The 57,671-nt window shown below is 60.1% G+C and carries 46 protein-coding genes, 1 tRNA gene and 2 pseudogenes (2 of these 49 only partly in view); 25 read left to right on the top strand and 24 right to left on the bottom strand.

Annotated features, from left to right (window positions below; translation table 11 throughout):
- The 5 genes in view from PSH80_RS11160 to PSH80_RS11140 are tightly spaced (at most 29 nt apart) and all read right to left on the bottom strand, a layout consistent with a single transcriptional unit that may run on beyond the window.
- Positions 1 to 197, bottom strand: the beginning of a protein-coding gene (locus PSH80_RS11160) for an ABC transporter substrate-binding protein (protein WP_057959798.1). The gene continues 1,423 nt to the left of window position 1, outside the view; only the first 197 of its 1,620 coding nucleotides appear in the window; its start codon is at positions 195 to 197; its stop codon lies off the left edge, out of view.
- Positions 198 to 226: 29 nt separating this feature from the next.
- Entirely contained in the window at positions 227 to 1,153 is a 927-nt protein-coding gene (locus PSH80_RS11155) for an ABC transporter permease (protein WP_057959799.1), read from the bottom strand.
- Positions 1,154 to 2,002 carry an ABC transporter permease gene (locus PSH80_RS11150; protein WP_120732765.1) on the bottom strand — a complete coding sequence of 283 codons (849 nt, stop codon included), beginning with the start codon at positions 2,000 to 2,002 and terminating at the stop codon, positions 1,154 to 1,156.
- Positions 1,999 to 2,592 (bottom strand): ANTAR domain-containing response regulator, encoded by a 594-nt coding sequence (locus PSH80_RS11145; protein ID WP_305420222.1) that lies wholly within the window; start codon positions 2,590 to 2,592, stop codon positions 1,999 to 2,001. Before PSH80_RS11145 ends, PSH80_RS11150 begins: the two co-directional genes overlap by 4 nt.
- Positions 2,589 to 3,728: a transporter substrate-binding protein gene (locus tag PSH80_RS11140; protein WP_057959802.1), complete on the bottom strand. Its 1,140-nt coding sequence runs from the start codon at positions 3,726 to 3,728 to the stop codon at positions 2,589 to 2,591. Before PSH80_RS11140 ends, PSH80_RS11145 begins: the two co-directional genes overlap by 4 nt.
- A gap of 1,396 nt (positions 3,729 to 5,124) precedes the next feature.
- Between PSH80_RS11140 and PSH80_RS11135 the strand changes: the two genes are divergently transcribed.
- The 3 genes from PSH80_RS11135 to PSH80_RS11125 all read left to right on the top strand — a co-directional run bounded on the left by PSH80_RS11135 (position 5,125) and on the right by PSH80_RS11125 (position 9,174).
- Positions 5,125 to 5,679 carry a sigma-70 family RNA polymerase sigma factor gene (locus tag PSH80_RS11135; RefSeq protein ID WP_305420569.1) on the top strand — a complete coding sequence of 185 codons (555 nt, stop codon included), beginning with the start codon at positions 5,125 to 5,127 and terminating at the stop codon, positions 5,677 to 5,679.
- A 74-nt stretch (positions 5,680 to 5,753) separates the two neighbouring features.
- Complete coding sequence (locus PSH80_RS11130) at positions 5,754 to 6,548, top strand: FecR domain-containing protein (RefSeq protein ID WP_305420220.1); 795 nt, start codon at positions 5,754 to 5,756, stop codon at positions 6,546 to 6,548.
- Between the two features lie 100 nt (positions 6,549 to 6,648).
- Entirely contained in the window at positions 6,649 to 9,174 is a 2,526-nt protein-coding gene (locus PSH80_RS11125) for a TonB-dependent receptor (protein WP_057959806.1), read from the top strand.
- 387 nt (positions 9,175 to 9,561) lie between these two features.
- Here the strand turns inward: PSH80_RS11125 and PSH80_RS11120 are convergent, their stop codons facing one another.
- A complete protein-coding gene (locus PSH80_RS11120) occupies positions 9,562 to 10,935 on the bottom strand; it encodes a transposase (RefSeq protein ID WP_198831125.1) in 1,374 nt (457 codons plus the stop codon).
- Between the two features lie 118 nt (positions 10,936 to 11,053).
- Positions 11,054 to 11,323: a hypothetical protein gene (locus PSH80_RS11115; RefSeq protein WP_115128046.1), complete on the bottom strand. Its 270-nt coding sequence runs from the start codon at positions 11,321 to 11,323 to the stop codon at positions 11,054 to 11,056.
- Positions 11,324 to 11,625: 302 nt separating this feature from the next.
- On the opposite strand from PSH80_RS11115, the gene PSH80_RS11110 reads away from it, so the two are divergent.
- Together PSH80_RS11110 and PSH80_RS11105 are read left to right on the top strand one after the other, a co-directional pair.
- Complete coding sequence (locus PSH80_RS11110; RefSeq protein ID WP_120732757.1) at positions 11,626 to 12,066, top strand: hypothetical protein; 441 nt, start codon at positions 11,626 to 11,628, stop codon at positions 12,064 to 12,066.
- A 57-nt stretch (positions 12,067 to 12,123) separates the two neighbouring features.
- Positions 12,124 to 13,014 (top strand): tetratricopeptide repeat protein, encoded by an 891-nt coding sequence (locus tag PSH80_RS11105; RefSeq protein WP_115128044.1) that lies wholly within the window; start codon positions 12,124 to 12,126, stop codon positions 13,012 to 13,014.
- Positions 13,015 to 13,206: 192 nt separating this feature from the next.
- Here PSH80_RS11105 and PSH80_RS11100 read toward each other — a convergent pair whose 3' ends face one another.
- A complete protein-coding gene (locus tag PSH80_RS11100; RefSeq protein ID WP_198831124.1) occupies positions 13,207 to 13,719 on the bottom strand; it encodes a lysis system i-spanin subunit Rz in 513 nt (170 codons plus the stop codon).
- Positions 13,719 to 13,847 (bottom strand): annotated as a pseudogene (locus PSH80_RS11095) (cell wall hydrolase); the annotation flags it as partial. The gene PSH80_RS11100 and the pseudogene PSH80_RS11095, both read right to left, overlap by 1 nt.
- 337 nt (positions 13,848 to 14,184) lie before the next feature.
- Between PSH80_RS11095 and PSH80_RS11090 the strand changes: the two are divergent.
- Positions 14,185 to 14,445: pseudogene (locus PSH80_RS11090) on the top strand (integrase); the annotation flags it as partial.
- A 100-nt stretch (positions 14,446 to 14,545) separates the two neighbouring features.
- On the opposite strand, the gene PSH80_RS11085 reads toward PSH80_RS11090, so the two are convergent.
- Together PSH80_RS11085 and ggt are read right to left on the bottom strand one after the other, a co-directional pair.
- Positions 14,546 to 14,619 (bottom strand) — tRNA-Cys (locus PSH80_RS11085).
- 229 nt (positions 14,620 to 14,848) lie between these two features.
- The gene (ggt, locus tag PSH80_RS11080; RefSeq protein ID WP_057959811.1) at positions 14,849 to 16,573 is read right to left on the bottom strand and encodes a gamma-glutamyltransferase; all 1,725 of its coding nucleotides are present in this window, start codon (positions 16,571 to 16,573) and stop codon (positions 14,849 to 14,851) included.
- A gap of 143 nt (positions 16,574 to 16,716) precedes the next feature.
- On the opposite strand from ggt, the gene PSH80_RS11075 reads away from it, so the two are divergent.
- Positions 16,717 to 18,003: an MFS transporter gene (locus PSH80_RS11075; RefSeq protein ID WP_169990501.1), complete on the top strand. Its 1,287-nt coding sequence runs from the start codon at positions 16,717 to 16,719 to the stop codon at positions 18,001 to 18,003.
- Between the two features lie 206 nt (positions 18,004 to 18,209).
- On the opposite strand, the gene PSH80_RS11070 is transcribed toward PSH80_RS11075, so the two are convergent.
- The 6 genes from PSH80_RS11070 to nosR form a co-directional block, all read right to left on the bottom strand.
- Positions 18,210 to 18,743, bottom strand: a complete 534-nt coding sequence (locus PSH80_RS11070; RefSeq protein WP_262379174.1) for a nitrous oxide reductase accessory protein NosL — start codon at positions 18,741 to 18,743, stop codon at positions 18,210 to 18,212.
- The gene (locus tag PSH80_RS11065) at positions 18,740 to 19,570 is read right to left on the bottom strand and encodes an ABC transporter permease (protein WP_120732632.1); all 831 of its coding nucleotides are present in this window, start codon (positions 19,568 to 19,570) and stop codon (positions 18,740 to 18,742) included. The genes PSH80_RS11070 and PSH80_RS11065 overlap by 4 nt, the downstream gene beginning before the upstream one ends.
- Positions 19,567 to 20,478, bottom strand: a complete 912-nt coding sequence (locus tag PSH80_RS11060; protein WP_057959827.1) for an ABC transporter ATP-binding protein — start codon at positions 20,476 to 20,478, stop codon at positions 19,567 to 19,569. Before PSH80_RS11060 ends, PSH80_RS11065 begins: the two co-directional genes overlap by 4 nt.
- Complete coding sequence (locus tag PSH80_RS11055) at positions 20,478 to 21,725, bottom strand: nitrous oxide reductase family maturation protein NosD (protein ID WP_305420566.1); 1,248 nt, start codon at positions 21,723 to 21,725, stop codon at positions 20,478 to 20,480. The genes PSH80_RS11060 and PSH80_RS11055 overlap by 1 nt, the downstream gene beginning before the upstream one ends.
- 190 nt (positions 21,726 to 21,915) lie before the next feature.
- The gene (gene nosZ / locus PSH80_RS11050) at positions 21,916 to 23,838 is read right to left on the bottom strand and encodes a TAT-dependent nitrous-oxide reductase (RefSeq protein ID WP_170045084.1); all 1,923 of its coding nucleotides are present in this window, start codon (positions 23,836 to 23,838) and stop codon (positions 21,916 to 21,918) included.
- Between the two features lie 38 nt (positions 23,839 to 23,876).
- Positions 23,877 to 26,057, bottom strand: a complete 2,181-nt coding sequence (gene nosR / locus PSH80_RS11045) for a transcriptional regulator NosR (protein ID WP_305420210.1) — start codon at positions 26,055 to 26,057, stop codon at positions 23,877 to 23,879.
- A 221-nt stretch (positions 26,058 to 26,278) separates the two neighbouring features.
- On the opposite strand from nosR, the gene PSH80_RS11040 reads away from it, so the two are divergent.
- Positions 26,279 to 27,070, top strand: a complete 792-nt coding sequence (locus tag PSH80_RS11040; protein ID WP_305420208.1) for a MipA/OmpV family protein — start codon at positions 26,279 to 26,281, stop codon at positions 27,068 to 27,070.
- A 577-nt stretch (positions 27,071 to 27,647) separates the two neighbouring features.
- Here the strand turns inward: PSH80_RS11040 and PSH80_RS11035 are convergent.
- Together PSH80_RS11035 and PSH80_RS11030 are read right to left on the bottom strand one after the other, a co-directional pair.
- A complete protein-coding gene (locus tag PSH80_RS11035; protein WP_057439651.1) occupies positions 27,648 to 28,928 on the bottom strand; it encodes an ATP-binding protein in 1,281 nt (426 codons plus the stop codon).
- Positions 28,929 to 28,932: 4 nt separating this feature from the next.
- Positions 28,933 to 29,640 carry a winged helix-turn-helix domain-containing protein gene (locus PSH80_RS11030; RefSeq protein ID WP_057439652.1) on the bottom strand — a complete coding sequence of 236 codons (708 nt, stop codon included), beginning with the start codon at positions 29,638 to 29,640 and terminating at the stop codon, positions 28,933 to 28,935.
- Between the two features lie 157 nt (positions 29,641 to 29,797).
- Between PSH80_RS11030 and PSH80_RS11025 the strand changes: the two genes are divergently transcribed.
- On the top strand, positions 29,798 to 30,997 hold the full coding sequence (locus tag PSH80_RS11025) for an MFS transporter (RefSeq protein WP_057439653.1): 1,200 nt from the start codon (positions 29,798 to 29,800) through the stop codon (positions 30,995 to 30,997).
- Here the strand turns inward: PSH80_RS11025 and PSH80_RS11020 are convergent.
- A complete protein-coding gene (locus PSH80_RS11020; protein ID WP_057439654.1) occupies positions 30,953 to 31,555 on the bottom strand; it encodes a tRNA-(ms[2]io[6]A)-hydroxylase in 603 nt (200 codons plus the stop codon). The genes PSH80_RS11025 and PSH80_RS11020 overlap by 45 nt on opposite strands.
- A gap of 157 nt (positions 31,556 to 31,712) precedes the next feature.
- Here PSH80_RS11020 and PSH80_RS11015 point away from each other — a divergent pair, with 157 nt between their 5' ends.
- Positions 31,713 to 32,579 carry a universal stress protein gene (locus PSH80_RS11015; protein ID WP_057439655.1) on the top strand — a complete coding sequence of 289 codons (867 nt, stop codon included), beginning with the start codon at positions 31,713 to 31,715 and terminating at the stop codon, positions 32,577 to 32,579.
- Positions 32,580 to 33,117: 538 nt separating this feature from the next.
- Here the strand turns inward: PSH80_RS11015 and PSH80_RS11010 are convergent.
- Entirely contained in the window at positions 33,118 to 33,588 is a 471-nt protein-coding gene (locus PSH80_RS11010) for a DUF1289 domain-containing protein (RefSeq protein ID WP_057439656.1), read from the bottom strand.
- 395 nt (positions 33,589 to 33,983) lie between these two features.
- On the opposite strand from PSH80_RS11010, the gene acnB reads away from it, so the two are divergent.
- From acnB to PSH80_RS10985, 5 genes are all read left to right on the top strand, one after another.
- The gene (acnB, locus tag PSH80_RS11005; RefSeq protein WP_057439657.1) at positions 33,984 to 36,593 is read left to right on the top strand and encodes a bifunctional aconitate hydratase 2/2-methylisocitrate dehydratase; all 2,610 of its coding nucleotides are present in this window, start codon (positions 33,984 to 33,986) and stop codon (positions 36,591 to 36,593) included.
- 315 nt (positions 36,594 to 36,908) lie between these two features.
- Positions 36,909 to 37,802 (top strand): alpha/beta fold hydrolase, encoded by an 894-nt coding sequence (locus PSH80_RS11000; protein ID WP_169961412.1) that lies wholly within the window; start codon positions 36,909 to 36,911, stop codon positions 37,800 to 37,802.
- 25 nt (positions 37,803 to 37,827) lie between these two features.
- Positions 37,828 to 39,099, top strand: coding sequence for a glycosyltransferase (locus PSH80_RS10995; protein ID WP_273880213.1), 1,272 nt, complete (start codon positions 37,828 to 37,830; stop codon positions 39,097 to 39,099).
- Between the two features lie 119 nt (positions 39,100 to 39,218).
- Positions 39,219 to 39,944: an autoinducer binding domain-containing protein gene (locus tag PSH80_RS10990; RefSeq protein WP_198792526.1), complete on the top strand. Its 726-nt coding sequence runs from the start codon at positions 39,219 to 39,221 to the stop codon at positions 39,942 to 39,944.
- A 27-nt stretch (positions 39,945 to 39,971) separates the two neighbouring features.
- Positions 39,972 to 40,550 (top strand): acyl-homoserine-lactone synthase, encoded by a 579-nt coding sequence (locus tag PSH80_RS10985; protein WP_057439660.1) that lies wholly within the window; start codon positions 39,972 to 39,974, stop codon positions 40,548 to 40,550.
- Positions 40,551 to 40,592: 42 nt separating this feature from the next.
- On the opposite strand, the gene PSH80_RS10980 is transcribed toward PSH80_RS10985, so the two are convergent.
- The gene (locus PSH80_RS10980; RefSeq protein ID WP_198800162.1) at positions 40,593 to 41,870 is read right to left on the bottom strand and encodes an HAAAP family serine/threonine permease; all 1,278 of its coding nucleotides are present in this window, start codon (positions 41,868 to 41,870) and stop codon (positions 40,593 to 40,595) included.
- A gap of 237 nt (positions 41,871 to 42,107) precedes the next feature.
- On the opposite strand from PSH80_RS10980, the gene PSH80_RS10975 reads away from it, so the two are divergent.
- From PSH80_RS10975 to PSH80_RS10945, 7 genes are all read left to right on the top strand, one after another.
- Positions 42,108 to 42,302, top strand: coding sequence for a hypothetical protein (locus tag PSH80_RS10975; RefSeq protein ID WP_057959821.1), 195 nt, complete (start codon positions 42,108 to 42,110; stop codon positions 42,300 to 42,302).
- 316 nt (positions 42,303 to 42,618) lie between these two features.
- Entirely contained in the window at positions 42,619 to 43,113 is a 495-nt protein-coding gene (locus PSH80_RS10970) for a DUF4822 domain-containing protein (RefSeq protein WP_057959822.1), read from the top strand.
- 79 nt (positions 43,114 to 43,192) lie between these two features.
- Complete coding sequence (locus PSH80_RS10965) at positions 43,193 to 43,624, top strand: hypothetical protein (protein WP_057959823.1); 432 nt, start codon at positions 43,193 to 43,195, stop codon at positions 43,622 to 43,624.
- 156 nt (positions 43,625 to 43,780) lie between these two features.
- Positions 43,781 to 44,734 carry a 2-hydroxyacid dehydrogenase gene (locus PSH80_RS10960; protein WP_057959824.1) on the top strand — a complete coding sequence of 318 codons (954 nt, stop codon included), beginning with the start codon at positions 43,781 to 43,783 and terminating at the stop codon, positions 44,732 to 44,734.
- A 129-nt stretch (positions 44,735 to 44,863) separates the two neighbouring features.
- Positions 44,864 to 45,931: a phosphotransferase family protein gene (locus PSH80_RS10955; RefSeq protein ID WP_120732624.1), complete on the top strand. Its 1,068-nt coding sequence runs from the start codon at positions 44,864 to 44,866 to the stop codon at positions 45,929 to 45,931.
- Between the two features lie 17 nt (positions 45,932 to 45,948).
- A complete protein-coding gene (locus PSH80_RS10950) occupies positions 45,949 to 46,716 on the top strand; it encodes an SDR family oxidoreductase (protein WP_057439666.1) in 768 nt (255 codons plus the stop codon).
- A 165-nt stretch (positions 46,717 to 46,881) separates the two neighbouring features.
- Positions 46,882 to 48,315 carry a PLP-dependent aminotransferase family protein gene (locus PSH80_RS10945; RefSeq protein ID WP_305420192.1) on the top strand — a complete coding sequence of 478 codons (1,434 nt, stop codon included), beginning with the start codon at positions 46,882 to 46,884 and terminating at the stop codon, positions 48,313 to 48,315.
- Positions 48,316 to 48,344: 29 nt separating this feature from the next.
- On the opposite strand, the gene PSH80_RS10940 is transcribed toward PSH80_RS10945, so the two are convergent.
- Positions 48,345 to 48,974, bottom strand: a complete 630-nt coding sequence (locus PSH80_RS10940; protein WP_305420190.1) for a DNA-3-methyladenine glycosylase I — start codon at positions 48,972 to 48,974, stop codon at positions 48,345 to 48,347.
- A gap of 232 nt (positions 48,975 to 49,206) precedes the next feature.
- Between PSH80_RS10940 and PSH80_RS10935 the strand changes: the two genes are divergently transcribed.
- The 3 genes from PSH80_RS10935 (at position 49,207) to PSH80_RS10925 (ending at position 52,002) form a co-directional block, all read left to right on the top strand.
- Positions 49,207 to 50,517: a C4-dicarboxylate transporter DctA gene (locus tag PSH80_RS10935; RefSeq protein ID WP_057439668.1), complete on the top strand. Its 1,311-nt coding sequence runs from the start codon at positions 49,207 to 49,209 to the stop codon at positions 50,515 to 50,517.
- Positions 50,518 to 50,607: 90 nt separating this feature from the next.
- Positions 50,608 to 51,309, top strand: coding sequence for a FadR/GntR family transcriptional regulator (locus PSH80_RS10930; RefSeq protein WP_057439669.1), 702 nt, complete (start codon positions 50,608 to 50,610; stop codon positions 51,307 to 51,309).
- Positions 51,310 to 51,324: 15 nt separating this feature from the next.
- Complete coding sequence (locus PSH80_RS10925) at positions 51,325 to 52,002, top strand: GntR family transcriptional regulator (RefSeq protein WP_170060708.1); 678 nt, start codon at positions 51,325 to 51,327, stop codon at positions 52,000 to 52,002.
- Between the two features lie 1,714 nt (positions 52,003 to 53,716).
- Here the strand turns inward: PSH80_RS10925 and PSH80_RS10920 are convergent.
- A protein-coding gene (locus tag PSH80_RS10920) for an NAD-glutamate dehydrogenase (protein ID WP_305420187.1) crosses the window boundary here: on the bottom strand, positions 53,717 to 57,671 show its 3' portion. 905 nt of this gene lie beyond the right edge of the window; only the last 3,955 of its 4,860 coding nucleotides appear in the window; its start codon lies off the right edge, out of view; the stop codon is at positions 53,717 to 53,719.

Below are 57,671 nucleotides of genomic sequence, written 5' to 3'. Positions count from 1 at the left end.
AGGCTATCGAACAGGCTTTTGATCATCGACCAGTTCTGCCAGTCGTAGCCAATGGCGGGGTCAAGTGTGGCCACGTCGTTCTGATAGGTAATGACTGCGGCGCCACCGTCTTTTGCGTTTGGATCGAAGTCATCGGCCAGAAGATTCCCGGCGAACAATGCAGCCGCGATGGCCAAGGATAATGCTTTGCGATTCATGCTCCAGCCCCTTACCTATGATGTGTTTTTTAGTGTTTTTGGATGTCGATGCGCGGATCGACCCATGGGATCACCAGGTCTGCGACCAGATTGCCCAGCACGATGGCGACCGCTGAAACCGTGGTCACGCCGACAATCACCGGAATGTCCACCTGCTGAATGGCTTGCCACGTCAACTGGCCGATTCCCGGCCAGCCAAAGACCGACTCGACCACCACCAGCCCACCCATGAAGATGCCGATATCGATGCCGATCATCGGGATCACCGGCACAATGGCGTTGGGGAGTACATGCCGCAGAACCACGCGCACCCGGCTCAGGCCCTTGGCCCGGGCGGTGCGAATGAAGTCCTGATGCAACACCTCGATCATCGAGGAGCGCACCATGCGCGAATACCAGCCGCTGCCGAGAATCCCCAGGGTCAGCGCCGGCAGCAGCAGATGCTCGAACCCGCCATAGCCCCCTAGTGGAAACCAGCCCAGTTTTACGGCGAAGAAGTACAGGAAGAGCATCGCAGCGATGAATTGCGGGGCTGACACGCCGATGAACGAGAGCGCCATAAGCGCCTTGTCGGCCCAACTGTCGCGCCGCAACGCCGCGATCACACCCAGGCTGATGCCGATCAGCAATTCGAAACCAATACCGGCAGCCATCAACTCAAGCGATGGCCGCAGGCGCGAGCCGATCAACTCGGTCACCGGGCTGCGCTGGATATAGGAGCGCCCCAGATCACCTTGCACCAGGTTGCCCAGGTAGTTGGCGTACTGCCGATAGAACGGCAAATCCAGGCCCAACTGCGTACGAATCCCCGCCACCACTTCCGGTGTGGCACTGCGCCCGGCAATCTGGCGCGCAGGGTCGGCAGGCAGCATGAACAGCAACAGATAGGTGATGAAGGTCACGCCGAGCAAAATCAGCAACGAATAGCCGATGCGACGAGTGATGAAGGCGAACATTCAGCTTCTCCCTTGCAGGGTAGGATCGAGTTCATCGCGCAGGGCATCACCGACCAGGTTGAAAGCCAGCGACAGCAGGACAATCGCGATACCGGGGAAGAACACCAACCATGGCGCGGAGGTGAAATAGGTCTGGCTTTCAAAAATGATGTTGCCCCAACTTGGCGTTGGCGGCTGGACCCCCACTCCCAGGTACGACAGGGTGGCTTCGAGCAGCACCGTGGTCGAAATACCCAGGGTCGCCCATACCAGAATCGTCGGCAGCAAATGGGGCAGCAGGTGCGAAAACAGGATGCGCAGCGAGCTCGCGCCCAAGGTCCTCTCCACCGCCACGAAGTCACGGGCACTCAAGGCGATGGTCTCGGAGTAGATCACCCGGGCAATCTGCACCCAGTTGACCATGGCGATGACCAACGCAACGATCCACACGCTGGGTTGGAAAATCGCCGACAACGCAATCGCCAACAGCAGCGCCGGGAACGCCATCATCAAGTCGGTAAAGCGCATCAGCGTGCTGCCGATCCAGCCCCGCAGAAAACCTGCGCTCAAGCCCACCAAGGTGCCGATCAGCACGGCCAGGCCGTTGGCAAGCAGGCCGATGAACAGTGAGGTACGTGCGCCGTAGATCAGGCGCGACAGCAAGTCGCGACCCAGCAGGTCAGTGCCCAGCCAATACGGCATATCTGGCGGTAGCGGCGCGCCCTCCATTGACAGGCCTTCGACAAATTGCTCGGACGGATCGTGAGGGCTCATCCACGGTGCAAACAGCGCCAACAGCACCACGATGACGATGTACAACAACGACAACGCCACCGCGGGCCGGCGAATCAAGGCGCGCAACACTTTCATTGGCACGCCCCGCCTTGCTGAAGATAATCGGCGGCCATGCCCGCACACAGGTCATCCAGGCTGCGATTAAGGTGCATCGACAGGCTGCGCAGGCGCTCATAAGCCTCGCGCTCGTCAATCTTGTGCTCAACCATCAACCGCGCCAATGCCTGGGCCAGCAGAGGTCGCGCATCGAGGCGCTGGCGCAGCGCTTCGAGGGTTCGCGCATCACTGTCCAATCGCTCACGCAAACTGATCGCCATCATCAGCGTAGTGTAGACAGAGCCCTGGGTAATCGGTTTGTTCAACAAGGCGGTCGCCCCCAGCTCGATGGCGCGCTGGATCTGCGACAGGGTTTCGTGGGGCGTCAACGCCACGATTGGCACACCGGTGCTGTTAAGCCGTTGCAGGGTGGCGGGACTGGCGAAGTGCTCCAGATCGACCACGGCGGCAAAGCAGCCTTCAAGCGAATCCTGCGCGTCTTCAAACAGCGCCTGCGGCGTGATGCCCAGGCGTTGCAGGCTTTTCTGCAGACTGGCCAACGTACGCGGTTCGCAGTCAACCAACAGCAATCGACCACTTTCGAAGTCCGGGCGTTTGAGCAGGCTCATTTGACGATCCTCAGGCGGGGCGCTGGCGCAATCGTGCGCAGGCGTTGGAATTCACTCAGGTCAGTGGCAGTCAGGTAGGGATCGGCTGGCAACGATTGCGCTTCACTGTGCAGTACCACAAAGCGCCCTTCGCGCAATTCGGCGATATGGCAAGGCTGGCTGCAGTGATTGTTGTGCGCAGAAATGTTTAACGTGCCGAGCACACTGTGCTGGGGGTGTTCGTAGAGGTAGTTACAAATGAGCTCGGGATCGTCGCTGCCACACTGGTCCAAGGCCTTTGCAAACAAGTGCAAGGCGACGTACATCCCGGTGTAAAAATGCGACAACGGGTACAGTCCATGTTGGCGGCGTTGCTGCTGGCTGAAAGCCCGGTCTACATCCTCAAAAAATGGGCCGCACGACAACAGGCGCAGGCTCCGCATGACGCCGACTTCAGGCAGCTCGGCTTCCGTCAGGTTGCAGCTCAACACCGGTAGATTCAAGCCGACGGCAAGACACGCCGCGTCCAATTGCTGCAAGAAGACGTAGGAGGACTCACCGACTAGATTATTGAGCACAAACGCCGGTTTTTCAGTTATCAGGGTCTGGATAAGCTCACTGAAGCGAGTCGTGCCCAAATGCACGTACTTTTCCAGAAGCACAGTGCCGCCTGCGACATCGAGCACTTCCCGTGCGACGCGGTTACTTTCCCAACCCCAGATGTAATTCGAACCGATCAACGCAGCGCAAGAACCAAACGCCTGCAAGGCATACCGCAACAACGGGATCAACGTCTGATTCGGACACCCGCCCAGATAAAGGACGTTCTCACTGCTTTCAAAACCTTCATACGGACAGGCGTACCACAACAGGCTCCCGTTCTGCTCGAGGTCCGGAATGATTTCCTTGCGGCTGGCCGAGGTCGTCGCACCAAAAATATGCCGAACCCCGGCCTGCATCAATTGAACAGCGCCTTCGCTGTAACTGTGCAAGAAGCCCTGCGGATTGATATGGGTAACTTGTAAGGTAAATGGGTAATCGGGATTGGCATTGATTTCCTGCAGTGCGTGTGTGGCCCCTGCCAGAGCATTCCGGCCTATGCACTGGTAAGTCCCATCGATAGAGAGCAAGAGTCCGACATCGATTGTGTGGCGCATTTATTCACTCCCAAAAAAAAACCTGATAGACCAGTGGACTGGTCGATCAGGCTTCATTACCTGGCGCTTGGGCGCATGATGTAGGCAAGACTTAAAGGCCGGGGCCTGGCTTACTCGTTTATTTCTCTATGGAAAAAGTGTGCCAAATTGGTTTTTTGCTGAAAATCGGCCTTATCCTCAATGCTCATGACAGCCAGCGCACCGGTCTGAGCCGTAGCACTGTATTTTGCACCTAAGAGGTGCACATCAAATGTGAGGTTTTTGACGGGAACACTGCCCGCTTTATGAATGGGTGTGTAACGTAAATTCCCAGGTCGCCGACCTTGGAAACTGACAAACCTCAATAGCCGGTGTGACGCAACGTAATAAAGGGCACGCTGATGTAGTACGCGCGGCGTAGCAGAAGCGAACCGCCCTTGTATCAATCGGGTGTGGGTTCCATCTAAGACGAAGAACACTAAAAATTAACGCTTTGAATCGCCCCGGGTTTCGTAGACGCCCTTGGTGTCCGTTTTTGGCGGTTAGTGGATGTTTAGTCTCCTTAGTCTCGAGCACAACCCCATGTCCAATCTAGGAGAGGCATAGCGATAACGGCGTCTTAAATTTCTCGAAAGACGGCAGGGTTGCGAAAGCGATCCGAAAAATTGCGGAAGCGATGACCAAATGGCAGACAATAAAAAACCCCGTAGACGTTAATCTACGGGGCTTTCAAGAATGGAGACCGAGGTCGGAATCGAACCGGCGTAGGCCGATTTGCAATCCGATCTGGAAACGTAAGCGGGCTGTGACCTGTAGAGATATTTACTTCCGAAACCAGCACAAAAAATCCCCTCTGGAGACCGCGTAGAATGCGGTCTATCTTCTTTATTTGGGAACTGATTTGCCCCTCCCCTAGCGTCCTGCCGACCGAACACAACCCACCACCAAGCAACCCAACTGCTACGCTGTTCACTCCAAGGAGGAACACCGATGCCGAACTCAGACCTGCTCCCTTACCTGGTGCACCGTCGCCCAGATCGCCTGAAACAGAAGGAGGCGCAGACGGAGGATCACTGGACCCAGGTCGAAGAGCTTGGGTGAGCCTGACTGGCGGCCATGGTGCTGATCGGATTCATAAGACCACTACACACTCTTTCAGGCGTGGATGGCGTCACCCAGTACCTAACCGAGCCAGAGCAGAAACGATGCGGGCCCCCTTCCCTATGCAGGACGATGAAGCAATACCGAGGGCATGGCAGCGTCCGCCACCTATCCGCGTACTTAAATCGGCACCTTCTACTGCATTGCAAACCTTCCTCGCCTGCTTATAATTAAGATCAATTCTTATCCGCATCTTGTAACTAGGAAGATCTAGGTGTCCTACCCTCAGTCGCCCGAATCCTCCCCCCAGGATGATATGCATGCGCTCTATCGCGACCATAGCCAATGGCTTCAGGGCTGGATTCGTCGGCGCCTAGGTGATGCAGATCGTGCGGCGGATATCACCCAGGACACGTTCTTGCGCCTGATCAGCAGCGCACTGCGCCAGCCATTGAGAGAGCCGCGCAGCTTCCTGGCCACGGTGGCCCGAAGGGTGATGATCGACCAATTGCGCCGACGCAACCTGGAGCAGGCCTACCTTGAGTTTCTGGGCAGCCAGCCGCTCCTCGAGGAGTGCTCCCCCGAACAGCGCCTACTGATGCTGGAAACCCTGATGCAACTGGATGCCATGCTCGACGGCCTGGGCCAGAAAGTGCGAGATACCTTCCTGTACGTACAGCTCGATGGCCTGAGCTACCCTGAGGTCGCGCAGCGCCTCGGGGTGTCCGTCAGCTCGGTGACCAAGTACATGGCCAAGGCGACAGAGCGGTGCCTGCTGTTCGCTTTCGATGCGCACTATGAATCCTTCCGATCAACGCAAAGCCCTGCGCGAGGCGGCGCAATGGCATGCGCGCCTCCACGCGGCGCGTGACTGTGCGGATAACCGCAGGCAGTGGCAGGTCTGGCTCGATCAGTCGCCGTTGCACGGTTGGGCGTGGGAGCGCCTTGAGCGGTTGCAAGCAGATCTTGCCGGTGTTCCCGGTCCGCTGGCACGGCACACCCTTGTCGCAGGCCATGGGGAACTGGGGCGGCGTACGCTACTCAAGGGCCTGGTGCTGGGTCTTGGCGTTTCAGGGGGCTGTCTGGACGGGTTATCGCCACTCGCCGGTTTGGTTGGCCGACGTGCGCACCGTCAAGGGCGAACGCCGCAGCCTGACCTTGGAGGACGGTACGCGGCTGACGCTCAATACAGATTCTGCCGTCGATATCCGCTACAGCGCAGACCAGCGGCTGATAGAACTGGTCGAGGGAGAGATTGCCGTTTACACCGCTAGCGACCCACGCCCGTTGCGCGTGCACACGGTGCATGGCCGAATGCGCGCCCTCGGTACCCGCTTCAACGTGCGCCTGCATGCAGACCGCACAGAGCTGATCGTCATCGAACACGCTGTCGCGGTGCACAACGCCGCAAGCGAACACGAAGTGCGGGTCGATGCTGGCATGGCCCTGACCTTCAACAGCGGGCCGCTATCCGAGCCCCGTGCGGCTGACCTTGCTAGCACTGAGTGGCGCGAAGGTCAGTTGGTGTTGGACGGCTGGCCGCTGCGCCGCGCTCTGGCCGAACTCCAGCGTTACCGCCCGGGCGTGTTGAGCTGTAGTGACGATGTGGCGCAGCTGCGTCTCGCCGGGGTGTACCCGTTGGATGACACCGACCGCGCACTGGTGGCAATCGCCGGGGCGCTAAAGCTGAAGGTCAATACCTGGACGCGCTATTGGGTCAGGCTCACCCCGGCCGCTTAAACAAAACGAATGAAAAAAATTCTCAGTTGCATTGTCGGATTGGCCACTCTCGTACGAGCTCTTCTGAAAACCGCCCAAACAGGCATTTTAAGGAGCTGTCATGTCTAGAGCGACAATCTACCCACACGCGCGCCGAAAACACCTCACCCCCCTGCTGCTTGGCAGCGCCATAGCGCTGCAGGTCGGGATGCTGGCCCCGCTGCTGTCAACGGATGCCCAGGCCCATGCCGAACAGGTCAGCCGCGTTTACGACATTCCCCCGGGGCCGTTGGTAGCAACCTTGAACCGCTTCGCCCGCGAGGCCGGGGTGCTGCTGTCGTTTGATGCGACGCTGACCCAGGGACAACAGAGTCGCGGGCTAAAAGGTCGCTTCAGCACCGAGCAGGGGTTTGCCCAACTGCTGGCTGGTAGCGGGCTGGAAGCTCTGCTGGTGGGTAACAATTGGGTGCTTGCGCCTCAGGCGCAGGCCGGTTCAGCGCTGCAACTGGATGCAACCAGCATCACCGGCCAAAGCTTGAGCGTCACCACAGAAGGCAGTGGTTCCTACACCACCGGCGCAACTGCCGCCGCCACACGCCTGGACCTGAGCCTGCGCAAGACTCCACAGTCAATCAGCGTAGTGACACGCCAGCAGATGGACGACCAGAACCTGCAAAGTGTTTCCGATGTCCTGAAGCAAACCCCTGGCATCACCGTCAACCAGGAAAGCTCCGAGGCCTTCACTTTCTATTCGCGCGGTTTCAAGCTGGATAACTTCCAGTTCGATGGCGTGCCCAGCCTGTCCTCGGACGGCGGCTCATTGCGCGACAACTACAGTATCGGCAACAGCCTGATCTATGACCGAGTCGAAGTGCTCAAGGGTGCGACCGGCCTGGTCAACGGCTCCGGCAATCCTTCGGGGGTCATCAACCTGGTGCGCAAGCGCCCGACTGCCGAGGCGCAGGGCCATATCAGTGTCGGCGCAGGCTCCTGGGATAAATACCAGGCCGATTTTGACTTCGCCGGGCCGTTGACCGACAGCGGCAATATCCGTGGCCGCATGGTCGCGGGTACGCAGTCGCAGCGCAGTTATGTCGATTACCTGACCGGCGAACAAAATACCTTCTACGGTGTGCTGGAAGCCGACTTGAGCGAGAAAACCCTGCTCACACTCGGCCATGACGTACAGAAAAACTATGACAACGGCAGCACCACCGGTGCCCTGCCCGCGTTCTTTATGGATGGCCGCAGGGCCAAGTTCGATCGTGACACCAACGCTGCCGATCGCTGGACCTGGCGCAATCAGGAAACCCAGCGCACTTTCGTGGAGTTGGCCCACAGCTTCGACAACGACTGGGTCCTCAAGGGGGTCGCCAGCAGCCGCGACTACCGTTCGAGGGAGCTGATCTCGGGCATCAGCAGTGAGGCCATTCAGGCCGACGCAAGCATCTCCCACGGCTTCATCGCCGGCAACGTCGACCGCGCCAGCGGCTATGTGAACAACAGCGGCACCGCGAGCAAGTTCAACACTACCAGCAAGGAAAAAGGCCTGGACCTGTATGCCCGCGGCCCGTTTTCGCTGGGTGGTCGCATGCACGAAGCCGTATTCGGCTACAGCATCGCCCATACCGAATCCACGTCCAAGCGCCACGACGGGGTTACCAATGGCATCATCAACGATGTATTCCAATGGGATGGCTATGGCGATACACCGAGGGACTTCGAATGGTGGTCGACCTTCAATATCGAAGCACGGCAGAAAGTCGGGTTCGCGGCCACCATCCTTAAACCGACCGACGCGCTGGCAGTGATCCTGGGCGCCCGTATCGTCGACTACAAATGGGACATCGACACGATCAACGCCATCGGTCGCCGCCTTCCGGCCAGCGCCACCAACTCCAGCGAAATCGTGCCTTATGCCGGTATCACCTACGATCTGGACGCCTACCACACGGCCTACGCTAGCTACACCGACATCTTCAAACCGCAGGCCTACAGCCTCGGCCCGGACGGTAAACCTATCGACCCACTCTCCGGCGAAAGTTATGAGGTCGGCATCAAGGGCGCCTACTTCGACAACCGCCTAAATGCCAGCATGGCGCTGTTCGAGCTCAAGCAGGACAACTTCGCCGTACCCACCGGCGGTAGCACACCGAGCGGTAGCAGTGCCTATCGAGCAGAGAAAGGCGTCACGACTCGCGGCGTCGAGCTGGAGGTGAACGGCGAACTGATGAATGACCTGCAGGTGATGGCAGGCTACACCTTTGCCGAGTCCCATAACGCGGATGACCGGCGCGTGGCCACCAACCAGCCGCAGCACCTGCTCAAGATGGCAACCAACTACCGCTTGCAGGGCGATTGGCACAAATTCACCGTGGGCGGCAATGCCTACTGGCAGAGTTCGACGTTCTTTAAGCCAAGCGACGAGGATTGGTACGAGATCAAAGACCCCACCGCCAAATTCGAGCAGAAGTCTTACGCACTGGTGGGGCTGGTTGGCGGCTATGATGTCACCCGCGACCTGAAGGCGACTCTCAACGTCAACAATCTGTTCGACAAGCACTACTACAGTGGTATTGGCAATTACGGCACAGTGTTCTGGGGGGCGCCGCGCAACGTGATGTTCAATGTGAAATACAGCTTCTAGGCGGTTTCTCGGTAGTACGCTTACCCCCTGGGCCAAGGCGCCGGGGGTACGACGAGTACGTTCAGGCCTGGGAAAATTTAGCTCAAGCGCTTGAGGCCACGCCGAAAACACTTTTGAATCGCCCCTTATTTCATCGACGCGTTCAATTGTCTGACTTTTGCCAATTAGCCTGTTCTGAATGACGGAAGCGGGTCATAAGCCGCCTGACCCGATCGGCGGCTTTTGGCCGATTCTGTTGAAAAAGTCGGATTTTCAGATCGCCTGAACTCAGGCACGACCACCACCGGAGAACCTACTCACCACATTGAGTGGTTTTTCGGCCCTTCGGTGACCTTTGCTGCTCTGTTATTGGGTTAATTTGAGGTTTTTTGCTTGGTGCAGGCGCACCTATCCCGTGACTGGTGGCCCTTGAGATGAAAATTTGGCCAGCCGTCGCAGGTTCTGCACCGCAGCGGCCAGCGTGAATTCATCCGTCGCACCACTCATGCCACGTAGTCTCAGGCGATCCAATTTCAGGATGCGCTTGAGGTGGGCAAACAACATTTCGACTTTTTTACGTTCGTGGCGAGAGCGCTGATATGCCGGCGTTGCTGCAATGCGCCGAGCCACATCGCGAGCGGCTTCATGGACGCTGCGAGCGATCTTGCGGAACGAAGTGTTCGGGCAGCACTTGGCTTTCATCGGACACGTAGCGCAGTCGGTCTGCCGGGATCGGAAGATGATGGTGTTGGCTTTGGTGACATGTGAACGCTCATTCTTGAAGGCTCGCCATTCGCTGCGTAATGGGTTGCCGGCCGGGCAGCAGTATTCCTCAGTCTCTTCATGCCAGTGGAAATCGTTGCTCGAGAAACTGTCGTTCTTGCGCTCGGTTTTGTCCCATACCGGCACATGCGGCTCGATGTCCTTTTCCTCCACCATCCAGGCCAGCATCGGCGCTGTACCGTAAGCGGTGTCGCCAATGAGGCGTTCCGGCTTGATGTCGAACTGCGTTTCGACCCGATCAATCATCGTCTTGGTACTCTCGACTTCTGCGGTTCGATGAGCCGGTGTGGGTTCCACATCCATGATCACGCCGTACTCTGTATCGATCAGATAATTCGTGGAGTAAGCGTAGAAAGCTGGGCCTCCTGGAGCAGCGGTCCAGCGGGCTTTAGGATCAGTCAGCGACAGGCGCTTCGGTAGCGTTTCGGCCAGAGCCTCTTCATCGAGTGCCTCAAGGTACTCACGCACGGCGCGGGTGCTCAGAGATGGATCGCTCCAGTTGACCTGTTCATCTCCCGGTACGCCGCGCTGCCGACTCGCATCTGCTTTGATAATGCTGGCGTCCACTGCAAAGCCTTCGCCCTTGACCAGACCGGCGTCCATGCAGCGACGCAGCACTTCATTGAACAACCAGCGAAACAGATCACTGTCCCGAAAACGGCCGTGTCGATTTTTGGAAAACGTCGAGTGATTGGGTACTTCATCTTCAAGGCTCAACCGGCAGAACCAGCGATACGCCAGGTTCAAATGGGCCTCTTCGCACAACCGCCGTTCGGAGCGGATGCCATAGCAGTAGCCGACGATCAGCATGCGGATCATCAGTTCAGGATCAATCGACGGACGCCCAATCGGGCTATAGAAATCGGCGAGGTAATGGCGCAGGTCGCTCAGATCAAGACACCGATCAATGTTGCGTAGAAGGTGAGTGGCTGGGATGTGATCTTCAAGGTTGAACGAGTAAAACAGCCGCTCCTGCCCACTCGATAACTGTCCCATCATGTTGCGTGCTTCCCTGCTGGCCAATGCGGAGATTTTGCCGGAGGCCAGCCAGGGGAGCTACTTTTTCAACAGAATCGGCCAGAAGCGGTCATCTAAGTTGCGCGCTCTCCGGAATGACTTAGGCCTCGACGTTAAACCTGCTCAACAATGCGGCACCGTCAGTGACACCAAGAATCTGATCGATTGCAGCGATTTTAAAGCTTGCCTTGGCGATCTGAAAATCTGCGTTGTTGTATGCAGCCTCCGCCTCATTGTGGAGCGCATAGGCCATATGTGCCGCGACACGGACACTCATAGGAGCATCTACATCTCTGCCCAGGTAATCGGCAAGCAATGTCCTGATCTCAAGCAGTGCGAGCGCGAGTAGCTTGGTCTGGTCAGTCTGCATAAAGTGATCCCGGATTCTAAAAGCGAGAGTGCTAGCGGATTCGTGAGGTTACATAAACTCTTGGTCAGTCAAAAGCGGACGCTAATGAACGGGAATGCTTAACTATTAACCGATTAAAGACCTGATGCCCACAAATTCGTATCCTTAATGTAGAACTTGTCACTTTTCTCCTTTGCCCGTGTTGAGCTACTGGCACTCGGCTCAAGACTCGTGGATTACATACGACGAGGGACGGCCTGCGACACAGGTGGCGTAAAAAATTTATCATTTGTATCGCCCACTTCTAGTTAGGTGTTGAGACTATGCGCATCCAAGATCATAAATTGGCGTGGCGCTGGACCGATCCAGCGTATGCCGTGTTGCCAAATAAAGTCCTCGCGCAAATGCACTCAGTGACCTCCGATGAGGCGAAGGCGTTGTATAAGCGGGCGCAAGGGTTCATGGGTAATCACGGCCTGAGCACCGAGCTACGTCCTGAAATGGTCAGCGCCGAAGAGGCCGCATCGGAGGCCGGTTCCAATTGGCTGAAGCAACATCAGCCACATTTAGAGCAGCCAGTATCGCTTTCTTGGGATTCAGAGACCGCGCTGCGTACAACCTGGGGAGTGTTCATTTCATACTGGCCGGAGTTCTGCTATCCGGCTTCAGACGATCTGGTCGTGTTTCCAGAGTCAGAGGCGTGGATGCTCTTGTACCATCATGAGCGTGAGTTTCACTTTGGTAGACGAGCCGCCAAAGCCTAGCCAGTTGTTCCAACTGAGTACTCCGCCGCCGCTTTACTCCAACGCAGGATTCCACGCATGCATCACATGAAAAAGGCAATTGTTGTACTGGCAATCACGGGCCACATCGCAGGGTGCCAAACCTCCAGGCCGCCAAGCTCCTTTGAACAAACTCTGGCCAAAGTCCAATGCATACTTTTTGAGGGCGTAAAAAGCCCCACTGCAGAAGATGTTCAATACATTCGTAAAGCCAGCGATGACGGCAATGTGCGTTGTAAGATCGCGCTCGGCGGTTTGTACGAATCCGGCCGTGGCGGTCTGCCACAAGATTTTGGCAGGGCCAAATCGCTCTATGAATCCGTCGCTGCCGTAGATGGCGTCGGTAACGAGAGACTGGCGCGCATGGCCGAAGAGGGGCATGGGCAAGCACGCAACGACGTGGAAGCGCGACGGCTTTATCAGTTGGCGCTGACCAACAGCGACAGCGATAAAAGTAAACTCGCATTGGCCAGATTGATGGAGGAAGGCCGCGGTGGCCCGCAGGATTTGTTCGGGGCAATGATGTATTACGTGGAAGCCAGCCAACATTCCGGCGATGTTGCCTGGAAGGGCATTCAGCGGATCCGCTCTCAAGGGTTGGTGCTGACGGCTGCACAGACACAGCGCTACAACGACGTCTGGAGCGATACCAGCCGCAAGAGTCTAAACCGTACGACATTGGACATCGAGATTGCCTTGAACAAGCAATTCAAACGCGGCAGCGCCAGCAAACCGGTGACGCTGCAAGTGCAAGGCAAGCCGGGTTCAAATGTGCCGAAAATCGCATTGATAGAAAGCTCGGGCAACGCCGACGTAGACCAGGCCGTCGTCAAGGCATTCGGTAAATACCGCATTCCTGCCGAACCAACATTGCAAGCAGGCCAGGACTCCTGGTCTTCCGAGCGGTCCATCAAAGTCGGCTTGAATTGAAGCGCTAGCGCCGTTTGCCTAGACCGAAAAGGAGACGGATTTATTTGTTTCTTAAGTCCGCTGTCGCTTAAATGAACCCGCCTTCTTTTGTCTTTAGGTTGATGTCGCTCGCTTGTGCATGAAGCTGGAAAAGGCGTTCTGCGGGAAAGGGGGCCGGGGTGGATGTTGACGCATAATGCCCGGCCGCTCCTTTTACTTCGCTGTAGAGACTTCTTTTGCGTAGGCCTGACAGGCTCGCCGCGCGATCAATCCTTGATCGCCGCTGTCGGTAATGGCGATAATTCGTTGAGCATGCGCTGGGGCAAGTTGGGCTCGACGGGCTGCATGAACCACGCCGACGCCGCCGGTGGTGGCAGGCACGTTGAAGCCACTGGCTGAATCCGTGGCCTCGAGAAGGACTGACAGCCGCACATCAGCAGTAGCAAGGCGGTCACGCAGGAGAGCCTGGTTGCGTTGAGCATCGGAAAGTTCTCGGGTGTGTTGCTGATCGGATGTGGCCAGCGTCTGCTCCAGGGCCAGGCGCCCGCCCTGCTCAACGCTCACCTGCTTGGCGGCGGCCGCGCTGACGGCAGCCAGCTCGCCCTGGCGCAGGCCGACCTGCTCGGACAACCTCTTGCCCGTGCGCCATTCCTGCACCTGCCAGGCGGAGCCGGCGGCGCTGGCCATCAGCACCATCAGCCCGGCCAGCTTCTGCACGGGCGTCATCACGGCACATCCTTGAAAAAAACGTGATGCCCGAAGCGCAACGTCTGCTTGGCCTTCGCCGCCCAGGCCGGAGCCTTGGGCATCGTGGTTGCGTAGTAGTGCGTGGCCCCGCCGGTTGGATCCGGTATTGATCAGCTCCGCTTCGCTCCGGACGCCATGGACGAAAAGATCAAGGCTGCCGAGGCAACGCCAAAACGCGAGGTTTGGCGAGTCTGTCGTGGCAGCGTATGCGTGGGCAACTACCCAGAGGATCAGTACGAAAAAGCAGCCGACCACCTGCTGCGCATCTTCAAACCGAAATTCATGGAAGAGGCAGCGGGCTACGTGAAGAAGCCCTACGGCACCGAGACGTTCCGCCGCGAACTGCCAAGCATCGAGATCAATGCGAGTTACCCAGTTCGAATACGATACCGAGTGGCTCCCCTCCAAATCCTAAACCACCTTCTGCTGCCCAGCGCAGCAAGAACGGGGATGCGCGTGTCTCAACAAATGCTGCGTAACAGGTGGGACGACGCCCGAGAAGCTGCTCGCTCCTTGGCCGCCAGTGAGGGACGAGTTGATGACGCGGAGAGGATCCAACAGTTTCAGTTCAAGGATATCCGACCGAAGGCGGCATCCGAAATTACTGATATCGCAGACGCCAGCCTCCTGCTCGGGCACTCGGAGCAGGAGATCACCAAGCGCGTTTACAGGCGCATCGGTGCGGTCGCGCAGCCTTCAAAATGAGATAGTTTCGGAACTCCACTCTCTAAAGTTTCGGAACTCCAGCACTTTCCTACAGGCAATAAAAAACCCCGTAGACGTTAATCTACGGGGCTTCTAAGAGTGGAGGCCGAGGTCGGAATCGAACCGGCGTAGGCGGATTTGCAATCCGCTGCATAACCATTTTGCTACTCGGCCTCAAACGATCAATGCCCAAACCACTGACATTCACCGCATATAAACTTGAGTGGGCTATGTGAAGCTTGCCTCTACTCTATCTCATTGAAAACATTGAAGTTTTTTATGCTTCAGTGCGTTCGATGGCGGCAATTATGTACTGATTTGCCGGGGCTGGCAAGCCCTTGATTTCAAAAAATATTCTTCCGTGGAGCAGAACAGGGGCGGTTGGCCCCTGCTCTGCCTGGGCTTAGTAGCCCAGGGACAGTCCGGTATTGCGCCGTGGGTCGTTGGCGCCGTAGAAGCGGTTGTTGCCCACGGGCTTGCCGTCCAGGGACGGGGCGCCGACGAGGATGGCGGCCAGGTGGTTGGCGTCTTGGGGGCCGGCGAATTTATGGCCCCAGCTTTCGAGGATTTTCTGGGTGTCGGGGCTCAGGGCGAAGGTTTCGAGGTTGGTGGTGTCGGGCATCCATTGTTGGTGGAAACGTGGGGCGTTGACGGCTTCCTGGATGTTCATCTTGTAGTCGATGACGTTGAGGATGGTCAGCAAGGTGGCGGTGATGATGCGACTGCCGCCCGGTGTGCCGATGACCATCACGGCCTTGCCGTCCTTGGTCACGATGGTCGGGCTCATGGACGACAGGGGTGCCTTGCCCGGGGCGATGGCGTTGGCTTCGCCCTGGACCAGCCCGTACATATTGGGCACGCCGACTTTGACGGTGAAGTCGTCCATTTCGTCGTTGAGGATGACCCCGGTCTTGCTGGCCATGACGCCGGCGCCGAACCAGTCGTTGAGGGTGTAGGTCACCGATACCGCGTTGCCCCATTTGTCGACGATGGAGTAATGGGTGGTGTTGCTGCCTTCATGGGGCGCAACGCCGGGTTTGATGGCCATGGAGTCGCCGGCTTTTTGCGGGTCGATGGCGGCGCGCAGTTTGGCCGCGTAGTCCTTGTCCAACAGGTGTTCCACCGGGTTCTGCACGAAGTCGGGGTCGCCCAAGTAACTGTTGCGGTCGACGTAGGCGTGGCGCATGGCTTCGATCTGGTAATGGGTGCCCTGGGCCGAGCCGTAGCCCAGTTCGGCCATGGGGTAGCCTTCGAGGATATTCATGATCTGGCAGATCACCAGGCCGCCCGAGCTCGGTGGTGGTGCCGAGACCACGTGGTAGCCACGGTAGTCGCACTCGATGGGTGCCAGTTCGCGGGTCTGGTATTTGTCCAGGTCGGCCTGGGCGATGATGCCCTTGCCGGCCTGGCTGGAATCGACGATGGCCTTGGCCACCCAACCTTTGTAGAAGCCATCGGTGCCCTTGGCGGAAATTTCCCGCAGGGTCCGGGCCAGGTCTTTTTGCACCAGCTTCTGCCCGACCTGCAGCGGCTCGCCTTTATTGAGAAAGATGCCACGCAGGTCCTGGTCTTTTTTGAACTCTTCGGTGGCGCTGTGCAGCATGTCGATATCGCCCTGGTCGAGGGCAAAGCCGTCTTCCGCGAGCTTGATCGCCGGTGCGATCACTTGGGCACGTTTGAGGGTGCCGTATTTGCTCAGGGCCAGTTCCATCCCGGAGACGGTGCCGGGCACGCCGACCGCCAGGTGGCCCTTGGCGCTGAGGCCGGGGACGACATTGCCATCCTTGTCCAGGTACATGTCGGCAGTGGCCGCCAGCGGCGCTTTTTCACGGAAGTCGAGGAAGGTCTTGCGCCCGTCCGCCAGTTGCACGGTCATGAAACCACCGCCGCCGAGGTTGCCCGCAGCCGGGTAGACCACCGCCAGGGCGTACCCCACCGCCACTGCCGCGTCCACGGCGTTACCGCCAGCCTTCAGCACGTCCACCCCCACATGGGTGGCCAGATGCTGGGCCGTCACCACCATGCCGTTTTCGCCGGCCACCGGGGCCTGGGAGGCGGCCTGCACGCCACTGAATGTCAGGACCAGGGCCGTCGCTATCAAGGTTCGGGTAAGGGGTTGGTAGTTCATCCGTGGATACTCTGTTTATTAGAAGCATTAAACGTAGCTTCTTTCGCACGGCAACCCCAGTCAGGTGGCGCGTTTCAGACAGAGCGTGTCGGTGACGGAATGCTATATTCGCCCCGCCCTCCTCATTGCCCTGAGACACACCGATGCCCACGGTCGCCGACCCGATTCACGCGCTGTACCACAAGATCACCTGGAAGCTGATCCCGTTCCTGTGCTTCTGCTACCTGGCTGCCTACCTGGACCGCATCAACATCGGTTTTGCCAAGTTGCAGATGCAAGACCAGCTGCAGTTCAGCGAAACCGCGTTCGGCCTGGGCGCCGGCCTGTTTTTTGTCGGCTATATCCTGTTTGAAGTACCCAGCAACCTGATCCTGGAGCGCGTCGGCGCGCGGATCTGGATTGCGCGCATCATGATCACCTGGGGCCTGCTGTCGGCTTGCACGTTGCTGGTCACCTCCACCACGCAGTTCTATGTGCTGCGGTTTTTGCTGGGCGTCGCCGAAGCCGGGTTCCTGCCGGGGGTGTTGTATTACCTGACCACCTGGTTCCCCACCCATCGCCGGGGCCGGGTGATTGCGCTGTTCATGATCGGCCTGCCGCTGTCCAGTGTGATTGGCGGGCCGTTGTCCGGCTGGATCATGGGCCACTTCGACCAGATCGGTGGCCTGCGCGGCTGGCAGTGGCTGTTCCTGCTTGAAGCCTTGCCCAGCGTGCTGTTGGGGGTATTGGCGTTCTGGGTGTTGCCCAATACCTATCACCAGGCCAAATGGTTGTCAGCCGCCGAAAAGACCCTGCTGCAACAGCAGTTGCAGGCCGATGACAGCCAGGCCAGTCAAAGCCCACGGCGTTTTCGCGAAGGGTTCTTCAACCTCAAGGTGTGGATGCTTGGCGGGATCGACTTTTCGATCCTGCTCAGTGCCTACGCCATGGGTTTCTGGATGCCGACCCTGATCCGCAACGCGGGGATCAGCGACACCTTCCATATCGGCCTGCTCACCGCCCTGCCCAGTGTGGCCGCGCTGGCCGGCATGCTGCTGATCGGCGCCAGCTCCGACAAACACCGCGAGCGCCGTTGGCACATTATCGTGCCGTTTGTGGTGGGCGCCGTGGCCATGGCCGGCAGCACGTTCTTCACCCATAACGTGGTCGCCACCGTGGCCCTGTTTGCCGTGGCCTCGGCAGCAATCCTCGGCGCCGTACCGGTGTTTTTCAGCCTGCCGGCGACCTTCCTCACCGGCACCGCGGCGGCCACCGGCTTTGCCCTGGCCTGCTCCCTGGCGAATATCGCCGGGCTGGTCAGTAACTCGTTGATGGGCCTGGCGATAGATATCACCGGCAGCAGCGCCGGGGCCATGTGGTTCTTTGCCGCCAGCTTGCTGCTCAGTTGTTTGTTGGTGATTGCGTTGCCGGCGAAATTGGTCAACCGCTAGGAGCGAGCACGAAGCTATACACCCCTGTGGGAGCGGGCTTGCTCGCGAAAGCAGTGGGTCAGTCAACATCAATGCTTGCTGGGCCGACGTCTTCGCGGCGATGCGGCGATCCGACAAGCCCGCTCCCACATTTGATATTCACTGCTTTGAGCATTGCGTTCGCTTAACTGATCGGCGTTAGGGCAAACCCGCTCCCACAGGGGGGCTCAATGACCGCTATGGCCCATGCCATTCGGCTGCTGCAACAGAGCCAGGTCAATCTCCTCGAAACGCAGCACCCGCCCGCCGGTATCGGCCGCGATTTTCTGCGCCACCGCCTGCTCGGCAAACGAGGCCAGCACCACGCCCATGGCGCCCTTGAGCCCGGTGCCGAGCACGTAGTAGGCGGTCTTGGCGTCGATCAGATGGGCATCGTCCGGGGTATCCCAATGGCTGCGCCCCATGTCATGCACATACAGCTTGGACTGGGCATGATGGTTTTCCGGCTGCAACCACCAGCCGAGCATTTCTGCCGTAGAGCAAAACTTCTTCGCCGCGCCCTGCTCCACCACCTCGCCCTTGGGCCCCGGGAACTCGCTGATCACCATGCCACACACATGGCACTCATCTGCAGGATGGAACGCCACCGGCCCGTCACCCGCCCCCGCCGCCACCGGTTTGTCACAACCGACCAACAGCAGGCTCAACAGTAAAACCAACCCCATCTTCATGCTTACATGCTCCACCGATAAAAAATTCATGCCGCGCGCCGGCCGAACAGCCAATAGGCCCAGACCAATGGCCCGGCGACCCACGCCGCCAGGCACAGCCACAACGCCGCCTCCGGCACCGCCAGGTCTGCGCCCAGGGCCATTACGCCCATGGACGCGGGGCCGGCATCGAAACCCGACAGGTTGATCAGGCGGTACACATCCGCCGGGTTGAACAGCAACAGCCAGGGCAGCAGCGTCGGGCTGAACTGGCCTTCGCTGAGCACCAGCAGCGCCAGCAACGCCAGGTCGAAGACCAACACAAAAAAGAACCACACCCCCAGGGCCAAGCCGGCCGCCGTGGATTTCTCCGCCGAGACGCTGCTCAACACATACGCCAGCCCCAAAAAGCCCCAGCCAAGCAAGGTCGAGGTCAGCATGAACCGGCCAAAGGCCCAGAGCAGTAGGCTGAACTCGACGTCATCCACCAGCAGCGCAATGGCGAGCATGGCGCAGCCGAATCCGATAAAGGTCGCCAGCGCCAGGATCAACCCGTGCCCGACAAACTTGCCGAGCAGGATCTGCCCGCGCCCCAGGGGATAGGTGAGCAATAGCAGCAAGGTGCCGCTTTCGTCCTCGCCGACAATCGCGTCATAGGCCAGCAGCAGCGCAATCAACGGCATCAGGAAGGTCGCCAGGCTGGCCAGGCTGGCGATGGTCGCCGGGATCGAGGTAAAGCCCAGTTGCCCGGACGCCGCGGCCCCGAGCCAGGCAATGCCGATGGCCAGCACCGCAAACAGCAGGCTGATGGCCAATAACCAACGGTTGCGCAGGCCATCGCTGAATTCTTTGCGGGCCATGTTCCAGATTGGCGTCATTGGGTACGCTCCACAGGGCTGTCCATGTAATGGCGATACAGGTCTTCCAGGGACGGCACGACAATTTCCACATCGCTGGGGCTGTCCTGGTCGAGCAACTGGCGCAGCAGGTCCAATTTATTGCCATTCAACGCCGCCACTTGCAGCCCTTCCGCGCCCCAGCGCTGGGTCACGTGGCCAGCCTCGCTCCAGCGTTTTTGCAAGTGCGCCGCACGTTGCAGGCCGCTGCTGCGGATCAGGGTGGGCAGCCCGGCCTCTTCGCGCAACGCCGCCAGGGTGCCGAGGGCCAGCAGACGGCCCTGGGTCAAGATGGCGGCGCGGTTGATATGGGCCTCCACACCGGGCAACACATGGGAGCAGAGAATGATGCTGGTGCCCTGCCCGCGCAGGCGGTCGAGCAAGCGATACAGGTCCTGGGTGGCAATCGGGTCGAGGCCCACGGTGGGCTCGTCGAGCAGCAGCAGGCGCGGCTCGCCAAGCAGGGCCTGGGCCAGGCCGAGGCGCTGGCGCATGCCCTTGGAATAGGTCTTGACCCGCCGCCGTGCCGCCACCGTCAGGCCGACGTCTTCGAGCAGGGTCTGGACCTGGCTCATCGGCGCGCCCTTGAGCCGGGCGAAATGCTGCAAGGTTTCCAGGCCGCTGAGTTGCGGGTAGAACGTGACGTTTTCCGGCAAGTAGCCGAGCATCTGCCGCACATGAGGGTCGCTGGGCGCGCGACCGAACACCCGCACCTGACCACTGCTTGCCTGCAACAAGCCGAGGATCAGTTTCATGCTGGTGGTCTTGCCCGCGCCGTTATGGCCGAACAGGCCCAGCACTTCCCCGGGCGCCAGGCTCAGGCTCAAGTCGTGCAGCACAGTGGCGTGCCCATAACGCTGGGTCACGCCTTCGATTTCGACAACGGGCATCATGCAGGCTCCTTGAGCAGGGAAAGCGTGGGGTCTTGCATCAGCGGATGGCTGTCCATCACCCCCGGCGACTTGATCACCGGAAACGCCCGCTGCACCCAGCGCAGCAACTCGATGCCGGGGCTGTTCATCAACAGGCGCACCTGGGGATACAACCACAGCAGGCGGTCGACGTTATCGTTGGGCTCGTAGGCCACATCCCCGAGGCCGTCGTTATTGCGGTCCCAGCCCAGGTAGTCGCTCCAGTAATTGCCGCGGCCATCTGCCGACCATTCCTGCAAGCGGGTGGCCACGTACTTGACCTGGCGCTGGTTGCCGACAAAGGCATTGTTGGCAATCCGGTTGTCTTCGGAGCCGGCCGTGAGGTGAATGCCCACCGCGCTGTGCCCGAAGTGGTTGTGTTCGATGCTGTTGAACAGCGAGTTGTAGATAAACAGCGCCTTGCCTTCGGCCCCGGTGATCATGGTGTCGCCGGTTGTGCCGTCGCGCACGTCGTTGACCACGTTGTCGCGCAAGGTGGAATAGGTGATGTAGTTCATCAGGATCCCGTAGTTCTGATCCTCCTCGGAGCGATTGCCGATCACCGTCAGCTTGCGGCTTTGCATCAGCGCATAGCCGGTGCGGGTGCGGCGAGTAATATTGCCGAGCACCTGGTTGTCGTTGGCGAACATGTAGTGGATGCCGTAGCGCAGGTCTTCCAGGGTGTTGCCTTGCAGCAGGTTGCCGTTGGAGGTGTCGATGTAGATGCCATCGCGGGCATCGCGCACGTGGTTGCCGATCACCCGCGCGCCTTTGACTGCGTACAGGTGGATGCCATTGCCCCGGTCCTGGGAGCGCATGGTCGGGTCGCCCTGGATCTGGTTGTCGATCACGCTCACATCCGCCGTGCCATCGACCCACACACCAAAACCCTGGCCGTGCAGGCGGTTATTCTTGATCAGGGCGCCGTGGGCCTTGGGCTGGATGAAGATGGCGGCGTTCATCGCGGTGAGGTCATGGCCCCAGTCGAGGAAGGTACAGCCCTCGACGGTGACGTCGGCAGCGTTGATCAGCAAGCCATTGCCCAGGCCCTGGCTGTGGATCACCGCACCGGGTTCGCAGGTCAATTGCAGGGGTTGGTCGATGCTGAAGGAGCCCTGGTAGTCACCGGCAGGCAGGCGCCAGTGCTGCGGGCCTGCGGCGACCAAAGGCAGGTCGGTAATGGGCAGTACAGCAGCGCCGGCGGCGGCCGAAAATAGCAGCCACACACACCCGGTCCATAACGTGCGGGGTCGAGCCACGGAGTCTTCCTTTTGATCAAAGCCCAATCTGTGGAGCGACACAGATCTGGTGTGAGAGCTGGCTTGCCTGCGATGGCGGTGTACCAGCCACCAAAAACAGTGGCTGAACCGCCGCTATCGCGGGCAAGCCCGCTCCCACATTGGTTGGTGCTCGCCGTTAAGCCCGCTCGACCAACATCCGCCCCACCATCTCCATATGCAGCGCATGGCAGAACCAGCTGCAGTAGTACCAATGCAGCCCCGGTTTATCGGCAATGAAGGTGATGGAAGAGGTCTGCTGCGGGCTGATTTCCATGCTCACGCCATGGTTGGTCATGACAAAGCCGTGGGTCACGTCCTCGATCTGGTCGATGTTGGTGATGGTCACGGTGACCTCATCGCCATGCTTGACGGTGAACTCCGTCAGGCCATAGGTCGGCGCCATGGACGTCATGTACACCCGCACTTTCTTGCCGTCGCGGATCACCTTGTTATCGGTCTCCAGCTTGATCCCGTCCTTGGCCGCAATGGCCACGGTTTCGGCGAAGAAGGGGTCGTTGCGTTCCCAGATTTTCTTGGTCTTGATCTGGTCGCGCCGCGCCATCACACAGTCGTGGGGTTCGGCGAAGGTCGGGCCGTCGTGGACCAGTTTCATTTCATCGCCCGAGATGTCGATCAACTGGTCGTTTTCCGGGTGCAGCGGGCCGGTCGGCAGGAAGCGGTCCTTGGAGAATTTGCTCAGGACCACCAGCCATTGGCCGTCGGCATCCCGGGTCTCGGTGAGCGAGGCGTGGTTGTGGCCGGGTTGGTAGTGCACATCGAGCTTCTGCTTGATGTAGTTGACCTTCTCGCCGCCGTAGGCACGGATGGCTTCGGCGATGTTCCACTTGACCACCTGGCTGTCGATAAACAGCGTGGTGTAGGCAAAGCCCCGGCCATCGTAGGTGGTGTGCAGCGGGCCCAGGCCCAGCTCCGGCTCGCCGACCACCACGCCGCGCGGGTCTTTGATCTTGTCGCTGAACAGGTCGTCGAGCTTGTCGATGGCAATGATGGTGCAGGTCGGCGACAGCTTGCCGTTGGCGATAAAGTACTTGCCGTCCGGCGAGGTGTTGCAGCCGTGGGGGTTCTTCGGCACCGGGATATAGCGGGTGAATTCGCTGTCCTTGCCATCATCGCCCTTGCGCCCGTCCACCACCGGCACCTTGACGCCGTCGAGGTTGATGAACTTGCCGGCCTTGATCGCCGCCTCGATGCGCGGGATGTTGAACACCACCACCCAGTCGCGCTCGTTGCGCATCATGCCGCCCAGGTCGGAGGCTTTCTCCGAGTTGTAGCAGGTGGCCGCCGCGTATTTGCCGGTGTAGTCCATGTCGGCGTTGTCGAGGTTGCCGTCAACGATGACCTGGAAGGCCATTTCCATCTTCTCGGCGTCGATCGCGTTGAACATAGTGAAGCTGTTCTTGTCCTGCAGGTCGAAGGTGTGGCCGTCATTGGGGTGCGGGATGATGAACTCGGCGTTGCAGAACACGTACTTGGTGTACGGCACCTTTTGCAGGCGCAGGCCGTGGATCGCCTGGGCGTTGGGCACGGTGACGATCTTGTCGCACTTCATGATGTCCAGGCGGATCCGCGCCACGCGGGTGTTGGCCTTGTCGTTGATAAACAGGTATTTGCCGTCGTAGCGGCCATCGGTGGTGGACAGGTGCGGGTGATGGCAATCGCCGTTCTGGTACTTGGCGCCCTCGCCCAGGATGCGCTTGCTCTCGTTGGTCAGGCCCCAGCCGGTGGCGGAATCGACGTTGAACACCGGGATACGCATCAATTCACGCATCGACGGCACACCGAGTACCCGCACCTCACCCTGGTGGCCGCCGCTCCAGAAACCGTAGTACTGATCCAGCTCCCCTGGGCCCACATGGATCTTCGACTTGGCTTCTTTGGCCGCCGCCGCAAAGGACTCGCGGGTAAACACCGTACCGCCGAGGGCCGAGGCCCCTGCCAGCACCGCGCCGGTGACTGCGCCGGTGCCAAGGAAGCCACGCCGGCTCATGCCTTCAGGTTCCGGGGTGGCCCCGGCTTTTTTCGATTCGCTGTCGTTCATGATGTGCTCCAGATGGGAAAAGTGAGTGCCCAAGGCCGTCATTCAGGCACCGCCACCTGCACCACCGGGATCAATTGCCCAGTGGCGGGTGCGGCCTTGTTGCGTTTCTTGCGCTTGTTGATCAGTGGCGGGCATTTGTGGTCGTTGTGCCAAGTTATCTGGCAATCCAGGCAGTAGTGGCATTCATTGGCGTTGATATGGCCGTCGGGATGAATCGCCTGGATCTCGCATTCCTTGGCGCACAACTGGCACGGATCGCCACACTCTTTGCGCCGTTTGAGCCAGTCGAACAGCCTGAACTTGCTGGGGATCGCCAGCGCGGCGCCCAGCGGGCAGATGTAGCGGCAGTAGACTTTGCGCGTGAACAGGTTGATCACCAGCAGCGCCACCGCGTACAGCACGAACCACCACTGGCGATCGAAATGCAGGGTGATGGCGGTCTTGAACGGCTCCACTTCGGCAAACCGCTCGGCGGTGGCCATCGACTCCAGAGACAAGCCAAACAGCCCCAGCAGGATCAAATACTTGATCGCCCACAGCCGCTCATGCACGGCAAACGGCAGCTCGAACTGGCGCACCTTGAGCCTGCGCGCCGCCTCGTTGATCAACTCCTGCAGCGCCCCGAACGGGCACAACCAGCCGCAGAACACACCTCGGCCCCACAGCAGGATGCTGGCGGCGGTGAATACCCAGAGCATGAAGATCAGCGGGTCGGTGAGGAACAGCTCCCAGCGGAACTGCTGGAACAGCGCATGCACAAAGGTCAGCACATTGACCACCGACAGCTGCCCCAGGGCGTACCAGCCGATAAACACCACGGTAAACAGCAGGTAGCCACGGCGTACCCAATGCAACAGGCGCGGACGCCGGGCCAGGCTGTCCTGCAAAAACAGAATCACCGTCAGCAGTACCAGGGCTGCGCCCAGGATCAGGATCTGCACGTGTTTCTGGTACCAGATCGTCAGCCACATCGGCCGATTCGCTTCGTCGATGGCAGCCTGCTCGGCGGCGGTCGGCAACGGGCGCTCCAGATACGCCTCGGGCATCTGGTAGGGCAATTCAAAACTGCTGAAGGTGCCGCTGACCGGGCCGGTCTGGCGCCGTACCAGCAGTTCCAGGGTCCAGGCCGAGCCAGGGTCGAACCCGGCCTGGGGGCGCACGATAAACACCGACATCTCGTCGAACTCGGGCATGCCCTCGGCGAACACGTCATACAGGCGCTGGTGGTCCATATCGCGGAAGCTGATGACATTGCCGAACTGGCGCAATTGCACCCGATCAAAAATCCCGCCGCGCACGTAGCCCGAGCCCTTGAACGAAAACAACCCACGCCCCAGCACCGCAATGGCCTGCTCGCCGGGCTTGAGGCCCTGCATCAGCACCCGGTATTGCGCGTCTCCCAATACGTTGCGGCCGATGGTCGGCGCGTTGAGATCGGCCACATACAGGTCAATAAAGGTCTCGTCGACCTGCCCCGGCGCCGCCACTTCCACGCCTTCGGCCTCGGTGCCCTTGAAGGCCGCGTCCACTTGCCCGCGCGTCAGGTGCAGGCGGCGCACCGCGCCGTTGCCGGTCAACTGCGCCCAGTTGGCCGGCTCGAACAGGTCAGCGCGCACCAACGCGACTTTCTGCGCGGTACTGGCCTTGTCCTCGATCAGCTTGAGCGACACCGCCACCTCGTGGGCGGCGCGCATGATCACCTCATTGACCACCATGGCCGTGACAGTAGCGCCGGCCACCGCATCCACAGTCACCGCCTGGCTGTCGCTGGAGTGCCCCACCACCACCCGTTGCTTGACGTTGATCCCGCTATAGCGGGCGGTGAAGTCATGCAGCTTGGCCTCGGGAATGCCGATCAACAGAATCGGCTCGTGGTGCTCCAACACATAGGCATCACGGATCACCCCGGCCGGGTCGAGGATCACCTGGGTGTTGATCGGTTTGCCGGAATACGCCGGGATGTCCACCACGTCCAGGCTCTGGAACACATAGCCGATGACCGCGCCTTTGGCCGACAGCGTGCGCACCTTGAACTTGCCTTCGGCGGCGGAAATGGCGTCGGTCTGCGGGAAAATCTTGTCGATGCGCTGTTGTTCAATCGCGCCGTAGGACTTGGCCTGGGCCGGGCCGGCCAGGCTGAACAGCAGCACCAGGACAACCAACCAGGTGACGGGACTTGCGGCCAGGGTAGCGAGGGCCGAGGGCTTGGTGCGGTTCATGGGCTCACTGACTTCAACGGCCGGAATATGAAGTCGATGGTAGGTGGCAGCTGGCCAGTGAGCCCTTGATTGAAATCAAGTCTGGGGGCGGTGCGGCGTTTGGGCGCTGGGCGTTGCGCCCCCACTTAACAGTCTTTGACAGTTTCCCGACAAAGCTGTCAAAGACCCCTGCCCACGCCGTCCCTAGGATTTGAGCCTTCCTTGGAATGACGAAGGCCATCATGCGTTCAAAAACGATTTACCTCGCTGCCACTTCTGTGTGCCTGATCACCTGCACCCAACTGTCAGCCGCCGCCGACTGGCAATACAGCCTGCAAGCCGGGGCGGCCAACCTGCCGCGTTACAGCGGCAGCAATGAGCGTATGACCGCGCCATTGCTGGGCGCAAACGTCGTCAGCCCGTGGGGGATTTTTCTCGATACCAACAAGGGGCTGGGCTGGGGTTATGAGGATGACAACCTCAGTTTCAGTGCCTATGTCGGCGCCAGCACTGCGCGCAAGGACCAGAAGAAAAGCACCAGCCTGGGCTCCGACCGGCTCAAGGGCATGGGCCAAATCAAGTCGCGACCGCAGTTCGGTGTGAGTGCCAGCTACACCTTGGGCACGGCCGTGCTGGGCGCGACCCTGGAACATGCGCTGGAGCAAGACGATAAAAAAGACAGCGGCAAGGCGTTTACCTCCCTGGAGCTGAGCATTGGCACCAACCTGTATGACGGTGACTACGGCACCGTGGACGCCAGCCTCAATAGCCTCTTTGGCGATGGCAACTATGTGCGCACCTGGTACGGCGTCACCCCCGGCCAGGCCCAGCACAGCCGCTTTCGCGCGTATGACGCCAAGGGTGGGATGGTCAGCCGGGGCTTGAACCTCGATTGGAGCGTGCCGCTGGGCGACCACACAACCTTCTCTACCTTGCTGGATGTGCAGTATTTGTCGGGGGATACCGGCAAAAGCCCGATTGTGGAACGCCGGATGCAAACCTCGGTGATGGGTGTGCTGAACTACAGCTTTTGATTTGCAAACCCGATCAGACAGGGGGGGGGCTGGCTTGCCGGTCGCTCCATTGCTGCGATGGTCATTCGCTCTTTTTGGGTTGTTGGGGGGGGGGTGTACATATCCGTTGCTGCGGTCACGGCGGCTATTGGTTCCGCCCTTACGGCGGCTCACTTTGGAGAAGCGCCAAAGTAAGCAAAACGCTTTTGCCCCACCACTCGGTGCCTCGCCTAGGCTCGGCATGCCCGCAGTCAGGCATTGCTCCGTGGGCCCGCCGCGATCGGCCATCCATGGCCGTGTCGCGGCTACCCGGCATCCATGCCGGGGTGCCCACTGCGCAATACCTGCCTGCGGCCATCGTGGTTTAACGGGGCGCCTGAGATCAAGATCAAAAGCAGAGCAACAGCAAAGCCAGAGCGCGAAGCTGCATTCCCCTGTGGGAGCTGGCTTGCCTGCGATGGCGGCCCAATAGATCGCCACAGAGTGTCAGGTACCCAACGTCATCGTTTACGACCATCGCAGCGAGGCGGCGACCCGACTAGCCAGCTTCCACACCCGCCAGCCCCCACATTTACAACCTTTATGAGTTTGCAAAAGGTTAGTCGGCGTACGCCCAAGTCATCCGGAACGACGCCCCGCCCCACTGCGAGTCCAGCACCTGCACCTGCCCGCCATGCCACTGGCTGACCCGCTGCACCAGCGCCAGGCCCAGGCCAAAGCCGCCGGTGCGGCGGTCGCGGCTGGCGTCCAGGCGCATAAAGGGTTGGAAGATTTTCTCCCGGCCGTCCTCGGGTACGCCGGGACCGTCGTCGCAGACGCGTACTTCATAACCACTGCCGAACTTGACCAGCGACACCTCGACCCGATGCTCGGCGTAACGAATGGCATTGCGCAGCAGGTTGATCACCGCGCGTGCCATAAACCGCGGTTCGATCTGGATGAAGTCGACTTCACAGGTGCCCAGGGACAGTTGCACGCCTTCGGCCTCGGCTTCCAGGGCCACACTGCCGATCACACTGTCGAGCCAGCTGTGGGCCTCGATGTTCTCGCGGGTGACCTGTGTCGCGCCACGTTCAAGGCTGGCGTAGGTCAACAGTTCGGAAACCATGTCCTCCAGTTCGCCTAGGTCGGCGTACATATCGCCGATCAACGCGCGGCTCTGGCGCGGATCGGCCTCCTGTTTGAGTTGGTCGAGTTCAAACGACAAGCGCGCAATCGGCGTGCGCAGTTCATGGGACACCGCATTGGTCAGCTCGCGCTGATTGGCGATCAGGTGTTCGATGCGCTCGGCCATCTGGTTGAAGTGCCCGGCCAACTCGCGCACGCTCGAGCGCCGTGGCAGGAGGATGCGCGAGCCCAGGTCATTGTCACCAAATCGCTGGGCCGCCAGGCGGATATGCTCCAGGTCGCGCCAGTGCGGGCGTACCCAGAAATACAGGACAATCGCCAGGCACAGGCCCAACAAGCTATAGGCCCACAGGTACAGCCAGCGCGGCTCCACCGGCAGCTTGATCTGAAGCAGCTGCGCGCCACCGTCGATTTCGGTGATGAACTCCATAAAGTCGCCGCGCACCACCAGCTTGCCGTCAGTCAGCAATTGTTGCTCGCGGGAGGTGAGTGCCGCAGCGTCCCGGGCAATCAAGGCCAGGCGCAGGCCATAGTGCTGCTGCAGCTCGGCCAGGCGTGCCTCGCGGGCCACGCCAGCCGGCAGCGGGCGCAACTGCTCCACCAGGCCGTAGGCCGGGCCGCGCATGGCTTCGCGGTTGTAGGTTTCGTTGGCTTCGGGCAGCAATTCGTCGAAGGTGTAGTTCACCAGCCAGATTGCCCCGGCCAGGCCCAGGGCCAGGATGATGTACAGACGCAGAAACAGGCGCAGCATCGGGCTAGGCCTCCCAGGCAAACGGGTTGAACAGGTAGCCCTTGCCCCAGATGGTCTTGATGCACACCGGCTCGCGGGGGTTGTCATTGAGCTTGTTGCGCAGCTTGCTGATATACACATCGACACTGCGGTTGAGCCCATCGAAGGCGATCCCGCGCATGCGGTTGAGGATATCGTCCCGCGAGAGGATCTTGCCCGCGCTGCTGGCCAGCAGCCACAGCAGCTCGAACTCCATGGTGGTCAGGTCGATCTTCTCGTCACCCAGGCTTACCCCCCGACAACTGCGGTCAATCGCCAGTTGGCCGAACGCCAGGGAACCACGCACCGTCGGCTCGGGCAGATGGCGGCGCTGCAAGGCGCGCAGGCGTGCCAGCAACACCGGCGGCTTGATCGGTTTGATCACATAGTCATCGGCGCCGGATTCCAGGCCGAGGATATGGTCCAGGTCGTCTTCCTTGGCGGTGAGGATCACGATGGGGGTGTCGGACACATTGCGGATCTCGCGACACACATGCAGGCCGCTCTGGCCCGGCAGCATCAGGTCGAGCACGACGATCTTCGGTTTGAACGCCAGGAACACCGCCAACGCCTCATCGCCCCGGTGCACCACGCGCACTTCAAAGCCATGCTGTGACAGAAAATGCGCGATCAGCCCTGCCAGCTTCTCATCGTCCTCAACGAGTAGGACCTTGCCCAGACCCAGGTTTTCCATACGTTCTCAGTGTGCAAAAGCGGATTGAAGAGCGAGCATTATAGGTGGCAAGCTGTCCGGCAAAAGCGCCTGGCCAGCAGCGGCTGACGAAGCTTCATGTTTTTAAGAGTTTTTAACAATTAGCCTGCAATGTTTAACGCCACCCACAGGGAGTTGTATGCGCAAGGATTACCTGGCGTTCTTTGTTTCGCTGTTCCTGTCCCGGCTGGCGGACCAGATTCTGCTGTTTATCGTGCCGCTGATCGTATTTCAGACCACCAACAGCGTAGCGTGGGCCGGGCTGGCGTTCTTTATCGAGTCGCTGCCGCGATACCTGGCGTTCCCGGTGTGCGGGGCATTGTGCGACAAGTTTTCGCCCGTGCGCATCCTGCATATCAGCCAGGCCTACCGAGCGCTGGCGTGCCTAGTGGCCGTGGCGCTGTACGCGATGTTCGGCGGCATCCATTGGCTGGTGATCCTGTCGGCGCTGTGTGGAGTGCTGACGACCCAGGGCATCATGGCGCGAGAAGTCGTCATGCCGCATATTTTCAAGCATTACACCTACGCCAAGACCCTCTCCTACTCGCAAATCGCCGACCAGAGCGGCCTGGTGCTAGGGCCACTGATTGCTGCGCTGATGCTGGAGGTGTGGGCCTGGCATTGGGTGGTGCTGGGGATTGCCGGGCTGTTTGTGCTGGCAGACCTGGCAATGCTGGTTTGGCAGCGCACTACCACGGTGAATCTCGAAAACCACGCGCAACACCGGGATATCTGGCTGCAACCGCTACGCATCGCGCTCGGGCATATCCGTAACCTGGCGGAGCTCAAGCGCATTATCGCCCTGGCAGTCGGCGTGAATTTGATTATTGGCGTGACGCTGGCCACCTCCGCCGCCATGGTGACCGGCCTCTACGCGGCCGACAAGGATGCCTATGCACTGCTGCAGGCCGCCGGCGCGGTGGTGACCATCGTCATCCTGTTTTACCTGGCGCGCTCGAGCCTGGCGTTGAAAGTGCTGGGCGGGCTGTCGTATTCGGTGATTGCGCTTGGGGCATTGATCATGGCGATCAGTCCCAACCTCTGGCTGTACACCCTGGGCTTTCTGCTGGTCACCGGTTTCGACAAGATGTTCAACGTGTACATGCGCAGCACCCGTCAGCGGGTCATTCCCGTGCAGGATTTCGGCAAGACGGTGGGCGTGATCACCTTGTTCAATAACCTCGCGCAGCCATTGGCGGGCCTGGCAATTGCCGTGCTGGCGGCACCTTTTGGCACGCAAACGGTGATCCTGCTGCTGACCGGGATCACCGCGCTGATCGGCGTGGCCGTGGCCTCAGGCTGGCACGCCACTGTGAAAGCGGAACTCGATATCGGGTGATTCGATCAATTCCTGCTCGGCCGCCCTCACCCGCTCGATGACCTGGGCAACATCCTTGGCATCACCGTATTGATAGGCCAGCTTCAGATAGCCCTGGAAATGCCGTGCCTCGCTTTTCAGCAGGCCAAAGTAGAACTTGCCGAGTTCTTCGTCCAAATGCGGCACCAGTGCTTCGAAACGCTCGCAACTGCGCGCTTCGATAAACGCCCCGACCACCAGGGTGTCCACCAGCTTCACCGGTTCGTGGCTGCGTACCACCTTGCGCAAACCCGAGGCATAGCGGCTGGCATGCAGCTGGCGCAGCTCGATCTTGCGCTTTTTCATCAGGCGCATGACTTGCTCATGGTGCACCAGCTCTTCGCGGGCCAGGCGCGACATCATGTTGATCAGGTCGACATGGGAGTGGTACTTGGCAATCAGGCTCAAGGCCGTGCTGGCGGCCTTAAATTCGCAGTTTTTGTGGTCGATCAGCAGGGTTTCCTGGTCGGCCAGTGCGGCCTGGACCCAGGCATCGGGGGTGCGGCAACCGAGGAAGTCATGGATTTCGGGCAGGTTCATCGGGCTCACGGGCAAAGGGTCACAAAAGGCCGCCGATTATACCGACCCCGCCGCAGACCACCAGTCACGGGGCTTGATGTGCATCAACATGCTGTACGGCGGGCAACAACTATAGTTGTTCGAAGCCTTGCCCTTCCCACCCTTGGAGATCTCGCTCATGAACGAAATTGGCAAAATCCTGGTGATCATTGAGCCCGAACACTCGGAAAGCCTGGCCCTCAAGCGCGCCAAGCTGATCGCTGGGGTGACAGGCGCTCATTTGCATCTGCTGGTGTGCGACAAAAAGCATGAGCATTCGGCGCTATTGGCCTTGCTCAAAGAGCAATTGTCGGCCGATGGCTACAACGTCACAACCGAACTGGCCTGGAACAACAACCTGCACGAAACCATCATCGGTGTGCAGCAGGCCGAAGGTTGCGCACTGGTGATCAAGCAGCACTACCCCGACAGCCCGCTGAAAAAGGCCCTGCTGACGCCGGCGGACTGGAAACTGCTGCGCTTGTGCCCGGCCGCTGTGCTGTTGGTCAAGACCGCGACCCCATGGACCGACGGGGTGATCCTGGCGGCCATCGACGTGGGCAACCTGGATAACGAGCATAAAGACCTGCACGCGGCCATCATCGACCATGGCTTTGACATCGCCAGCCTGGCCAAGGGCCAGTTGCATGTCATCAGCGCCCATCCCTCGCCCATGCTGTCGGCAGCCGATCCGGTGTTCCAGCTCAAGGAAACCATCGAGGCGCGCTATCGCGAGCAGTGCAAGGCGTTCCAGGCCGAATTCGACATTGACGACAGCCGCCTGCATATCGAAGAAGGCCCGGCGGATGTGCTGATCCCCCATACCGCCTATAAGTTGAGGGCGGCCGTCACGATCATTGGCACCGTGGCACGCACCGGGATTTCCGGGGCGCTGATCGGCAATACGGCGGAAGTGGTGCTGGATGCGCTGGAGAGCGATGTGCTGGTACTCAAGCCCCAGAGCATCATCGACCACCTGGAGGAACTGGCCAGCAAGGCACAGTGAAGATCAGACATGTTCGAGCGGGCTTGCTCGCGATGGCGGTGAGTCAGTTGATACATCCCTGACTGAACTGGCGCTATCGCGGGCAAGCCCGCTCCCACAAGGGATCTTGGCAGGGCAGGATATTTTGACCACACCCCAGCTCCCAAAGGGGATCTTGGCAAGGCAGGATATTTTGGCCACACCCCAGTTCCCAAAGGGGATCTTGGCAGGGCAGGATATTTTGGCCACACCCCAGCTCCCACAAGGGATCTTGGCAGGGCAGGATATTTTGGCCACACCCCAGCTCCCACAGGGGATCTTGGCAGGGCAGGATATTTTGGCCACACCCCAGCTCCCACAGGGGATCTTGGCAGGGCAGGATATTTTGGCCACACCCCAGCTCCCACAGGGGATCTTGGCAGGGCAGGATATTTTGGCCACACCCCAGAACAAAAGTGGGAGCTGGCTTGCCTGCGATAGCGGTGGGTCAGTTGATAGATGCCTGACTGACACGCCGCCATCGCGGGCAAGCCCGCTCCCACATGTTGATCGGCGACAGTCAGTGACCTAGTGCATCCTTGAGGAAGCCAGGGGCGATATAGCGCTGGTAATGCGCCTCGGACAGGATAAAAAACTCCCGATCAATGGCATCACGCAGTTCCGGCAGGTTCCAGTCGCGAAACTCCGGCATCAGCACCATGCCATAGGCTTCCAGGTTGTTGATCACCCGCGCGCCACGGGCGATCAACTGGTAGGCCCAGCAGTATTCCGACTGGTGCGGCACAAAGCGGATTTTTCGCTGTTCGAGTTGCCAGCGCAGCCGTTTGGGGTCGAATACTTCCAGCTTGCCCGCCATGACCTGCACCAGCAGTTGCTCAAGCCGCAGCCAAACTGCGCGTTTTTCTTCCTCGCCATAGCCGTTCCACTGGATCACTTCGTGGTGGAAACGCTTGCAGCCGCGGCACACGAGATCGCCGTAAACCGTGGAGCACAGGCCGATGCAGGGGGTCTTGATGGTTTGGTTGGGCATGGGTGACAACGCACAAATCAGCGAAACAGTGGCCCATGTTAGCCCTTTGTCTAAGGTTCATCACCCTGCAAACTTGCTGCGGCAACTTACCTTTAGAAATTTTTTGCCGTAGAATCATCCGGCCTTGTAAGGCGCCAAATAATCCGTTGGAAGCTGTTTTCAAAGCGTCACGAGCACAGTCGTTCCTTCAGAACGGTGTTGGCGCTGGTTATTTACCCTCCAAATGACCAGCACCAACCCTCATCAGCTCCGTTCTGCAGGCGTAAAACTTTGAAAGCAGCTTCTGTGAGAAATGCCGGCAGCGCTGGCTCTACGGCCCAAAAAGCCCCCGAGCGCATGCGTGCCGTGCATGTCTGGATGAGCGTCCCGTGGGACCACTGATGAGGGTAATAACTGTGCTTGAAGCCTACCGCAAACATATCGAAGAGCGTGCAGCCCTGGGTATCGTTCCCCAGCCGCTAAACGCCGAACAAACCGCAGGCCTGGTCGAGCTGCTGAAAAATCCCCCGGCTGGCGAAGAAGAGTTTCTCGTTGACCTGATCACCAACCGCATTCCACCAGGCGTTGACGAAGCTGCCTACGTCAAGGCCGGTTTCCTGTCTGCCCTGGCCAAGGGCGAAGTGTCTTCCCCCCTGATCGACAAAAAGCGCGCGGTTGAACTGCTTGGCACCATGCAAGGCGGCTACAACATCGTGACCCTGGTCGAGCTGCTGGACGACGCTGAACTGGCCGCCGTTGCTGCTGCCCAGCTCAAGCACACCCTGCTGATGTTCGATGCATTCCACGACGTCGCGGAAAAAGCCAAGAACGGCAACACGCACGCCAAGGAAGTGATCCAGTCCTGGGCCGACGGCGAGTGGTTCAAGAACCGCCCGACCCTGGCCGACAAGATCAGCCTGCGCGTGTTCAAGGTCACCGGCGAAACCAACACCGACGACCTGTCCCCTGCTCCCGATGCCTGGTCCCGTCCTGACATCCCGCTGCACGCCCTGGCCATGCTGAAAATGGCCCGTGAAGGCATCGTGCCGGACGAGCAAGGCAAGACCGGCCCGATGAAGCAGATCGAAGAAATGCGCGGCCAGGGCTTCCCGATCGCTTACGTCGGTGACGTGGTCGGTACCGGTTCGTCCCGTAAGTCGGCAACCAACTCGGTGCTGTGGTTCTTCGGCGACGACGTCCCGTACGTGCCTAACAAGCGCGCTGGTGGCTTCTGCTTCGGCAGCAAGATCGCTCCCATCTTCTACAACACCATGGAAGATGCTGGCGCACTGCCAATCGAATTCGACGTCACCAACATGCACATGGGCGACGTGATCGACCTGTACCCGCATGCTGGCAAAGTCTGCAAACACGGCACCGACGAAGTCCTGACCACCTTCGAAATGAAGACCCCGGTCCTGTTGGACGAAGTCCGTGCCGGCGGCCGTATCCCGCTGATCATCGGCCGTGGCCTGACCGACAAGGCTCGCGCTGAGCTGGGTCTTGGCCCTACCGACCTGTTCAAGCTGCCTGAAGCACCGGTCGACACTGGCAAGGGTTTCACCCTGGCCCAGAAAATGGTCGGCAAGGCCTGCGGCCTGCCGGAAGGCAAAGGCGTTCGTCCAGGTACCTACTGCGAACCGAAGATGACCACCGTGGGTTCCCAGGACACCACCGGTCCAATGACCCGTGACGAACTGAAAGACCTGGCGTGCCTGGGCTTCTCCACCGATCTGGTGATGCAGTCCTTCTGCCACACCGCGGCCTATCCAAAGCCGATCGACGTGACCACCCACCACACCCTGCCTGACTTCATCATGACCCGTGGCGGTGTATCGCTGCGTCCAGGCGACGGCATCATCCACAGCTGGCTGAACCGCATGCTGCTGCCGGACACCGTGGGTACCGGTGGTGACTCCCACACCCGTTTCCCGATGGGCATTTCGTTCCCGGCCGGTTCTGGCCTGGTAGCGTTCGCCGCAGCCACTGGCGTAATGCCACTGGACATGCCTGAGTCGATCCTGGTGCGTTTCAAAGGCAAGATGAAACCTGGCATCACCCTGCGTGACCTGGTTCATGCCATTCCTTACTACGCAATCCAGTCCGGCCTGCTGACCGTTGAGAAGAAAGGCAAGAAAAACGCCTTCTCCGGCCGCATCCTGGAAATCGAAGGCCTGAACGACCTGACGCTGGAGCAGGCTTTCGAGCTGTCCGACGCCTCGGCCGAACGTTCGGCTGCCGGTTGCACCATCAAGCTGTCGAAAGACTCCGTCACCGAGTACCTGAACTCCAACATCACCCTGCTGCGCTGGATGATCGGTGAAGGCTACGGTGATGCGCGTACCCTGGAACGTCGTGCCCAAGCGATGGAAGCCTGGGTTGCCAACCCTGAGCTGATGGAAGCCGATGCCGACGCCGAATACGCCGAAGTCATCGAGATCGACCTGGCCGAAATCAACGAGCCAATCCTCTGCGCGCCAAACGACCCGGACGACGCCCGTCTGCTGTCCAGCGTTGCTGGCGAGAAGATCGACGAAGTGTTTATCGGTTCGTGCATGACCAACATCGGTCACTTCCGCGCTGCCGGCAAGCTGCTGGAACAGGTCAAGGGTCAGCTGCCAACCCGTCTGTGGCTGTCGCCGCCGACCAAGATGGACGCTCACCAACTGACCGAAGAAGGCTACTACGGCATCTACGGCAAGGCTGGCGCGCGCATGGAAATGCCGGGCTGCTCGCTGTGCATGGGTAACCAGGCACGTGTTGAGCCGAATTCGACCGTAGTATCGACTTCGACCCGTAACTTCCCGAACCGTCTGGGTGATGGCGCGAACGTCTACCTGGCATCGGCCGAGCTGGCGGCAGTCGCCTCCACCCTGGGTCGCCTGCCGACCGTCGAAGAGTACATGGGCTACGCAGCGAAACTGGACACCATGGCCAGTGACGTCTACCGCTACCTGAACTTCGACCAGATCGCCGAGTTCCGTAAAATCGCAGCAAGCGCCAACATTCCGGTGGTTCAAGCCTAACGGTGTGTTGATGTGAAGAACGCCGCGTATCGCAAGATACGCGGCGTTTTTTTATGCCTGGAAAAACCTGCCGGGCACTGGCTGTCGACGGCCTTTCTCCAACGACCTACCAGATCAGGTAGTTGTCCCGCCGCGCCTTGAAGGCCGAAACTCTCCACACCCTGATGCCCGCGTCATGGGATCCGCCTGCTTTGGATGTACTCGCGCTGTATGCCGTACGACTTCTAATAAAAACAGCCAAGCCTCGTCGTCGATGCCCGTACCCGGTGGCAGGGGCGCTCTCACCCGTTTTTAAGTGCTTAATGGAGGTGTGTTATGTGGCGCAATCAATATGTGATCAAGAACGTCTTCAAGGACTATGCGGTGTCGGTGGAACAAATCGGCGATGCCCCCGATAAAAAGAATGTGCTGCTGGTCAATGGCGCCATGGCCACAACCTCGGCCTTTGCCCGTACCAGCAAGTGCCTGGCCGAACACTTCAACGTGGTGCTGTTTGACTTGCCATTCGCCGGAAACTCCCGGGCTCACAACCCGAATCGGTGCCTGGTGACCAAGGACGATGAAGTCCAGATCCTGCTGGCCTTGATCGAAGGCTTCAATATTCACCATCTGGTTTCCGCATCCTGGGGCGGCCTGTCGACCTTGCTGGCCCTCGCCCAGAAGCCGGACAACGTCGAAAGCTCGGTGGTGATGTCATTCGCTCCCGGCCTCAATGGTCCGATGCTCGACTACGTCAGCGGCGCCCAGGCACTCATGGCCCGGGATGACAACGCGGGTATCGGGCACTTGCTCAACCAGACGCTGGGCAAGCACCTGCCGCCCCGCCTCAAGAGCGCCAATCAACAGCACATGGCGCAGTTGATCAACGCCGAGCAGCATCAGGCGCGATTCCATATCGACCAGGCCCTCAAGCTCAATGAAGGGGCATACCTGCCCCAGCTTTCGAACATCGACAGCCACGTGCACTTTTTGAACGGTGCCTGGGACGAATACACCAGCGCCATGGACGTGCAGCGCTTCAAGCAGTACATCCGCGACTGCAGCTTCTCCACGGCCGAGAGCAGCGGGCACTTTCTGGATCTGGAATCCAGGGCTGCGGCCAACGGCGTGCACCGCGCGTTGCTCGGCCATTTGCTGACGCATCGCGACGCCCGGCCAGAGGCGTTTTGCATGGCGCCCCCTCACCGAACGCAGTTGAGCTTCGCCTGAGCACTTTTGAACAAGGATGTGGATGATGCGAGTAATCATGATTGCCATCGGTTCGGCCGGCGACGTTTTTCCCTTTATCGGCCTGGGCGCAGCACTGACCCTGCGCGGTCATCAGGTGACCTTGTGCAGCATGCCGGCGTTTCAACACACCATCGAGGCCCGGGGCCTGGACTTCGTGCCGTTATGCGATGAGGCGACCTACAACGCTGCCATGGGCGATCCCCGCCTGTGGGATCCGAAGACTTCCTTCAGCGTGTTGTGGCAAGCCATCGCAGGCCTATTAGAGCCGGTCTACGATTATGTAACCGCGCATAACACTGATGATATGGTAGTGGTCGGCTCGCTGTGGGCCCTGGGTGCACGTATTGCCCATGAAAAATACGGTTTCCCTTACCTCTCGGTCCAAGTGTCCCCTTCAACCCTACTGTCGGCACATTTACCGCCTGTACACCCCACTTTCAATGTGTCACGTCGCCTGCCCTTGACGGTGCGCAAATTGCTCTGGCGCGGGATCGAATACCTGAGCCTGGACCGGACCTGTGCCCCACAAATCAATGCCCTGCGCCGCAAACACGGATTGCCGGGCGCGGTGAAGAACATCTTCAGCCAATGGATGCATGCCCCCCAAGGCGTGATTTGCCTGTTCCCCGAATGGTTCGCCCCCGTCCAGCAAGACTGGCCGCAGCCCCTGCACATGGCCGGCTTCCCACTGTTCGACGGTGGCACCCTGGGGCTCGATGAACAGACTCGGGCCTTCCTCGATGCCGGACCGGCCCCCGTGGTTTTCACCCAAGGTTCCACTGAGCACTTTGACCAGCAGTTTTATCGCTTTGCCCTGGAAGCGCTGCACAGGGTCGGCGCACGCGGTATTTTTCTGACCAGTGATCGGCCGGTCACCAGCGATTTGCCGCCCACGGTGATGCAACGTCCGTTTTTGCCGATGAGTTCGCTGCTGCCCCGCGCAGCCGGGCTGGTCCACCCCGGCGGCATTGGCGCCATGAGCCTGGCGCTGGCTGCCGGCATCCCACAGATTGTCCTGCCGATCGCCCATGACCAGTTCGATAACGCCGAACGACTGGTGCGCATGGGGTGCGGAATACGTCTTGCCCTGCCCTTGGACAGACAAGACCTGCAAGGGGCGATCACAGCGCTGCTACACGACACCCGATTGCAACAGGCCTGTGCTCGGGCGAGCAGCCTGATGCCCGCCGATGCGGCGTCCTGTGAAACAGCGGTCAAGGCCATTGAACAGTGCCACGCGCACCATTCAATACCTCGCCTGCGCCAAGCGTCATAAACACCGGCCTCTTGGGCAAAAGTGCCGTGCCAGAGCCGTCGGCAAAGCACCGGAAAAGTTTGACAGAAAGATCACGTGGGCTAGATTGCCAAAGGTTCCAGGAATCGAGGCGACTGTCCATGGAGAAGGAAAACGACCTCATCCGCTGGTGGAATCGCTTGCGGATAGAGATGCTCAAGCAACAGGGAGGAGCACAAGTGTTCGCGCTGCTTGAGCGGGAAGTGTTGCAATTGGGGTTCGAGTATTACGCCTATGCCGTACGCCACCTGACCCCTTTTACCCGACCAAAAACCGAGATTCACGGCTCTTACCCCGAAAGGTGGCTGGAACATTACCAGGAGCAAAACTACGCGGCTGTCGATCCGTCGATCCTCAGTGGCTTGCGTTCCACCGAGATGGTGCTGTGGAACGACGCACTGTTTGAAAACAGCCGCAAGCTATGGCTGGAAGCTCGGGACTGGGGTCTGTGCATCGGCGCCACGCTGCCGATTCGCAGCCACGATCACTCGCTGCGGGTACTGTCCGTGGCCCGGCGCCAGGATCCTATTTCGCGGGCTGAAAGCGACGAGATTCAATTGCGCCTGCGCTGCATCCTCGAACAGGTGACGCTGCGCCTGACAGATCTGGGCCATAACGAACGCGCCCACCCGTCGGTCTGCCTCAGCCTGCGTGAGCGGGAAATTTTGCAGTGGACCGCCGACGGCAAGAGTTCAGGCGAGATCGCGCTGATCCTGACCATCTCCATCAACACGGTGAACTTTCACCTCAAGGCCATCCAGAAGAAATTCGGCGCAGCCAACAAGACACTGGCGGCTGCCTATGCCGCCGCACTGGGCCTGATCTAGGCCCGACGATCACGATAAGGACATCCAATGATCAGCATCATCACCCGCCATCACCATGAACTGTCTGCAGCCCTTGAGGACGACCTGGGCCGCTATCGACACGAAGTGTTCATCGAGCAACTGGGTTGGCAGCTGGACTCCACCCACGCCCGGCCCCAACGTGAATTCGATCAGTTCGACCAGGCCGACACGCGCCATATCCTCGCCCTGGACACAAAAGGCCAGGTCTGCGGTTGCGCACGGCTGTTGCCGACCACCCAACCTTATCTGCTGTCGGAAGTCTTCGGGTTTCTGTGCGACCAGCCAAGCCCGCGCAGCCGTGACACCTGGGAAGTGTCGCGCTTTGCCGCCCGCGCCCTGGAGAAAGGTACCCTACCGATGCGCGTCTGGTGGAACAGCCTGCACCATGCCTGGAGCCACGGCGCCAATCAGGTGGTGGCAGTGACCACTCCAGCGCTGGAGCGTTATTTCCTGAAAAATGGCGTGCAATTGAGTCGCCTCGGCGCCCCGCAACGCGTGAACAACGACCATGTGGTAGCACTGAGTTTTCCGGCCTGGCAGAAAAACGGCCGAATCGCGCTGCACGCTGATTCGGCCGTTGCCTAGCTAGAGATATGAGTAACGCCGAGGTCGCCGGCGCTGATCACATCAAGGGATCAGCGAGTAAATCAGCGAGGAGATGGCGACCAGGCCGACCAGGGTCACGAACACATTGGACATCTGCCCACGGTACTTGGCCATGGCCGGCACCTTGCGGATCGCGTACATCGGCATCAGGAACAGGATCGAAGCAATGATCGGCCCACCCAGGGTCTCGATCATCCCCAGGATGCTCGGGTTCAGGGTGGCGATGATCCAGCACACCACCAGCATAAAGCCAGCAGTCATGCGGTCCAGGGCCTTGGCGCCCGGGCGGCGGCCGCTCTTGACGATCAGGCCCTTGAGGCCTTCGCTGGCGCCGATGTAGTGGCCCAGGAACGACTTGGCAATCGCCACAAACGCAATCAATGGCGCAGCAAAGGCGATGGTCGGGTTATCGAAGTGGTTAGCCAGGTAAGACAGGATCGACAGGTTCTGCGCCTTGGCTTCGGCCAGTTGGGCCGGTGACAGGGTCAGCACACAGCTGAACACGAAGAACATCACCATCGCCACCATCAACAAGTGGGCAAGGGACAGGATCTGCGAGCTGCGCTCTTCGGCGTGGGCGCCGTACTGGCGTTTCTGGTCAACGGCGAAGGCCGAGATGATCGGCGAGTGGTTGAACGAGAACACCATCACCGGAATCGCCAGCCACAGGGTGTGCAGCAGCGCCGACGGTGCCGGAACGGTGCTGGCCGTGCTGAGGATGCCGCCATTCCAGTGCGGAACCAGGTACACCGCCAGAAACAGCAAGGCAACAATAAACGGATAGACCATCAGGCTCATGGCCTTGACGATCACCTGCTCGCCGCAACGCACCACGGCCAGCAGGCCCAGGATCAGCACAAACGACAGCAGCGCCCGTGGCGGTGGCTCGATGTGCAGTTGGTGCGACATAAAGCTTGCGACGGTATTGGTCAGCGCCACGCTGTAGATCAGCAGGATCGGGAAGATCGCAAAGAAGTACAGCAAGGTGATCAAAGCACCGGCCTTGATGCCGAAATGCTCTTCAACCACCTCAGTGATGTCCGAGCCCGCACGCCCCGACAGCACAAAGCGGGTCAGGCCACGGTGTGCGTAGTAGGTCATGGGGAACGCCAACAGCGCGAGGATCAGCAACGGCCAGAAGCCGCCCAGGCCTGCGTTGATGGGCAGAAACAAGGTGCCGGCGCCAATCGCCGTGCCGAACAGGCCAAGCATCCAGGTCGTGTCCTGGCGGCTCCAGCCCGTGAGGGTTACAGGTGTCGTTGCGTAGCGTTCATCGACGCTATTGGCCTGATCATTCATCCGCTCGGTTCTCCACTTTCATACGATCGCGGCGAGTCAGAAAAACCTGACAGGCAGCGCCACGACCGTAACAGGGGCGCGATTGTCCGGGATTCACTTGAATAAGCAAAGACTTAGCTGAGGAATGGTTGTACGGAGCAGAGCCAGTCGATTGACCACAAATTGTTGGAATCAGGAACGTTACGCCCCCATCGCCCACTCAGTGCAAGCTCTACTACAAAACCTGGAGATTCAAGCATGACGACTTCAAGCCTGAACATTTTCAACGCTGGCCAGTTGGTCGATAGCGTATCGACCCACATCGCCGATCAAATCGCTACCCAAGACAAGCCCAAGCAACAACAGTCTGACACCTTCACATTCAACGGCATTGAATACGCCGCCGCGCCCAAGCCTCGCAACACACTGATACCCACCCCGCGAATCGGCTAAAGATTGGCGAAACTGAGGAATGGGGGTGGCGCAAATGCGTTTAATCAGGCAACAACCCTATAGATAGCCGCCCCTTTAAACATAGAATTTATATACTTATCGCAATCTATATCTCACCAGCTTATTTGTAGGAATCCCCCTACTTCACAGCGAGCATTTGAATATTTTTTAAATGATTGCCCATGGATTTGTTACAAACATATACCCAGGCATTGATAGCACCTGCCAGCACATTTATATTCCGTCACTGCCGGGCCCAAGCAATACCCAACCAAATACAAGAATAAAAACCCATGCCCCATGTAGGAATTATCTAATGCGAAAATGCCATGCCGTTTTTACAGGTCTACTTCTCGCTGGACTGCTCGCTCCACTTTCCAGCCAGGCACAATCGACAAACTCCGACATCCGCGCACTCGCTTCTTCGCCCCAGTGGCTGACCACCAAAGTCTATATAGAAGGCGCCCCGCAAATTGACGTCAAGGACAAGTATCCGGGCGTGGTTGGCATCTCCATGTGGGACCCCGAGCGTAATCGCTATGAGTTTTTCTATGCCGACACCGGGCTGTCAAAGTATGACAATGGCGGTGGCGGTTACTTTCTGGTCACAGGCGACAAAACCACCCATATCCTGGTACCAGACAAGGGCCCTGCCAGAACAGTGGTCAGGCGGCTTGAGGTCCTCAACAACCAAGAGTTCACCTATTCGCGGGAAGTGCCCCGGGACATGGTCGAGACCAACGAGAAAGTTCGTATCTACGTGGTCCATGCGCCTTACAACGGGCCGATCAAAACCTCCACCTCCCACTGAGTATTCTTGACCTGCCAGATACCATCAGGCTTTGACTACTTACTTCAAAAATCCATAAAACAATAAAAAGACGCCTCTTATGAAAACTCAACTCAAGTCGTTATTAATATCCACCGTATGGTTGTCCGCCCTTCTTTCCAGCGGCGCCAATGCGCAACCCTCAGCCCCCGCGACAGCAAAAATACCGCACGCCACACCCGAAAATGCAATTATGTTGACGGTATTTCTCAAACATGATCAATCCCGCCCATTAAGCGAACTAAGGGCGCAACTCGCCAAGCAGGATTTCTACAAAGTATTTCCACCGGAGGGAGTAGAAGTCGTCAGTTGGAACATCACCATGGGAATCGGCCAAGTCATCGTCCTGCGCCTACCCGCCTCTCGGTTGTCAGCGGTCAATCTGGCACTGGAAAATGCTGCATGGGGCACCTACCGGACCGAGTTTTTCCCCACCTATGATTTCCGGGAAATCGCCCAGGCAGAACAGAACAAGGTAAGACAAACCCAGTAACGCCCCCCACGAATGCCCAGCGTCTGCAGCCTGCGCCGACGCTGGCATCCCCATGCCAAGGCCTCCCATCGAGGAAGCATCTTTCATCTGCGGGCATTCGTACTACAAAAAATACCGCATACTCCAGAGATCAAACCCCACAACAAGAGCTGCCCCATGCCCGCCACTGTTCTGGTCCTGGTTGAAACCATCAATGAATACCTGCCCATCATCGAGAGCAACGACTTTCATGTGATTCTGGCGCCAACCCCCGCAGAACGCGCCCAGGCGATCAAGACCCATGGCGGGCAGATCCGTGCCGTGCTGACCCGTGGTCCACTGGGGTTGTATGCCGAGGAGATCGCCGCCCTGCCACTGCTGGAAATCATCTGCGTGATCGGTGCCGGCTATGAGCATGTCGACCTGCAGGCGGCGAGCAATCGCAAGATTGTGGTCACCAACGGTGCCGGGGTAAACGCGCCCTCAGTGGCCGACCACGCCATGGCCTTGTTGCTGGCGCTGGTACGCGGCATTCCCCAGACAGACGCGGCCGTGCGACGTGGCGAATGGCCCAAGGTGATGCGCCCGTCCCTCGCCGGCAAACAGCTGGGCATCCTCGGCCTCGGCGCGGTAGGCCTGGAGATCGCCAGGCGCGCCGCCCTCGGGTTTGGCATGGAAGTCAGTTATCACAACCGCCAGCCCCGCGATGACGTGGACTACACCTACTGCGCCAGCGCCGTGGAACTGGCGCGTAACTCGGACTTTCTGGTGCTGGCCACCCCCGGCGGCGTCGGCACGTACCACCTGATCGACCGCCAGGCCCTGGACGCCTTGGGACCCCACGGCTACCTGGTGAACATCGGCCGCGGCAGCGTGGTGGTGACCGCCGACCTGGTGGCCGCCCTTGAGCAACGCCGTATCGGCGGCGCGGCCCTGGATGTGTTCGACGACGAGCCCCAGGTGCCCGACGCCCTCAAGCGCCTGGGCAATACGGTGCTCACCTCCCATGTCGCTGGCCTGTCGCCCGAAGCGGCCCATGACACCGTGCAAAGGGTCGCCGAAAACCTCGTGGAACACTTCGCCGGGCGCCCGGTACTCACACCGGTTGCCTTGCCCCCGCCCGAAAAATGACCGATCAGGCACGCTGATTGTCGTCCAACACGCTAGCCTATTAAGCCACCACAGCCTTGTGGCAGGTTGGCTGTGCGCATTAGATTAGCCAATAGTCCAAGGCCTCAAGAATAAGCAAAAGGGATAAGCATGGCGCTCAATGACCAATCCACCCAGATTCGCCCAGGCGAAGAACTGGATGCCAGCCTCATCGACCCCTACCTCAAGGCCCATATCCCAGGCCTGAGTGGCAGCGCCAGAATCAGCCAGTTTCCAGGCGGCGCCTCCAACCTGACCTACCTGCTGGAATACCCCGAACAGGAATTCGTCCTGCGCCGCCCGCCGTTTGGCCACAAGGCCAAGTCGGCCCATGACATGGGCCGTGAGTTCCGCATCCTCAACCAGCTCAAGGATGGCTTCCCCTATTGCCCCAAAGCCTACGTGCACTGCACCGACGAATCGGTGATCGGCGCCGAGTTTTACGTGATGGAACGGGTCAAGGGCATCATCCTGCGCTCGGACCTGCCGCCGGAGCTGGGCCTGGACGCGGCGCGCACCGAAGCCTTGTGCAAGAGCTTTATCGACAAGTTCGTCGAACTGCACCAGGTCGACTACAGCGCGTGCGGCCTGGCCGACCTGGGCAAGCCTGAAGGTTATGTGCAACGCCAGATTCGCGGCTGGAGCGAGCGCTACGAAAAAGCCCTGACCCCCGACGCCCCGAAATGGGAAGCCGTGCGTGCCTGGCTCAACGACAAGATGCCCGCCGATCATCCGACCTCGAGCATCGTGCACAACGACTATCGCTTCGACAATGTGATCCTCGACCCCAACAACCCGATGCAAATCATTGGCGTGCTGGATTGGGAGCTGACCACCCTGGGCGACCCGCTGATGGACCTGGGCAACAGCCTCGCCTACTGGATCGAAGCCGCCGACCCGGCGCCCGTGCAACTGATGCGCCGCCAACCGAGCAACGCCCCCGGCATGCTGACCCGCCGCCAGTTTGTCGATTACTACGCCGAGCGCTCCGGCATCCAGATCGACAATTTCGACTTCTACTACACCTACGGCCTGTTCCGTCTGGCCGGCATCGTGCAGCAGATCTACTACCGCTTCTTCCATGGCCAGACCCAGGACAAACGTTTCGCGCAGTTCATCCGCATGAACACGCTGCTGGAACAGATGAGTCTGAACGTCATCCACAAATCCACCCTCTGACCCGACAAGGAACCACCATGTCCAAGACTCATCTGTTCGACCTCGATGGCAAGATCGCGTTTGTTTCCGGGGCCAGCCGTGGCATTGGTGAGGCCATCGCCAAGCTGCTGGCCCAGCAAGGTGCCCACGTGATTGTCTCGAGCCGCAAGATCGACGGCTGCCAGCACGTGGCCGATGCAATCATCGCCGCCGGCGGCAAGGCCACGGCCATTGCCTGCCATATCGGCGAGATGGAGCAGATCAGCGAGGTGTTTGCCGGCATTCGCCAGCAGTTCGGGCGCCTGGACATCCTGGTCAACAACGCCGCGACCAACCCCCAGTTCTGCAACGTGCTGGACACCGACCTCGGCGCGTTCCAGAAAACCGTCGACGTGAACATCCGTGGCTACTTCTTCATGTCAGTGGAAGCCGGCAAGCTGATGCGTGACAACGGTGGCGGCAGCATCATCAACGTGGCCTCGATCAACGGCATTTCCCCGGGGCACTTCCAGGGCATCTACTCGGTGACCAAGGCCGCCGTGATCAATATGACCAAGGTGTTTGCCAAGGAATGTGCGCCGTTCGGCATCCGCTGCAACGCCCTGCTGCCGGGCCTGACCGACACCAAGTTTGCCTCGGCCCTGGTGAAAAACGAGTCGATCCTGAACATGGCCCTGGCCCAGATCCCACTCAAGCGCGTGGCCGACCCCAGCGAAATGGCCGGCGCGGTGCTGTACCTGGCCAGCGATGCCTCGACCTACACCACGGGCGTTTCGCTGAATGTGGACGGTGGCTTCCTCTCCTGACCCACGCTTGTGTGGGAGCGGGCTTGCTCGCGAAGACGTCGGCCCAGCAAACATTGATGTTGACTGACCCACTGCTTTCGCGAGCAAGCCCGTTCCCACATTTTTGATCGGCGCGGCCTGTACATACGAGTAACCTTGGCAGAATTGGCCGCCTCGGAATGAAACATGGAACTGCACGTCGTCATCCAGGGCCGCAAGGACCTGGCCGAACAGCTTTACCAGCAACTGCGCGACGCGATTGAATCAGGACGCCTGGCCGCTGGCGCGCAGTTGCCCCCCAGCCGCTTGCTGGCCGAGCAGTTGGGGGTGTCGCGCAAGACCGTGTCCGACACCTACACCACCCTGACCTACGAAGGCCTGCTGATCGGCAAGATCGGCCGTGGCACCTTCGTCACCCCCCATGCGCTGCGGCCAAAGGGCCTGCAAAGTGCGGCCGACCTGGCCTGCGCCGCCAACCTGGCCAAGTGGCAGGCCCTGCCCTCGCCCATGCGCCATCCGACACGCGAAAGCACGTTGCGCTGCGAGTTCATCGGTGGCGCCACCACCCGCAGCCTGTTCCCCCAGGACGAATGGCGACGTTGCACCCAGGACGCTCTGCGCCGCATTGCCAAAAACAGTGGTTTCTACGGCCAGCCCGAGGGCTTGCCGGCCTTGCGCAATGCGATTGCCGGGCATATCGCCTTTTCCCGTGGGGTCAACTGCTGCGACGACGACATTGTGGTGTGCAACGGTGCCCAGCAGGCACTGGACCTGATCGCCCGCGTGGTGCTGGAACCGGGCAGCATCGTCGCCATGGAAGACCCCGGCTACGCCCCGGCGCGCCTGCTTTTCGAAGCCATGGGCGCCACGGTGGCCGGCGTGCCGCTGGACGCGCAAGGGATCCAGGTCGAGTTGATTCCCGAAGGCACCCGACTGATCTACGTCACCCCGTCCCACCAGTTTCCATTGCGTATCCCCATGAGCCTGCCGCGCCGCGAAGCGCTGCTGAAACGGGCGCTGGCGCTGGGCGCAATTGTCATCGAGGACGACTACGACAGTGAGTTCCGCTACGAAGGCCGCCCCACTGACGCCCTGCAAAGCATGGATACACGAGGCATCGTCGCCTATGTCGGAACCTTCTCCAAGACCCTGCTCCCAGAGCTGCGCCTGGGCTACACGGTGTTGCCACCGGCCATCCGCGGCGCGGTACTCAAGGCCAAGCAACTGAGCGACCAGCACAGCTCGACACTGCCGCAATGGGCCCTGGCCAAGTTCATCAGCGAAGGCTATTTGCTCAAGCACATTCGGCGTTGTCATGCGGTCTACACCACCCGCCGCGAACGCATCCTCAGCCGCCTGGCCGGCGACCTGTCGCCCTGGTTCGAAGCCGTGCCCAGCGTGGCCGGGTTCCACTTGGCCGCGCTGTGCAAAGTGCCCGTGAACATCCCCCTGCTGATCGAACGGGCGCGCCAGGTGGAAGTCGGCCTGTATCCACTGGACGTGTTTTTCCATCAGGCGCCGGTGCGTAGCGGCTTGATCTTCGGCTTCGGCGCCATCGAGACCCTGGATATCGACCCATCCCTGGACAAGGTGCGCGATATCCTGTTGCAGATTGGCTGAGGAGTAAGGAGGCCCTGCCAGTTCAGGACTCAGGGGCGCCTGAACTGGCGGCGCAGGTCTTCAATCGGCTGCCGACAGGCGCAGCCTTCCAGGTGGTCATTGACCATCCCCATCGCCTGCATGAATGCATACATCGTCGTCGGCCCGACGAATGTCCAGCCGCGCTTCTTCAAGGCCTTGGACAAGCGTACCGACGCCGGTGACGTCGAGTTGCCCGTCCAATAGGCCATGTCCACCAACGCCGGGCGCTCGTCGGCCGCCGGCTCGAATGCCCACAACCAGGCCGCCAGCGAGCCGTATTCATCCACCAGTTCACAGGCCCTGCGCGCATTGTTGAGGGTCGAGAGGATTTTCGCCCGGTTACGCACAATGCCGGGGTCGGCCATCAAGCGCTGGATATCCTGCTCGGTGTACTGCGCCACCCGGCGAAAATCAAAACCCTCGAACGCCCGGCGAAAATGCTCGCGCTTGCGCAGGATGGTGATCCACGCCATGCCGGCCTGGAAGCCTTCCAGGCAGATTTTCTCGTACAGCGCCCTATCATCGGCAACCGGTACACCCCATTCGTGATCGTGGTAATCGGGGTACTCGGCAGCGGCCGTTCGCCATGTACAACGGGTCAGTCCCGTTTCATCGGTTGTCAGTCCAGGCTTGTCCATGCATCACCTCAGCAGCCAAGCCGGGGATGATAAGCGAAAAATTTTCCAGACCGCCAACCGCTCAAGCATCACGGTTACCGAGCAACTGGTAAGACCGGACAAGCTAAACAGCCCCTCCCCCCCTTGTAGTTTGCAAAAAACCGAGCGTAGACTGGCCGCGCACTGGACTTACCGGTAAGACCACAACAATTAAGCCCTGGACCCACCAGGGCACCGAATAGAGATCCTTCCCATGCTCAGATGGTGCTCGCGTTCGATTTTCCTGCAAGTCGTCATAGGCCTGATGCTCGGCATCGCGTGCGGCTTGGCCCTTCCCGAATTCTCCTCACAACTCAAACCCCTGGGTGACGGCTTTATCAAGCTGATCAAGATGCTGATCGGCCTGATCGTGTTCTGCGTGGTGGTCAGCGGCATTTCCGGTGCTGGCGACCTGAAAAAAGTCGGGCGCATCGGCCTCAAGTCGGTGATCTATTTCGAAATCCTCACCACCATCGCCCTGGTACTGGGCCTGGTGCTGGCCTTCAGTACCGGGATCGGTAGCGGGGCCAATATCCATCTGGAACAGCTGTCTTCCGCCGGCCTCAATGAATTGGCGGATCGTGGCCAACATATCAAGGGCACTAGTCAGTTCCTGATGGACCTGATCCCCAACTCGGTGATCGGCGCCTTTGCCGACAACAACGTACTGCAAGTGCTGTTGTTCTCGGTGCTGTTCGGCAGTGCGCTGAACCTGGTAGGGGAAGCGGCGTCGGGCATTTCACGACTGATCAACGAACTGAGCCATGTGATCTTCCGCATCATGGGCATGATCGTGCGCCTGGCGCCCATCGGCGTATTCGGTGCCATCGCCTTTACCACCAGCACCTATGGCCTGGATTCGCTACAGCACCTGGGCAGCCTGGTGGGTCTGTTCTACCTGACCTGCATCGCGTTTGTCGCGCTGATCCTGGGCGCGGTGATGCGCCTGTCGGGCCTGCGCATGCTGCCGCTGCTCAAATACCTGCGCGAAGAGCTGCTGATCGTGATGGGCACCGCGTCATCCGATGCAGTGTTGCCACAGATCATGCGTAAACTGGAGCACCTGGGCATCGGCAGTTCCACCGTCGGCCTGGTGATCCCCACCGGTTACTCGTTCAACCTCGATGGTTTCTCGATCTACCTGACCCTGGCCATTGTGTTTATCGCCAACGCCACCGGTACGCCGTTGTCGATGACCGATCTGCTGACCATCCTGCTGGTGTCGCTGATCACCTCCAAGGGTGCCCACGGCATACCGGGCTCGGCCCTGGTGATTCTGGCCGCGACCCTCACCGCCATTCCCGCCATCCCGGTGGTGGGCCTGGTGCTGGTGTTGGCCGTGGACTGGTTTATGGGGATTGGCCGTGCACTGACCAACCTGATCGGCAACTGCGTGGCCACCGTGGCCATTGCCCGCTGGGAAAAGGACATTGATCTGCAACGGGCCAACAAGGTGCTGGAGGGGCAGCAAGGGTATGCGTTCCAGGCCAAGAAGCCGGTGTTGCCGGCTCACCAGGAGTTCTAGCGCAGATCGAGTGTGGGAGCGGGCTTGCTCGCTCCCACCGTTAATCGTCGCCATTTTTACCGTTTGTGTTTGCAACATAAGGAGCCCGGCGTGATCAGCACCTCAACCGTCGTCAATTCAGTCGTAGAAAAACTACGCGCCGCCCTGGCCCGAGGCCAATGGCGGCGTGGCGAAATGCTCCCCGGCCAGCGCGAACTGGCCGAACAATTGGGCATCAGCCGCCCGAGCCTGCGCGAAGCCGTGATCGTCCTGGAAACCCTCGGCCTGGTGCGCTCGATGCCCGGCAAAGGCGTGGTCGTGCTGGAAACCAGCGTCAACGAGCCCCAAGCCCATGATGCCGTGGCCGACGCCAGCCTCGCCGACATCCTGCAACTGCGCTACACCCTGGAGCCGTTTATCGTCGGCCTGGTGGCCCAGTCCATCACCAGCAAGGAAATCGGGCAACTGCGCCTGACCCTGATGGACATGCGCGAAGCCCTGGACGCCAACGACAGTGAAGCGGGGATGAACGCCTACATCGCCTTCCACGAAGAACTGTTCGCCCTGACCTCCAACCCGATCTTCCAGAACGTGGTGCAGCAGACTAGCAACGCCCTCAAGCAAAGCGCCCAGGTGTTGCGCAACTCCCCCGAACACCTGGCCGAGCGCCTGCAGGAAAACGAAGCGGTGGTGCGCGCGATCCGCAGCAAGAACAGCGCCCAGGCCAGCGCCGAAATGCGCCGCCATATCCTCAACGAAGGCCAGCGCATGGGGACCGCCCTGAACATTCCCGACGACCATCTCGGCAACTGACTTTGGAGGCTGGCCATGAGCGCTCATGCCCTGCAACGCACTAACGTTGTCACCGCCCCGCCCCCCATGCGCCTGGTGCCCGGTAAACGGCCCTCGGTGGATGACCTCTACCCACGGCTGTTCGATGCCATCCTCGAACAGCGCATCGTGCCCACCAGCCGCTTTACCGAAGAAGGCCTGGCCGAACAATTTGGCGTCAGCCGCAGCGTACTGCGCCGGGTCCTGGCGCGCCTGGCCGAGCAGCAAGTGATCATCCTGCGCCCCAACCTGCGTGCCCAGGTGGCGGCGCCCGATGCGCAGCAGGTGCAACACATTCTCGAGGCGCGGCGCTTGATGGAAGTGACCGTGGTGCAATTGGCGTGCGCACAGGCCAGCCCCGGCCAGGTGCGGCGCTTGCGTGAACTGGTGGCGCGCCAACGGGCGTGCGTCGAACAGGGCCAGCAAGGCCCGGCCATCCGCCTGTGTGGCGAGTTTCACCTATTGCTGGCGAGCATTGCGGGGAATCGGCCACTGGCGCAGTTTCTCAATAGCCTGGTGCCGTTGACCTCGCTGGTCATTGCGCAACAGGGAACGTTCGCCGGGACCTGGCGTGAGCAGTCGGCGATGATCGAGGCACTGGAGCGCAGGGATGGGGGCACGGCCGTAAGCCTGATGACCCAACATCTGGATCATCTGCAAGCACAACTCTCGTAAGCCAATGGAGATTCAACTGTGGGAGCTGGCTTGCTTGCGATGGCGGTGGGTCAGCCGCCAGCAACAGTGACTGGACTGTCGCTATCGCGGGTAAGCCCGCTCCCACAGGGGATCTGCGCGGGGCAGAGAATGTTGGCACCACCACAAATCAAATGTGGGAGCTGGCTTGCCTGCGATGGCGGTAGATCAGTTGCCAGAAACAGTGACTGGACTGCCGCTTTCGCGAGCAAGCCCGCTCCCACAGGGGATCTGCGCGGGGCAGAGAATTTTGGTACCACCACAAATCAAATGTGGGAGCTGGCTTGCCTGCGATGGCGGTAGATCAGTTGCCAGAAACAGTGACTGGACTGCCGCTTTCGCGAGCAAGCCCGCTCCCACAGGGGATCTGCGCGGGGCAGAGAATGTTGGTACCACCACAAATCAAATGTAGTAGCTGGCTTGCCTGCGATGGCGGTGAGTCAGCCGCCAGCAACAGTGACTGGACTGCCGCTATCGCGGGCAAGCCCGCTCCCACAGGGGATCTGCGCGGCGCAGAGAATGTTGGTACCACCACAAATCAAATGTGGGAGCTGGCTTGCCTGCGATGGCGGTAGATCAGTTGCCAGAAACAGTGACTGGACTGCCGCTTTCGCGAGCAAGCCCGCTCCCACAGGGGATCTGCGCGGGGCAGAGAATTTTGGTACCACCACAAATCAAATGTGGGAGCTGGCTTGCCTGCGATGGCGGTGTATCAGCCGCCAGAAACAGTGACTGGACTGCCGCTTTCGCGAGCAAGCCCGCTCCCACAGGGGATCTGCGCGGGGCAGAGAATGTTGGTACCACCACAAATCAAATGTAGTAGCTGGCTTGCCTGCGATGGCGGTGAGTCAGCCGCCAGCAACAGTGACTGGACTGCCGCTATCGCGGGCAAGCCCGCTCCCACAGGGGATCTGCGCGGGGCAGAGAATGTTGGTACCACCACAAATCAAATGTGGGAGCTGGCTTGCCTGCGATGGCGGTGGATCAGCCGCCAGAAACAGTGACTGGACTGCCGCTTTCGCGAGCAAGCCCGCTCCCACAGGGGATCTGCGCGGGGCAGAGAATTTTGGCCCCACCACAAATCAAATGTGGGAACTGGCTTGCCTACGATGGCGGTGGGTCAGTTGCCAGAAGTAGTGACTGGACTGCCGCTATCGCGGGCAAGCCCGCTCCCACAGGGGATCTGCGCGAGGCAGAGAATGTTGGCACCACCACAAATCAAATGTGGGAGCTGGCTTGCCTGCGATGGCGGTGGTTCAGCTGCCAGCAACAGTGACTGGACTGTCGCTATCGCGGGCAAGCCCGCTCCCACAGGGGATCTGCGCGGGGCAGAGAATGTTGGTACCACCACAAATCAAATGTGGGAGCTGGCTTGCCTGCGATGGCGGTCGATCAGTTGCGAAAACAGTGAGACTGGACTGCCGCTTTCGCGAGCAAGCCCGCTCCCACAGGGGATCTGCGCGGGGCAGAGAATGTTGGTACCACCACAAATCAAATGTGGGAGCTGGCTTGCCTGCGATGGCGGTGGGTCAGCCGCCAGCGACAGTGACTGGACTGCCGCTATCGCGGGCAAGCCCGCTCCCACAAGGGGCACCAGGGGCAGCAAATTTTGCATACACCCCACATTGAATCGAGTGAAAACAAAAAGCCCCGTCTCTCGCGAGACGGGGCTTTGTTTTAACGCGCTAGCAGCCGATTACAGCACCGCTTGACCACTCATGGCCAGGTCCAGCAGTTCCCGGTTGGCCACCGCGTACATGGCGTAGTCCGTGCCGACCGCAGCCCGGATTTCCACCATCATCGCGCGCCAGCGTTCGACCATGCTCGCGTTCTGCTCAAGCCACAGGGCCACGCGGGCTTCCATGTCTTCTGGCGCATCGGCCATTTGCAGAACCTTGATGGTGATCGCCCGTTGCTGCCAGTCCACGTCATCGCGGAAGGCTTCGCGGGCCTGGGCCTGCCAGTTGTTGCCCACCGGCAGATCGCTGATCTGCTGCAGGTACCACGGCAAGTCCAGGGCGCTGCCCACGGCGAAGTAGGCCTTGGCCACATCGGCAGCGCTCTGACCGGTAACGTCAGCAGCCTCGATGATCGGCAACAAGGTGTACAGGTGCGTGGTGCCAGCAACCATGCGCGCCAACAGCTCAGGCACACCGGCTTCGACATAGGCCTGGTAACGGTTCTGCCAGCCTTCGCGGGTCGGGCCTTCCAGCAGTTCGTCGAGCTTGAGGCCCAACGCCGCCAGGTGCGGACCGAAGTGCGCCACATCACGCGCGGCATCCTGCTCGTTGCGACGGCTGCGCAGGAACCAGCGGGTAGCCCGACGGCCCAGGCGCATCAGTTCGTCCATCAGCGCCAGTTGCACTTCAGCCGAGACCTGGTGATCCAGGGCTTCGATCTGACGGAACCAGTGCGGGAGATGGAAGATGTCGCGCACGATCACATAGGCGCCCGCCACGTTCGCCGGGCTCATGCCGGTCGACTCTTTGAGGCGTTGCACGAAGGTGATGCCCATGTGGTTGACCAGGTCGTTGGCGATCTGGGTGCTGACGATCTCGCGCTTGAGGCGGTGGCGACGCATGGCCTCGCCGAACTTGGCCACCAGGCTCGGCGGGAACGCGGTCTCCATGTCGCGGGTCAGGTAGTCGTCATCCGGTACCAGGGACTTGAGCAGCGCTTCCTTGAGGTCGATCTTACTGTAGGAAATCAGCACCGACAGTTCCGGACGGGTCAGGCCCTTGCCGGTCGCGGCGCGCTCGACGAGCTGCTCCTCGGTCGGCAGGTACTCGATGGCGCGGTCCAGCTTGCCGCGGCCTTCCAGGTCGCTCATCAGACGCTTGTACTCGGCCGCACGCTCGTAGGCTTTGCGCGCCGCCAGGGACAGGGCCTGGGTCTGCTTGTAGTTGTTGCCCAACACCAGGCTGCCGACTTCGTCGGTCATGCTCGCCAGCAACTGGTTGCGTTGCTTGTCGGTCATGTCGCCAGCCTGCACCACTTCGTTGAGCAGGATCTTGATGTTCACTTCGTGGTCGGAGCAGTCCACACCACCGGCGTTGTCGATAAAGTCGGTGTTGGAACCGCCGCCATTGAGGCCGAATTCCACGCGACCCAGCTGGGTCATGCCCAGGTTACCGCCCTCGCCCACTACTTTGCAGCGCAGCTCGTTGCCGTTGACGCGCAGCGCGTCGTTGGCCTTGTCGCCGACATCGGCGTGGCTTTCGGTGCTGGCCTTGACGTAGGTGCCGATACCGCCGTTCCACAACAGGTCCACCGGCGCCTTGAGCAAGGCGTTCAGCAGCTCGGTCGGGGTCAGCTTGTCGGCCTGGATGTCGAAGCGTTCTTTCATCTGGGGCGAGATGGCAATGCTTTTGGCGCTGCGCGAGAAGATCCCGCCGCCTTCGGACATGATGCTGGTGTCGTAGTCCGACCAGGCCGAACGCGGCAGCTCAAACATACGCTGGCGCTCGATGAAGCTGGTTTCCGGGTTCGGGTTTGGATCAATAAAGATATGCAGGTGGTTGAAGGCCGCGACCAGTTGCAGCTTGTCGGACATCAACAAGCCGTTGCCGAACACGTCACCGGCCATGTCGCCGACGCCGACCACGGTAATGCTGTCTTTCTGCACATTGATGCCGCGCTCACGGAAGTGACGCTGCACACCGACCCACGCGCCCTTGGCGGTGATGCCCATTTTCTTGTGGTCGTAACCGGCCGAACCACCAGAGGCAAACGCATCGCCCAGCCAGAAGCCGTAGTCGATGGCGATGCCGTTGGCGATATCGGAGAAGGTCGCGGTGCCTTTGTCGGCCGCCACTACCAGGTACGGGTCGTCGTTGTCGTGGCGGACCACGTTCAACGGCGGCACCAGGGCACCGTCTTTCAGGTTGTCGGTAATGTCCAACAGACCGGAAATGAAGATGCGGTAGCAGGCGATGCCCTCGGCCGCGATCTCGTCCCGGCTGCCGCCCAATGGCAGGCGACGCGGCAGGAAGCCGCCCTTGGCGCCGACCGGCACGATCACCGAGTTCTTCACCTGCTGGGCTTTTACCAGGCCCAGCACTTCGGTGCGGAAGTCTTCTTCACGGTCGGACCAGCGCAGGCCGCCACGGGCAACGTTACCAAAGCGCAGGTGCACGCCTTCGACCCGCGGCGAGTAGACGAAGATTTCAAACTTCGGCACTGGCTTGGGCAACTCGGGAATAGCGTGGGGGTTGAACTTGAAGCTGAAGTACGACTTGTTCTGGCCGTTGGCATCCGCCTGGTAGAAGTTGGTGCGCAGGGTGGCCTTGATCAGGTCCAGGTAGCGCCGCAGGATCCGGTCTTCGTTAAGCACCTGCACATCGTCCAGGGCGTTGAGGATCGCTTGCTCCAGGCGCTGCTGCTTGTCTTCCAGGTCGTCGGCAGTGAGCTTGCGCGCCAGGTAGAAGCGCGTCTTGAACAACCGGGTCAACTCGCGGGCGATGTCGGTGTGGTTGTTCAGGGTGCTGGCGATGTAACCCAGGTCGAAGCCCAGGCGGATCTGCTTCAGGTAACGGGCATAAGCACGCAGCAGCGCCACGTCACGCCATGGCAAGCCGGCAGTCAGTACCAGGCGGTTGAATGCATCGTTCTCGGCATCGCCATTGACGATGTGCACGAACGCATCCTGCAGGGTGTCGTTGAGCTGCTGGATATCGAGGTTCAGGCCTTCGGCGGCGGTGAACGCAAAGTCATGGATCCAGAACTCGCGGCCATTGGCGTGGCGCAGGCGGTACGGGAACTCACCGAGCACGCGCAGGCCGAGGTTCTCGAGGATCGGCAGTACATCCGACAACGCCAGCGGAGTGTCAGCGTGGTACAGCTTGCAGTGCAATTCCTGCTGGCCGGTCACGTGGCCCAAAGGCTGATAGAAGCTCATCACCAGTGGCTTGGCTTCGGTCAGGTTCAACAGGTGCTGCATGTCGACCACGGCCGAGTGCGCGGCAAAGCGCTCGCGGTAGCCTGCCGGGAAGCCTTTCGGGAAATCCGCCAGCACATTGGTGCCGTGGGCTTCGCCGAAGCTTTCGACCACCAGGCTCGCGTAGTCGTCCTGCCAGCTGCGGCAGGCCTGCACCACTTCTTTTTCCAGGAGCAGCGGGTCGATATCCAGGCGGTTCTTCGGATCGACCCGCAGAATCAGCTGGACACGGGCCAGTACGGACTCGGAGAAGAACGTCCAGAATTCGCAATCCGAGGCTTTCAGGCGATCCATCAGCACTTGCTGGATCTTCTGGCGCACTTCGGTGGAGTAGATATCGCGCGGCACGTAGGCCAGGCAGTAGCAGAAACGGCCGTACGGGTCTTTGCGCAGGAACACGCGGATCTTGTTGCGCTCCTGGATCTGCACGATCGACATCACGGTGCTGAACAGCTCGTCCACCGGGGTCTGGAACAGGTCGTCGCGGGGCAGCACTTCAACCACCTGGGCCAGCTCCTTGCCCAGGTGCGCCTTGGCCTGGAAGCCCGAGCGGCGCTCGATTTCCGCGACCTTGCGGCGGATATAAGGAATCACCCGCACGTTTTCGCCGTACACCGAGGAGGTGTAGAGGCCCATGAAGCGGCATTCCTTGACGACCTTGCCGTCAGCATCGATCTGGCGGATCGACACGTAGTCAGGGTAAGCCGGACGGTGT

This window comes from Pseudomonas sp. FP818 (assembly GCF_030687335.1).
GTDB lineage: Bacteria > Pseudomonadota > Gammaproteobacteria > Pseudomonadales > Pseudomonadaceae > Aquipseudomonas > Aquipseudomonas shahriarae.
This window is presented reverse-complemented; position numbering and strand designations above follow the sequence as displayed.

Excerpts from the sequence above, each read along its gene's own strand:
- PSH80_RS11010 (WP_057439656.1), bottom strand. The coding sequence starts at position 33,588 with ATGCCCAACCAAACCATCAAGACCCCCTGCATCGGCCTGTGCTCCACG.
- PSH80_RS11115 (WP_115128046.1), bottom strand. The coding sequence starts at position 11,323 with ATGCAGACTGACCAGACCAAGCTACTCGCGCTCGCACTGCTTGAGATC.
- PSH80_RS11155 (WP_057959799.1), bottom strand. The coding sequence starts at position 1,153 with ATGTTCGCCTTCATCACTCGTCGCATCGGCTATTCGTTGCTGATTTTG.
- PSH80_RS11000 (WP_169961412.1), top strand. The coding sequence starts at position 36,909 with ATGTGGCGCAATCAATATGTGATCAAGAACGTCTTCAAGGACTATGCG.
- PSH80_RS11145 (WP_305420222.1), bottom strand. The coding sequence starts at position 2,592 with ATGAGCCTGCTCAAACGCCCGGACTTCGAAAGTGGTCGATTGCTGTTG.
- PSH80_RS11020 (WP_057439654.1), bottom strand. The coding sequence starts at position 31,555 with ATGAACCTGCCCGAAATCCATGACTTCCTCGGTTGCCGCACCCCCGAT.
- PSH80_RS11075 (WP_169990501.1), top strand. The coding sequence starts at position 16,717 with ATGCCCACGGTCGCCGACCCGATTCACGCGCTGTACCACAAGATCACC.
- nosZ (WP_170045084.1), bottom strand. The coding sequence starts at position 23,838 with ATGAACGACAGCGAATCGAAAAAAGCCGGGGCCACCCCGGAACCTGAA.
- PSH80_RS10975 (WP_057959821.1), top strand. The coding sequence starts at position 42,108 with ATGACGACTTCAAGCCTGAACATTTTCAACGCTGGCCAGTTGGTCGAT.
- PSH80_RS10960 (WP_057959824.1), top strand. The coding sequence starts at position 43,781 with ATGCCCGCCACTGTTCTGGTCCTGGTTGAAACCATCAATGAATACCTG.
- PSH80_RS10955 (WP_120732624.1), top strand. The coding sequence starts at position 44,864 with ATGGCGCTCAATGACCAATCCACCCAGATTCGCCCAGGCGAAGAACTG.
- PSH80_RS11035 (WP_057439651.1), bottom strand. The coding sequence starts at position 28,928 with ATGCTGCGCCTGTTTCTGCGTCTGTACATCATCCTGGCCCTGGGCCTG.
- PSH80_RS11120 (WP_198831125.1), bottom strand. The coding sequence starts at position 10,935 with ATGATGGGACAGTTATCGAGTGGGCAGGAGCGGCTGTTTTACTCGTTC.
- PSH80_RS10990 (WP_198792526.1), top strand. The coding sequence starts at position 39,219 with ATGGAGAAGGAAAACGACCTCATCCGCTGGTGGAATCGCTTGCGGATA.
- PSH80_RS11030 (WP_057439652.1), bottom strand. The coding sequence starts at position 29,640 with ATGGAAAACCTGGGTCTGGGCAAGGTCCTACTCGTTGAGGACGATGAG.
- PSH80_RS10950 (WP_057439666.1), top strand. The coding sequence starts at position 45,949 with ATGTCCAAGACTCATCTGTTCGACCTCGATGGCAAGATCGCGTTTGTT.
- PSH80_RS11110 (WP_120732757.1), top strand. The coding sequence starts at position 11,626 with ATGCGCATCCAAGATCATAAATTGGCGTGGCGCTGGACCGATCCAGCG.
- PSH80_RS10945 (WP_305420192.1), top strand. The coding sequence starts at position 46,882 with ATGGAACTGCACGTCGTCATCCAGGGCCGCAAGGACCTGGCCGAACAG.
- PSH80_RS11065 (WP_120732632.1), bottom strand. The coding sequence starts at position 19,570 with ATGACGCCAATCTGGAACATGGCCCGCAAAGAATTCAGCGATGGCCTG.
- PSH80_RS11070 (WP_262379174.1), bottom strand. The coding sequence starts at position 18,743 with ATGAATTTTTTATCGGTGGAGCATGTAAGCATGAAGATGGGGTTGGTT.
- PSH80_RS11040 (WP_305420208.1), top strand. The coding sequence starts at position 26,279 with ATGCGTTCAAAAACGATTTACCTCGCTGCCACTTCTGTGTGCCTGATC.
- PSH80_RS10995 (WP_273880213.1), top strand. The coding sequence starts at position 37,828 with ATGCGAGTAATCATGATTGCCATCGGTTCGGCCGGCGACGTTTTTCCC.
- PSH80_RS11135 (WP_305420569.1), top strand. The coding sequence starts at position 5,125 with ATGCATGCGCTCTATCGCGACCATAGCCAATGGCTTCAGGGCTGGATT.
- PSH80_RS10965 (WP_057959823.1), top strand. The coding sequence starts at position 43,193 with ATGAAAACTCAACTCAAGTCGTTATTAATATCCACCGTATGGTTGTCC.
- PSH80_RS10980 (WP_198800162.1), bottom strand. The coding sequence starts at position 41,870 with ATGAATGATCAGGCCAATAGCGTCGATGAACGCTACGCAACGACACCT.
- PSH80_RS10970 (WP_057959822.1), top strand. The coding sequence starts at position 42,619 with ATGCGAAAATGCCATGCCGTTTTTACAGGTCTACTTCTCGCTGGACTG.
- PSH80_RS11060 (WP_057959827.1), bottom strand. The coding sequence starts at position 20,478 with ATGCCCGTTGTCGAAATCGAAGGCGTGACCCAGCGTTATGGGCACGCC.
- PSH80_RS10940 (WP_305420190.1), bottom strand. The coding sequence starts at position 48,974 with ATGGACAAGCCTGGACTGACAACCGATGAAACGGGACTGACCCGTTGT.
- nosR (WP_305420210.1), bottom strand. The coding sequence starts at position 26,057 with ATGAACCGCACCAAGCCCTCGGCCCTCGCTACCCTGGCCGCAAGTCCC.
- PSH80_RS10925 (WP_170060708.1), top strand. The coding sequence starts at position 51,325 with ATGAGCGCTCATGCCCTGCAACGCACTAACGTTGTCACCGCCCCGCCC.
- PSH80_RS11025 (WP_057439653.1), top strand. The coding sequence starts at position 29,798 with ATGCGCAAGGATTACCTGGCGTTCTTTGTTTCGCTGTTCCTGTCCCGG.
- PSH80_RS11015 (WP_057439655.1), top strand. The coding sequence starts at position 31,713 with ATGAACGAAATTGGCAAAATCCTGGTGATCATTGAGCCCGAACACTCG.
- ggt (WP_057959811.1), bottom strand. The coding sequence starts at position 16,573 with ATGAACTACCAACCCCTTACCCGAACCTTGATAGCGACGGCCCTGGTC.
- PSH80_RS11105 (WP_115128044.1), top strand. The coding sequence starts at position 12,124 with ATGCATCACATGAAAAAGGCAATTGTTGTACTGGCAATCACGGGCCAC.
- PSH80_RS11140 (WP_057959802.1), bottom strand. The coding sequence starts at position 3,728 with ATGCGCCACACAATCGATGTCGGACTCTTGCTCTCTATCGATGGGACT.
- PSH80_RS10935 (WP_057439668.1), top strand. The coding sequence starts at position 49,207 with ATGCTCAGATGGTGCTCGCGTTCGATTTTCCTGCAAGTCGTCATAGGC.
- PSH80_RS11150 (WP_120732765.1), bottom strand. The coding sequence starts at position 2,002 with ATGAAAGTGTTGCGCGCCTTGATTCGCCGGCCCGCGGTGGCGTTGTCG.
- PSH80_RS11100 (WP_198831124.1), bottom strand. The coding sequence starts at position 13,719 with ATGACGCCCGTGCAGAAGCTGGCCGGGCTGATGGTGCTGATGGCCAGC.
- PSH80_RS11125 (WP_057959806.1), top strand. The coding sequence starts at position 6,649 with ATGTCTAGAGCGACAATCTACCCACACGCGCGCCGAAAACACCTCACC.
- PSH80_RS10985 (WP_057439660.1), top strand. The coding sequence starts at position 39,972 with ATGATCAGCATCATCACCCGCCATCACCATGAACTGTCTGCAGCCCTT.